Consider the following 57,671-nt stretch of genomic DNA (forward strand, 5'->3'; position numbering starts at 1 on the left):
TCGGTCTAATCTCGCCTTTTTGCGAAATGAACCGAACACGCCCTCTTGAAAACTATTTTTCGGGAACAAGCAAATTCCACAGTTCCTGCTATCTTCTCTGCGCTGTATGGGGTCTATTCCTCCGATATGCCCGCGTATTCCCTTAGCACCGTGTCAGCTGCGCTGCTGCCGTTCAAGGGTATCTGCTCCCCGTACTCGCCCGTCTCGTATACGTACACCACATCGCCGCCTCGGTCTTTCAGCTCCGCTAACGATAAGCCCCGCCAACTTGCCACCATGCCCGACAACTCGTTGCTAGTCGCTCTTCTGCCGTTGCTTGTCCGCTCTAGGCTGTCGGCTACCAGCGCCCCGCGCTCGCTGCCGTTAGCCCTAAGCATATCGCCCATGATGGACAGCAGGGTTTCCCTCTGCCCATCGGTCAGCGCCCCGTATCCCTCCGTTAGTGCCCTGAGCCGATATTCCTCTTGGAGGGCTTCGGCGTAGCCGTCTGGTAACTGGTTCGGGTTTAAAGCGCTGTATGCGTTCGATAGGTCTGCTAACTCGTTCCGTGCCGCTTCAATCTCGGAATAGTCATACGCGCCGCTCTCCGTCATGAATCGGTATTTGCTCTCCTTGTCCAAGTAGGGGTTTTCCACTTTCAGCCAAAGGCGCTGCGCCCTCTCTGCCGTGAGCTTCGAGGGGTCTTTGTAAAGCTCCGCGCCCTGCGTGCGTCCCAGCCCGAAATAGTCCCCAAGCGCCTTGCCGCTCTCTATGCCGATGGCTTTCAGCGCCGCGTGGTATCGCTCGATATACTCGGGCGTGTTGGGTAGAGGATAGCTCTTATCTTTCCGCGCGTCCTCCCTTGCCGCCTTTTCGCGGTACTCGGCTTTGAAGCGCTCGGTTAGTGCGTGCATCCCATCGCGGGTATAGCGTGCCATTCGTCCACCCCTAAACCCATGTCCGCGCGGTGGAGTACAATGGGGTCATACATCCCCGCTCTTTTCCAATACCTCGCGCGGGGGTTGTTCTTAAGTAATGGGGCGCTCGGTTTCCTTTCCCCGAACGCCCCTTTGCGTTATCTATTCTATATCCTGCTTGGCTCTCGGCGTTGCGCTGTCTATCGCTTCTCTGACGCGCCTTAGCTCCCCGTCTATCAGCTCCGCTATATCGAACATAAGCCCTTCGGGCGCTGTGCTGCTGTTAAACCCTCCAAGAAGAACGGCTATCGTCTCCAAGCTGTGCAGGGAACCCCGTAGCTCTTTCATCTCGGTATCGTCCAGAACCCACGTGGTAGCGCCTGCCGCCTTGCTATCCATGATGCTCCCTACCTAGTTCTCTGTTCCAGTCTTGCCGAACTCGATAACTGAGCCGTCCTTAGCGTGCTGGGCAACGTCTGCCATGTACGCTTGCTCAACCCTCACTGCTCCGCGCTTCTTGGCTTCTCTGTCGGCGCTCGCGTATACGTTCAGCGTCATAGCCGCGTTGGCGTGCCCCAACATGCTCGCCACGGTTTTAATGTCCTCGCCTGCCGTAACCGCTGCCGTTGCGAACGTATGGCGCAGGTCGTGGAATGTTGGGCGTGTTCCCACCGTACCGATTAGCTCCAGAGCGTCAGCCGCAATCCTCCACCTATGCGAAAGATAGTGGGGTTGCATAAACGAGCCGTCAGCGCCGCCCGTCACGTACATGTTTTCATCGAACGGAACGCCCAACGCTAGGCACTCGGCTTTGACGTTGGTTAGGCGCGCCGTGAGCATGTCGGCGATGATAGAGGGTGTGTACAGTTCGCGCCTGCTGCCGCCCGTCTTGGGTTCCTTTACGTACCACTTGGAGCCGTCACGCCCTATGGTGCGCTCGATGCTAACGGTTCCTTCGGTCAAGTCCACGCACTTCCACGTTAAGCCGCATATCTCGCCCTCACGCAAACCCATATACATTGCTAGGGCAAACCCAACGTTTAGCGGCTTTGCGGGGTCTAGGGCGATGAATTGCGCAACCTTGGCACGTCCCTTAGCATCGAGGGCGTTGGGGTTCCTATGTGCCTGTTTGGGGTTCTTTACGCCGCGCGTGGGGTCTTTAACGAGCCTGTCGCGGTCTACCGCCTGCCGCATGGCTGAGCGCAGGTTGGTTAGGCACTTCTTCACCGTGGACGGTGAATACTTCTTGCTGAGTTTCGTAACCCATGCCGCCACATCATCGGGGGTCAGTGCGTCCAGCTCGATAGTCCCGATACTGGGCGCTATATAGCTTTTGAGTATGCGCCTTAGCTCGTTGGCTGATGAACGCTCGATGCTGTTTGCGCGTTCCTCCACGTACTTCCCGAAATACTCGGCTACCGTCTCGCCGCTGTGGGGGTCTTTGACAGCCTGTTCGTTGAGCTGTTGGCGGATTGCTTCTGCTTCTTGGTTCGCCGCTTTTTCGACCTGCTTAGAGCGCCCCTTGTCGCGCCCTTCGGTCTTTAGGGTGACGTTCTTTTGGTGGCGCTTTCCGCTCCCGTCCTTGTAATAGTAGACGGCACGCCACTTATAACCCGTGATTGTTCCGCTCTTGTCCTTGGTTTCGTACTGTTTCAGAGCGTATCCGTAATACGTTTCAGCAGGTAACAGCCCACACATGGTGTCTCCTCTCATGACACAACGCATGACACACATATGACACAACTTGCGTTGACTGAACTATAAAACATAGACTTTTTAGACGCAATAGACAGAGAAACAGCAGGTAGAGCGTCCGTGTTTGCGCAGGTAGACGGCTTGGTACGAATAGTCGCAACACTTCCAAGCTGATGACGCGGGTTCGATTCCCGTCGCCCGCTCCATAGGATAGATGAATGGCTCTGGTTCCTTTTGGGAATCAGAGCCGTTTTCGTAAGTGTACGGGTGACGGGAATCGATGCCGCCCCACGCCCCACCTAAGTTGCGGTGAAATACGGACTGTTTTCGGCTTTTATGGCCCATGTAGTCCGTATTTCACCGCAACTATTTGTAAGGTTGGATTTTGATGCCGTTGGGAGGGTCGTAGCGACCGTCTACCGAGAGTGGAAATATTTTCTGAAGCTCTGACCTGCGACGTCAAGTTTTTGGTCAGCTTTTGGCAAGGCCTGCGGACGGAAGCATACGATAGCGTAATGGTATTCTCTCCGCCGTGATGGTTATGGGGTTGGCCATGCTCGATAAAGGCAAACATTTTCCGCAGTCATATGCCAAGATGCTGTTTTCCACTCTCGGGATTCATCATGACGAGCAGCTATTGATAACGATTGATCCTTGGGATGAGCGGCGCGCGCGTGAGCTTATGCAAGAAGAACTTTTAATTCGACTCTATAACCATGTGTACGCCGATCCTGTTTATTGGAACCACCTTGACGTGGAAGCCCGCATTTTCCAGCTTGCATCTGCTATTGCGGCCGTCGAGCCGGATGCCATTTTCTGCGGTTCAACGGCGGCACTGCTGTACGGTATCGGCTCCGCTTACTCGCTGCTTAATGCCGTTCAGATGTTGTTGCCGAGATCTTCCAGGCGCGATACATATGAGTTCGTTGAGTATCGTCGATGGCGCCCGGGTGAGGTATGGCGGCTCGGCCCGTTTACGCTGACAGACCCCTATCGGACGGTGGTCGATATTGCCCGCACGAGTGCATTTCGGTATGCGCTTGGCTACGTCGATGGATTGGCTCGCGAGTATGATGTCGACCGCGAGGAGCTGCGTGCGTATGCGCAGACCAATTGCCGCGGTTTGCATGGCATCTCCCGTGCGTTTGGCGTGTTCGAGTATATGGACGGAAGGTCGGATAACGGGGGAGAGTCCGAGGCGCGAGCGGCAATGATCCTTGCTGGCGTCGCTGCGCCTGAGCTTCAGGTTGAGATTGCTCGGCCAGGAAGCGCCGGCTATTATCTGGCAGATTATGGTTGGCAGATGCCAGATGGGTCATGGATGTTGGCAGAGCTTCATGGTTTGGGTAAGTTTGAGGACGAAACTCAAAAAGATTTGGAACATGCTGCGGCAAAAACCTATCGAGCCGCCTTATTGCGCGATGCGAACTTGCGCGCCATGGGTCATAACGTCATTCATTTCAAACTCTCGGACACATATGATGTCGAAGAGTTTGGCGCTATGATGCGCGGTTGCGGCATTCCGACAACAAAACCCTACGCCGACTCCCGATAGTGAAATCATTTGCAGCCAACCTTCAATAAGTTGCGGTGAAATGCGGACTGTTGAGGCCTTTAAAGGCATGAAACAGTCCGTATTTCACCGCAACTTAGGAGGGGATGGGGCTGAGGGGCGGGCGATGCCGTTGTCTGTCGGTTAGTGGCGACCGTGGTGGCGGAGCTTGTCGATGGTGGAGTCGGTGCTTCGGCTGCGGGCTTCGGCGGCGCGGTCGCGGGTTTCGGCTGCGGTTTGGCGCTTGCGGCGGTAATCGATCATGCCTTGGATGATGGGCTTGCCAAAGCTCACGACATCATCGTTGTAGATGGCGGTTCGGGCTGCGAGGAGGCAGTCGGTAAAGTCCATATGGGTCTTGCCAAAGAGCTTGACGGCAAGGGCGACAACGGTGGGCTCGTCGACCATGACGTCATCGAGCAGCCTTTTCATGGCCGCAGCAATCTCAACGCGGGGAACCTTATAGACGTCGCGCAGCGTGACCACGACGCGCGTGATGATTTCGGGATAGACACGAGCGGTGCGCGTGGCGATGACCTTGGCGGCGCGCGGTGACAGGACCTCGTCGTCGTCGAGCAGATAGCGAAGGATGACGGTCTCGTCGATGATGGTGCTACTCATGGATATCTACTTCCTCGGGACCCAAAATCGAATCGTCGCTTTCTGTAGCGAGGTACTCAATCCAGGCATTGCGCTCCTCGGAGCGGCGATTGGGGTCACCGTATGCTTTGAGCGATCCATAGGCGGCGGTGCCGTCCTTTGAGCGCACGGCGACCGGCTGAAAGGGGAGCTTGCGCATCAAAATGCTCTGCGCGACAAATAGACGGACGGCCTCGGCGAGCGATGTGCCCATGGCGTCGTAGAGATGTTCGGCATGCTGCTTGTCTTCCTCGCGAATGCGCACCTGCAGGATGGCTCGTTTTTGAGTCGATGACATCACTGGCCCCCTTAATGAGCGTGCAATATAGTCGGTCAAATGCGGCATGTGCCGATACTTGAGCATCTTATAACGATTACTTTATTTCGCTCAAGTAAATAACCATTAACTTGAATACAAGCGTAGTACATCTAAAATGAGAGCGCGTAAAAATCTCTGAGGCGTACGCATGTAATACACTCACCTTTATAGCTTCTAGAGAATAATTCCAACCTGCCAAAACCCCTGCAATACACCCGTATTGCAGGGCCTATGCTCAAGTTTGCCCCCTGCAACTGCGTATATTTAACCTGTATATCGTTGGAGGAATTCTATCGAAGTGCCTGTTTCGCCGCATGCACTCGATACGCCGATGCCGGACCACGGGCGGTCCGGGGCAACGTCGGCAGGGTCTCTCCGGCATGGGATTCAGGAGGGAGTGAACAACATGGGCAATAAACGAGTCGTGGCTGATTCTTCACGCTGCATTGGGTGCCAAACCTGTATGGCGGCGTGCATCGAGGCACACGATATTCCCGGCAACATCGCCGCACCTCGCTTGCGCGTAACGCGCACCTACGAGATTTCCGCGCCGGTGGCATGTCACCACTGCGAGGACGCTCCGTGCGCCAAGGCCTGCCCCACGGGCGCCTTGTTCTTTGATCCAAAGAACCATCGCATCGGCGTCAACGAGGACAACTGCATCGGCTGCAAGAGCTGCGTCATGGCATGCCCCTTTGGCGCCGTGAGCGTGGCGACCACGCAGGTCCCCGTCTTGATGGGCGACGTGCGCGTGGGTTCGCAGACTAAGAGCTTCGTGCTCAAGTGCGACCTGTGCGTGGACCGTCCCGGCGGTCCGGCGTGTGCCGAGGCGTGCCCGACCAAGGGCCTCACCCTGGTAGACGAGGAGCGCCTGGCAGAACTGACTGCCGAGCGTGCCCGCGCCACCATCGAAAACGAGGCGTAGACGGGCGGCCATACAAGCCCAACGATTGTCATATACGTACCGATTACTCGGTAGCAGAGAAAGGAAGGAGGGTGTCATGGAGAAGCATAAAGTGATCTGCCCGTACTGCGGCGCCGGTTGCCAGTTTAACCTCCTGGTCCAAAACGGCCAGGTCGTGGGTACCGAACCGCTCAACGGCATCACCAATCAGGGCGAGCTGTGCCTTAAGGGCATGAGCGGCTACGACTTCATCAACGACACCAAGATCTTGACTCCTCGCGTACTGCACCCGATGATCCGCCGCACTAAGGGCGCGGATCTTGAGCGCGTAAGCTGGGACGAGGCGCTGGATTTCACCGCATCTAAGATGCAGGCCATAATTGACGAATATGGTCCTAACGCTGTCATGACCACCGGCTCTTCGCGAGGCGGCGGCAATGAGGCGAACTACGTCATGCAGAAGTTTACGCGTGCGTGCATCGGCACCCACAGCGTAGACAACTGCGCCCGTACTTGACACGGCCCTACTGTCCTCGGTCTGATGGACACGGTTGGTTCAGGTTGCATGTCATGCTCCATCCCCGGTATGGAGGATGCGGGCTGCATTTTCCTCTTCGGCTATAACCCTGCCGATTCGCACCCCATCGTCGCAAGGCGTATCGTGCGAGCCAAAGAAAAGGGTTGCAAGATCATCGTCGCCGACCCGCGCCATATCGAAACCGCGCGTATCGCCGATCTCTACCTTCCGATCAAGAACGGTTGCAACGTCGCGTTCCTCAACGCCTTTGCCAACTGCTTGGTCAACGATGGCCTCTACGACAAGGAATTCGTCGCCGAGCACACGAACGGCTTTGACGAGTGGTGGGAGACCATCAAGAACTACACTCCCGAATCCGTACAGGACATCACGGGTGTCGAGCCCGCGTTGATCCACCAAGCTGCCGAGATGTACGCCACGGCGAAGCCTTCCGCCATCATTGGCTGGGGCATGGGCGTATGCCAGCAGAAGCAGAACCTGAAGACGGTGCACACCATCGCCTCCATCGCCTGCGTTGCCGGCCAGATCGGCAAACCCAACTCCGGCCTCGCGCCCGTGCGTGGCCAGAACAACGTCCAGGGCTCCTGCGATATGGGCATGCTGCCCAACCTGTACCCTGGCTATCAAAAGGTCACCGACCCGGCCGCGCGCGCCAAGTTCGCCAAGGCCTGGGGCGTGCCCGAGGAGAAGCTGCCTCTCGAGGAGGGCTACAAGCTCACCGACCTGGGTCACCTGGTCGACGAGGGCAAGGTGCACTGCTTCTACAACTACGGCGAGGACCCGGTGCAGACCGAGCCCGATTCGGCCGGTATGCGTAAGACGCTCTCCGAGCTGGATCTGTTCATTTGCCAGGACATCTTTATGACGCAGACGACCATGCTCGCCGACGTCATCCTGCCTGCCACCTCTTGGGGCGAGCACGAGGGTGTCTTTACCGCATCCGACCGTAGCTTCCAGCACTTTGACGCGGCTGTTCCGCCCAAGGGCGAGTGCCGTCACGACTGGGAGATCTTTGCCGACCTGTCCACGCGCATGGGCTACCCCATGCACTACGACAACACCGAGCAGATCTGGAACGAGTGCATTAGCCTGTGCCCCAACTTTGTGGGCGCGACCTACGAGAAGATGGCTCCCGAGGGCGGCTACGCACAGTGGCCCGTCAAGAGCACCGATGTGAACGACCATGGCACCCCCGACATGTTCGCGGGCGGCAAGTTCACTACCAAGGACGGTCGTGCCAACCTGATGGCGCACGACTGGGAGGCGCCCTCCGAGCTTCCCGACGATGAGTACCCGCTCATCCTTTGCACCGTCCGCGAGGTCGGCCACTATAGCTGCCGTTCGATGACCGGCAACTGCAAGACGCTGGCACTGCTTGCCGACGAGCCCGGCTTCGTTCGCATGAATCCCGCGGACGCGAAGGCCCGCGGCATCAAGAACGGCGACATCGTCTCGATTCACAGCCGCCGCGGCCAGGTTTACAGCCGCGCGGACGTGTCCGACCGTATCAACAAGGGCACGGTCTACATGACCTACCAGTGGTGGATCGGCAAGTGCAACGAGCTGACCATGCACAAGGTCGACCCGGTCTCGCACACGCCCGAGGACAAGTTCTCTGCCTGCCAGGTCGACGCCATCGCCGACCAGGTGTGGGCCGAGGGCGAGGTGGAGCGTCAGTACACCGAGCTCAAGCAGGCTCTGGTGGACGCAGCCGCTCCCCAGGATGTTGAGCCCGGCGCCGCCAAGTTCGACGACGAGACGCACGTGAACCAAATCGTGTAGTCCCGTTCTCGTTGGCTTTTTGGGCCGGGCGTCCAAGCGCATCGGACGCCCGGCCCGTTATTTTGAAAGGAAGTGGGGATGAACCGCTTCATCGATATCAACCCGGAGAGGTGCATCGGCTGCGGAACATGCCAGTCCGCCTGTGCAGATGCCCACCGGATGCAGGGTCTTCAGGACACGCCGCGTCTGGCGCTCGTGAAGACCGGCGGCATTTCGGCCGCCCTGGCCTGCCACCATTGCGAGGGTGCCCCTTGCGCCGAGGTCTGCCCGGTGAACGCCATCGAGCACGATGGCGACCGCATCCACGTTAAGGAGCAGGAGTGCATCGGGTGCAGGCTGTGCGCCATCGCGTGCCCCTTCGGCGCCATCCATCCGGACGGCACGTCTATTGCCGGTGTCGCAGGCATGTGCGACCCGACGCCTTCGTACCCTAAGTCCCTGAGCAGCCTGCTTACGTGGGCGCCCGGCCAGTACACCTGTGCCGTCAAGTGCGACCTGTGCGCCTTCGACCCCGAGGGTCCGCACTGCGTGGCGGCTTGCCCCACCAAGGCGCTCACCGTCATGGGCGGCGCGGCAGATCGCGAACTCGACGAGGCCAAGCGCCTGCGTTCGATTCAGAACGGCCCTGCCGTCGACGTGGCGGCTGTGGCCCAGGGTCTGTCCGAGAAAGCAGAAGGGAGCGTAAACAATGGATAGCATGACGCTGTTTATCGCATCGCTTGCCGTCTCGTGCATCGGTGCGCTCGCCTCGGTTCTGCTGATTAAGGCCGATAACGCCGCCAAGACCGCCGGCTGCCTGATCGGCGCCGTCGCCGCGGTGCTTTCGTTTGTGGCTGGTATCCAGGCCGTGCTGGGCGATGTCACGTCGGTCGACACCATCGTGTTCTTCCCGTTTGCCCATTTCCAGCTGCTGCTCAATCAGCTGTCCGGTCTGTTCGTGGCGCTCATCTCGGTGCTCGCGTTTTCCGGTTCGATCTACGGTCTCAACTACTTTGATGAGTACCCGGGCAAAAAGGGCCGCGCCGGCTTCTTCTTTAACACCTTCGTGGCGTCCATGATGCTCGTCATCACCGCCGACAACGTGTTTTGGTTCTTGGTCGCCTTTGAGCTCATGTCGCTGACCTCGTACTTCCTGGTCGTGATCGAGGAGAACGAGAACTCCATCCACGGCGGTTGGCTCTACTTTGTGATCGCGCATGTGGGCTTTGTGCTCATCATGGCGAGCTTCCTCACCATGACCAACTTCGCCGGTGGCTCGTTTGCCTTTGCGGATTTCCGCGCCACGCAGTTTAGCCCCGCGGTCGCATCCGTGTGCTTCGTGCTCGCCTTCTTTGGCTTTGGCGCCAAGGCCGGTATCATCCCGCTGCACGGCTGGCTGCCCAAGGCACATCCCGAGGCGCCGTCCAACGTGTCTGCCCTCATGTCCGGCGGCATGATCAAGATCGGTATCTTCGGCATCCTCAAGGTTGGTCTCGACCTGCTCTCCGCCTCGGGCGTTCAGGTCTGGTGGGGCCTTATGGTCATGGTCTTCGGTGCGATCTCGTCGGTCCTCGGCGTGGCCTTCGCCCTGCAGGAGCATGACATCAAGCGCCTGCTGGCCTATCACTCTGTCGAGAACATCGGCATCATTCTGCTCGGCGTCGGCGCTTCCATGGCCGCCATGGCGCTCAACTCTGTCGGCATCGCCGTCCTGGCTCTGATGGCCGCCCTCTACCACACGTTTAACCACGCGATGTTTAAGGGCGAGCTGTTCTTGGGCGCCGGTGCGCTGCTGTACTCCACGGGTACGCGCAATATGGAGAAGATGGGCGGCCTGTTCCGTCGTATGCCGGCAACGGCCATCTGCTTCCTTATTGGCGCGCTTGCCATCTCGGCCATCCCGCCCTTCAACGGATTTGTGTCCGAGTGGTTTACCTACCAGTCGCTGTTTAACGCTGCCATGCAGGGCGACAAGGCCGTCATGATCGTGGCCGTGTTCGCTGCCGTCGCGCTCGCAATTACCGGCGCACTGGCCGTCACGTGCTTCGTCAAGGCCTATGGCGTCTCCTTTGCCTCCGCGCCCCGCTCCGAGGCCGCGGCCAATGCCAAGGAGGTTCCTGCCCCCATGGTGTTTGCACAGGGCCTGCTCGCGGCCGTCTGCGTCGTGCTGGGCATTGGCGCTCCCGTGATCGCGCCCGTGCTGGTCGATGTCGCCGCGTCCGTGCTGCATCCGTACGGTGGCGTGTTTGCCGCCGAGGGCATGGAGCTCATGAACCAGTACTCCGGCGCTGCCACCTCCACGCCCGCGATCGCCATTGCGCTCGTGGCGCTCGTCGGCCTTGCCTGCGGTTATCGCAAGCTCAAGACCGTCGGCAAGGTGCAGAAGTCCCAGCCGTGGGCATGCGGTTATGCTCCCAACGAGCATATGCCCGTCGTGGCCACGACCTTTGCCTCCGAGGTGTCCTGGTTTATGCAGCCGCTCTACACGCTGCGCGACCGCTGCACGGCCGTCTGCTGGTCCATCGCGCACTTCTTCCAGAAGCTCACTGGTGTGGCCGAGGCTGTGGAGCCCGTACCCGACAAGGTTCTCGTCGATGCCCCGCATAAGGGTGTCGAGAAGCTCGCCGACCTCGCGACTAAGCTCGAAGGCGGCAACTACAGCATCTATATCTGCTACATCGTCGCGGCACTCGTGGTGTTCCTCGTGCTCGCCGTGCAAATGGGTTAAGGAGGGGAGAGCATGAACAACATCGTACTTGCCGTTCTGCAGGGCGTGGTCGTTATGGCCGTCGCGCCGTTCTTCTCCGGTCTCGGCCGCGTGATCCGCGCCAAGATGCACAACCGTCGCGGCCCCAGCATCATGCAGGACTATCGCGACCTGGCCAAGCTCTTTGCGCGCCCCGAGTCCCAGAGCGAGGACGCGAGCTTTGCGCTGCGCATTATGCCACCGCTGTTCTTCGCCGTCGCCTTTATGCTCGCGATGGGCCTGCCGCTCTTTACGGCGCAAAGTCCCATCCCGGTCTTTGGTGACGCTATCACCATCATGTACAGCCTGGCGCTCGCCCGCTTCTTCTTCGCCCTCTGCGGTGTGGATTCGTCCAACGCCTACGCCGGTATCGGCGGCGTTCGCGAGCTGCTCATGAGCGTGCTCATCGAGCCGTCCATGCTGCTGGCGCTGTTTGCCGCCGCCCTGGTGTGCGGCTCCACCGACATCGCCACCATGGGTCAGCACATCATGACGGGCGCCATCGACGCGCCGGTCGCCGTGATCCTCGCCGGCATCGCCTTTGCGATCGCTTGCTACATGGAACTCGGCAAGCTGCCGTTTGATCAGGCCGAGGCCGAGCAAGAGCTTCAGGAGGGTCCGCTCGCCGAGCTTTCCGGCCCGTCGCTTGCGATGGCCAAGCTCGCCATGTCCATGAAGCAGGTCCTGGTCGTCGCCTGGTTCTGCGCGATCTTCATCCCCTGGGGCGAGCCCGCGACCGTGGGCGCCGCTGCTGTTCTGGGCGCGGTCATCTTCCTGGTGAAGTGCCTGATCGACTTTGTCGTATGCGGCGTGATCGAGAACTCCTGCTCGCGCTCGCGTTTTAAGGTGCTTGGCAATCAGACCTGGGCCGTCGTGGGCATCGCCGTTCTGGCGTTTGTCTTCGTGGTCGTCGGCGTGTAGGAGAAGGGAGAAACAATGTCATTTGCAGTCAGTCTGTCCCTTCTCGGCTTGGTCGCTATCGCGGCCCCGATGGTGGCTTCGGTGCTCGTCGCCCTGTTCCCCCGTCCGTACGCCAAGTGGTTCAGCGTTTTGGGTGCCGCCGTCTCGACGGTCTGCACCATCGTCCTCGCCGCGAATTTCGCTGGCGCCGGCATGCCCGACACGCAGGTCCCCCTGATCTCGTTTGGGCAGACCCTCGTTATGGGATTCACCTTCGATCGCATGAGCACGCTGCTCGCGCCCGCCTTTGTGGGTATCGGCCTGCTTGTCGTGATCTATTCGATTCCCTATATGAGCGAGAATAACCGTGAGCATCCCGACGCACCGCGTCGTCGCTTCTACGCGTACCTCGCGACCTTTATCGGCGCCATGGCCGGCCTCGTGTACAGCTCGACCCTTTTGGGCCAGCTCGTGTTCTTTGAGATCACGGGTGCGTGCTCTTGGGGCCTCATTAGCTACTACATGACGCCTACGGCCAAGAAGGCCGGCATGAAGGCCCTCATCATCACGCATATCGGTGCGCTCGGCCTGTATCTGGGCGCCGCCATCGTGTTTGCCCACACCGGCACCTTCGCCATCACCGCGATTGCCGGCCTCGACACCAAGCTCAAGGCTATCGTCCTTTTGCTCGTGCTGTTTGCGGCCTGGGCCAAGTCCGCACAGGTCCCCATGTACATGTGGCTGCCTTCGGCCATGGAAGCGCCGACGCCTGTTTCGGCCTACCTGCATGGTGCCTCGATGGTCAAGGTCGGCGTGTGCGTGTTCGCACGCGCGCTCGTCTCTGCCGGCGAGATTCCCGAGATCTTGGGCTGGGTCGCCATTATCGACGCCATGGTCACCATGCTCTTTGGTTTCCTTATGTACCTGCCGCAAAAGGACATGAAGCGTCTGCTGGCCTTCTCCACGATCGCCCAGCTCTCCTATGTGTTCTTTGGTCTGGGCCTTTCGGTCTTTGGCAGCCAGCTGGCCTTTGATGGCGCCGTGTGCCACATCTTTAACCACGCTTTCGCCAAGACGCTGTTCTTCCTGATTGCCGGTTCGTTCTCCTTTACGCTCGGCACGCGTATGCTGCCCAAGCTTCGCGGCATCGTAAAGAAGTACCCGATCTCGGGCGTGGGCTTTGGTGTCGCGGCGCTCGCCATTGCCGGCGTGCCGCCCATGAACACGTTCTTCTCGAAGTTCCAGATCATCGCCGGCGGCTTTTCCGTGGGTGCCGGCAACGTCGCGATCCTGGTGCTCGTGTGCATTATGGTCGCCGAGACCGTCGCCACCTTTGCATGGTTCCTTAAGTGGATGGGCTATTGCCTGCCCGGCGAGCCGAGCGAAGAGGTCGCTGCGGGTGCCCCGCTTCCCCGCGCGATGGCGTTCGTGTTCATCGTGCTCATCATCATGGTCATCGTCAGCGGCCCGCTTTCGGCCAGCTGGATCGGTTAGGAGGTAGAACGACATGGGTTATTCGATCGTCAACATCCTTGGCGGCCTTCTGATCGTCACGTCCACCATGGTGGTCGTCTCCAAAAACATCAAACATGCCATCAACTGGTATGCGGTGCAGTCGCTGGTGCTCGTGGGGCTGCTCGCTACGCTCGGTGCCACTACCGGTGCGCAGGAGCTGCTTATGTGGGCCGGATCTGCCTTTATCACCAAGGTCGTCCTGGTCCCTTATATCCTCAACCGTGCGTACAAGAAGATGGGTGAGCCGAGCGACGCATCGCTCAAGGCTGGCCTTAAGCCCGCGTGGGCCATCTGCATCATCGCCGTCGAGGTCGCGATTTGCTTTGCCGTCGTGACGCAGATCAGCCTGCCCACGGCCGAGGTCGCAACGCCTGCGCTCGCTATTAGCTTCGCTCACTTCTTTGTGGGCCTCACCTGCATCATCTCGCAGCGCAACATCATGAAGCAGATCTTTGGATACTGCCTTATGGAAAACGGCAGCCATGTGACGCTCGCGCTTTTGGCCCCCACCGCTCCCGAGATCATCGAGATCGGTATCGCCACCGACGCCATCTTTGCCGTCATCATCATGTCCATCGTCGTGCGTCGCATTTGGGACGACTCCCACTCGCTCGATGCGCGCGACCTGTCCGAGCTGAGGGGGTAGTCCATGGAAACGTTGATTCTCGCCCTGCTCGCGACTCCTTTGGTGTTCTCGCTCGTCATGGCGTTTTTGCCCAAGAACACGTCCTATAACGTGTTTGCCGGTCTCAACCTGGTCTCCGTCGCAGCCGTCCTGGTGCTGTCGATTATGACGGCCGGTGACGTCCTTATGAGCGGCGACACCGCGAGCGCTTTTGGCCTGTGGTTCCACCTCGATTCGCTGGGCGCCATCTTTGTGCTGCTCATCGGCTTTATCGGTTTTCTTACGGGGCTGTTCTCGCTGCCCTATGTAAAGGCCGATATCGAGGAGGGCTCCATGCCCGCCGAGCGCGCCAAGCAGTATTTTGCGCTGTTTAGCCTGTTTGTGTTCACCATGCTGCTCGCGTGCCTGTCCAACAACATGATCCTCACGTGGGCCGCCGTGGAGGCAACCACGCTTTCCACCGTGTTCCTCGTGGGTATCTACAAGAACAAGACGGCCCTCGAGGCTTCTTGGAAGTATGCGATGGTCTGCACCGCCGGCGTGGCCTTTGGCCTGTTCGGTACGCTGCTGATCTACGCCAACGCCGCCGACGTGATTCCCAACGCCCACGAGGCCGCATTCCTGTCGTGCGTGCTGCCGTATGCCGACCAGTTCGACCCGACGCTCATGCGCCTCGCCTTTGCGTTTATCGTGATCGGCTTTGGCACCAAGGCCGGCCTGTTCCCCATGCACACTTGGCTGCCCGATGCCCACTCCCAGGCCCCGAGCCCTGTCTCGGCCCTGCTTTCGGGCGTGCTGCTTAAGTGCGCCATGCTTGTGATCATGCGCTTCTACGGCTTTACCATCCAGGCCGTGGGCGCCGAGTATCCGCAACTTTTGCCGTTGATCGTCGGCACGCTGTCCATTTTGGTGGCGGCACTTTCGATGTTTCGCCAGGACGACCTCAAGCGCCGCTTTGCGTACTCGTCTGTGGAGAACGTGGGCGTTATCGCCCTGTGCCTGGGTATCGGTGGCCCGCTGGGTATCGCCGCGGCCCTGCTGCACTGCGTGTTCCACGGCTTTACCAAGACGCTTGCTTTCTGCGTGTCCGGCAACATCCAGCACGCTTTTGGCACGCGTAGCCTGGCTAAGATCCAGGGTGTCGTCGAGGTTGCTCCCGCAACCGCCGCGCTCGCCGTCCTGGCGCTGCTCGGCCTTGGTGCCTTCCCGCCCTTTGGCATGTTTATCTCCGAGTTCCTGACCTTTGTCGCCGGTGTTACCGCCGGTCCCATGTGGCTGGTCGTCGTGGTTGCCCTCGGTCTTACCGTGGCCATCTCCGCGCTCACCCGCATCGCACTCAAGTCGGTATTCGGCCATGCGCCCCAGGGCATGGATAAGCATGAGGCCCCGGCGCTCATGCTTATCCCCGAAATCATCCTGGCTGTCATGATCTTGTGGTTTGGCATCGCCACCCCGCTGCCTCTCGTGCACGGTGTGGAGACCGCGACCGGCATCGTGCTCGAGCAAAGCACTGAGGAACTTCACGCGACGCCGATGTACCGCGCTGTGTTCGGTACCGAGACCGCTCAGAGCGAGGTGGAGTAACGAATGATTGAAACTGAGAACAAGGTGTATGCCCGTCGCTGCGAGAGCCATGTCGAGGCCCTGCGCCGCGCCGTTCCGGGCTGCATCGAGAAGGTCGAGTGGCAGTGCGAGGACCAGCTGACGATTACCGTCAAGCAGGACAAGCTGCCCGAGGCCGTCCACTACCTGTATTACGAGCGCTACGGCTGGATTCCCGTGATCGTCGGCAACGACGAGCGCAGTCTGTGCGGTCGCTACGCCGTGTACTACGTCATCTCCATGGAGGGGGAGGACCCCGGCTGGGTGACCGTGCGCACCGAGGTCGATCCCGCCAAGATGACGTTCCCGTCCGTGACGCCGTTCGTCCCCGCCTGCGTGTGGGGCGAGCGCGAGCTTCGCGACATGTTCGGCCTGATTCCCGAGGGCCTGCCCGATCGTCGCCGCCTGGTGCTGCCCGACGATTGGCCCAGCGGCCTGTACCCGCTGCGCAAGGACTCCATGGACTACCGCTTCCGTCCCGCTCCCGCGAGCGACATGGAAAACTACGAGTTCTTGGCCGATACCAAGGGCAAGGAGACCACACTCGTCCCCATGGGCCCGTTGCACATTACCTCCGACGAGCCCGGCCACTTCCGTCTGTTCGTTGAGGGCGAGACGATCGTCGACGCCGACTACCGTCTGTTCTACGTGCACCGCGGTATGGAGAAGGTCGCCGAGACGCGCCTGAACTATGACGCCGTGACGTTCCTCGCCGACCGCATCTGCGGCATCTGCGGCTGTGCCCACTCGGTGGCCTATGCCGAGGCCGTCGAGCGCGCCCAGGGCATTCATGTCCCGCCGCGCGCCCAGTACATCCGCGCCATCATGCTCGAGGTCGAGCGCCTGCACTCGCATCTGCTCAACATTGGCCTCGCATCGCACTACACCGGCTTCGATTCGGGCTTCCAGCAGTTCTTCCGCGTCCGCGAGAAGTCCATGGACCTGGCCGAGAAGCTCTCCGGTCACCGCAAGACCTACGGCCTCAACGTGATCGGCGGCGTGCGTCGCGACATTTTGGCCGAGCAGAAGCTCTCCACGCTCACGACCATCCACCAGCTGCGCTCCGAGGTTCAGGAGCTCGTCGACGTTTTGCTCTCCACGCCCAACTTTATTGAGCGTACGAGCGGTATCGGTATCTTGGACCGCAAGATCGCACGCGACTTCTCGCCGGTCGGCCCGCTCATGCGTGGCTCGGGCTATGCCCGCGACGTGCGCTTTGACCATCCCTTCGACGGCTACGCCGATCCGGACATCCAAAAGATGCACGCCGCTACGGCCGATACCTGCGATGCCTTCGGCCGTACCGCCGTTCGCATCCAGGAGGTCTACGATTCGATCGACATGATCGAGACCATGCTCGAGAACTGCCCGTCGGGTCCCATCCTCACCACGGATTGGGAGTACACCCCGCACAAGTACGCCATCGGCGCCACCGAGGCTCCGCGCGGCGAGGACGTGCACTGGGCCATGCTCGGCAATAACCAGAAGTGCTACCGCTGGCGCGCCAAGGCGGCCACGTACAGCAACTGGCCGGTCCTGCGCTACATGTTCCGCGGCAACACCGTGGGCGACGCTGCGCTGATCGTCGGCTCGCTCGACCCGTGCTACTCCTGCACCGACCGCGTGACGGTGACCGATGTCGCCGCCAAGCGCGACCACGTGCTCGACAAGGAGCAGTTCGAGAACGTCTGGCGCGACAAGTCGCCGCTTGCGGGCGAGGGCACCATGGCCGCTCCGCTCGATGAGGAGGCGCTCTAATATGCTGAAGCTTTGGAAGGTTAACGCCAAGGCCGGCGACGCGACGGTCAAGTACCCGTTTGCGCCGTTTCCCACCAACAAGGACATGCGCGGCAAGCCCGAGCACAACGCCGAGCTCTGCATCGCCTGCGGTGCCTGCGGCGTGGCGTGCCCGGCCGATGCCATTCGCATGGACACCGACCTTGCGGCCGATACCATTACCTGGTCGATCGACTACGGTCGCTGCATCTTTTGCGGCCGTTGCGAGGAAGCCTGCCCCATGGAGGCCATCAAGCTCACCGAGGAGTTTGAGCTGGCCGTCATGAGCAAGGACGACCTCACCAGCAAGAGCGTCTACACGCTCGAGCATTGCTCGCGTTGCGGCAAGCCGTTTGCCCCGCACAAGGAGATCGACTACGCCAAGCGCCTGCTGCAAAAGGCCGGCGGCATGGAGGCCGAGCAGGCCGCCCGCACCGTCGGTATGTGCCAGGAGTGCAAACGCGAGCTCGACGCCCTGCGCGCCGCCTCGGCCGTAAAGACCGGCAACGCGCACGGCATGGCTGCCAACGAGACGCTTGCGTCCGGTGAGCCTCAGGGCCCCGGCATGGAGTATCTGGGCGGCCACGGTGTGAACCCGGAGTATATCGACCGCGAGCTTAACCCCGATGCGCCCGAGATTCCCGCCGGTCCGGCGCCGGTCGAGGGCATCATCATGGATTTTGAAACGAAGGAGGAGTAACCATGGCCGAACCCACGCTTTTGCCCGAGCGGCTTCAGTACCGCCCGACCAAGATCGAGCTCGACGAGAGCATCGAGAAGGCCAAGGCGACCCTTCTTAAGAAGATCAAGCGCTCGGTGTACGTCTACCGTGTCGACTGCGGCGGCTGCAACGGCTGCGAGATCGAGATCTTCGGTTCCATCACGCCCGTCTTTGACGTCGAGCGCTTTGGCATCAAGGTCGTGCCCTCGCCCCGTCACGCCGATGTGCTGCTGTACACCGGCGCCGTGACGCGTGCCATGCGCATGCCGGCCCTGCGCGCCTTTGAGGCCGCACCCGATCCCAAGATCGTGGTGTCCTATGGCGCGTGCGGCTGCACCGGCGGCATCTTCTACGACAACTACTGCGTCTGGGGCGGCACGGATAAGATTCTGCCGGTCGATGTCTACATCCCCGGCTGCCCGCCCAGCCCCGCGCAGACCGTCTACGGCTTTGCCATGGCGCTCGGTCTGCTGGACCAAAAGCTCCATGCCGAGACCACGGTGGAGGCCGCCGGCGAGCAGGCCGATATCCTGCACCCCGGCGTGCCGTACAAGCTGCGCGTTGCCATCGAGCGCGAGGCTCGCGCCATGAGCGGCTACCGTTACGGCCGCGACCTGGCCAACGAGTTTATGGATACGCTCGAGGGCGCGCCCAAGGGTGATATCCGCGGTGCCATGGCGCTGCTCATCGACAAGCAGGACGATCCGCGCCGCGTTGAGGTCTACTCGGCGCTGCAGGATCTGGTGCTGGCCGGAGGTCACTAGATGGAGCTCACGGACCGCTCTGGTTACTTTGCGGGTCCCGGTATGCTCGGCGGCTCCTTTGGCGATGCCTCGCGCGCAAGCGACGAGGCCGCCGAGGGCGTCGCCGACCCCTGCCTGGGCCATGCGCCCGACCAGGTGGTCTTCTATGAGCTCACGCGTAAGTTTGTGGAGACCGAGGAAGACGTTCCCCAGGAGGCCTGCGACGTGCTGTACTACACGCTCGCCGTGGGCCACCACACCGGCGTGCTCGATTGCTTTGAGCCGCGCCTGTCGGTGCCGGTGGATGTCTTCTATTCGCTCGTCGATGCGCTGCCGGAGGGGGAGGCCAAGACCAAGTTCGAGGCCATCCGCTCCTTTGGCGAGTGCCAGCTTGACAAGGCGGCGGTGCCGTCGCTGCTCGAGGCCTGCGACACGCTGCTCGACGAGCGCGGTTTTCGCGGCTCGGCCAAGGCCGGCATCTCGGTGTTCGACGACGACTTTGGCTTGCATGCCCAGCAGGTCGCGTTTCTGATGAAGTTCCGCGATCTGGTTGAGCGCGTGCGCGATGTGTCGGGTGTGTACCTGACGGGAAGGTTGCAGTAATGGGTCGCGTTGTGGATGGACGTGTGAACGGCGCCCCGTTTGCGGGTATCGTGCTCACGGCGGGAAGCGTGCTGCGTGCCGACGATGCCGCCGGCCCCGTGCTCTCCAAAAAGATGGAGGACGCGCCCATTGCCGGTTGGTACACCATCGACGGTGGCCAAACGCCCGAGGACGACATCATCGAGGTCAAGCGCGAGCGTCCGCCTCGCCTGGTCTTGGTCGATGCCGCCGACATGGCGCTGCCCGTCGGGTCTATCCGCCTGCTCGATAAGCGCGATGTGGCCCGCAAGTCGATGTTCACCACGCATTCGCTCCCTTTGTCGATTCTGATCGAGGAAATCGAGCAATCGTGCGAAGATATCGTCTTCATAGGGATTCAGCCGGGCGATACGGAGTTTTACAACCCTATGTCCCCGGAGGTCTTTGACGCCGTCGACGCCGTGTACGACGCCGTGGCCGCCAACGACTTTTCCCACTTTGTCCGCTTGGGACAAGAGCAATAGGAGCGCTTGTCCCTGCTGATTAGGAAAGAAGTGATTGACATGGCAGATTCCAAGGCAGAATATCCCGCTCCCGATTGCCTGGCGCCCGCCGCGATCGAGGCCAAGACCGAGGCCGCCGGCGTGACCAAGGCCAACCTGCCGGTCGCAAAGGCCTTTCTGTTGGCAATGTTCGCCGGCGCGTTCATTGCCTTCGGCGGCCTGTTCTTTACCGTGTTCTTGAGCGATAGCACGCTGGGCTGGGGCGCCCAGCGCGTCGTGGGCGGCCTGTGCTTTTGCCTGGGCCTGGTGCTGGTGCTGGTGTGCGGCGCCGAGCTGTTTACTGGCAATTCGCTTATGGTCTGCGCACTCAAGAGCAAAAAGATCACCCTGGTCCAGATGCTCAAGGCTTGGGTCGTCGTATGGGTCGGTAACTTTGTCGGTGCCCTGTTCATCGTCTTTTTGGTGTACATGGCCGGCATTTACAAGCTCAACGGCGAGGCGGTCGCCAATTCCATGGTGAGCGTCGCCGCCGGCAAGGTGACGATCGACTGGGTGACGATCTTCTTCCGCGGCATCCTGTGCAACATCTTTGTGTGCCTGGCCGTGTGGATCGGTACCGCCGGCAAGACCGTGGTCGATAAGGTTGTTGGCATTCTGCTGCCCATCGCCGCCTTTGTGGCCTGCGGTTTTGAGCACTGCGTTGCCAACATGTACTTTTTGCCCATGGGTGCCGTGATGCAGGCGTGCGGCTACGGTGCCGACGTCGCCGGTGCCGATGCGCTCAACGCCGCGGGCATTGCGTTTAACCTGTCCGCCGCCACGTTGGGCAACATCGTGGGCGGCGCGCTTCTGGTCGCGCTCGGCTACTGGTTTATCTACGCCAAGAAGTCCGAGGCGTAAGGTATCGCCTGTTTGACGTTGGGCCTCCCGCGGGGCGTTGCCGTGCGGGAGGCTTTTTTGGCCTGGGGCTCGTTCCCGGGCTGTTGGTCTGTTGTGTTTGGCTTGTGAAAGGGGTAATCGAGATGGCATCTGCTGTGAAGCGTGACGGTCGCGCCGTGGTGACCACATGCGGGGGATGCTATGCCGATTGCGCCTTTGCGGCACGCGTTGAGGACGGTCGCGTGGTGGCTGAGTTGCCGGTGCCGGGGCATCCGTGCGCGGCGCGCGCCCTGTGCGCCCGCGGACGGCATCGCCTGGCAATGCCGTTTGACGAGCGCGACCGCATCGTGCACCCCATGCGACGCCGCCGGGATGGCTCGGGGTTTGATGCGATTACCTGGGACGAGGCGTTTGCTCAGATTGCCGAGCGTCTTTTGGGGATTGTTGACGAGTGCGGGCCTCGTGCGCTGGGCATGACGCTCGGCGTTCCCTCGTTCGACCGCTACTGGGCCTATCGCCTTATGCATGCGCTGGGTTCGCCCAACGTGTACGGTGCCGATGGCGCCTGCGAGGTAAGCCGTCTCACCGGTTGGGAGCACAGCCTGGGCTACAGCCCCGCCTCCGACCTGGCGCATACCGATTGCATCATGTATTTGGGGCGTTCCATTGTCGATTCGTCGACGATGGGGTCGGTCGATGCACTCAACGACGCGCGCCGGCGTGGGGCGAAAATCATCGTGGTTGACCCCCGGCGCAGTGGTTCGGCCGCTATTGCCGATCGCTGGCTCCGCGTGCGTCCGGGCTGCGACTTGGCGCTGCTGTTGGGTATTGTCCACGTGTTGATTGCCGAGGGCCTGTACGACCACGAGTTTGTGGACCGCTATACCACGGGTTTTGACGAGCTGGTGCAGGCGGCCCGTGCTTGGACGCCCGAGTGGGCCGAGTCGATGTGCGACGTGCCAGCCGCAGAGATTGTCGCCACGGCGCGCGATCTCGCTGCCGCCGCGCCTGCCGCTGTGGTGGATGCGGGTTTTCATGGTGGCATCGGCATCGCGTATGCCAATAGCACCCAGACCGCACGCGCTATCTGCTTGGTCGATGTGCTGCTGGGCTGTATTGGACATGCGGGTGGCGCGCTCAATCCGCCCACACCGCTTTCACTGGGCGACCTCGATCCCACTCGCTTTGCGACGCCGCCGGTGCCGCGCGAGCCCAAGCTGGGGTCCGAGCGCTATCCACTGGTCGATCCGGTGCGCGGCCTGTGTACGACCATCGGTCAGTCGATTCTTGCCGGCGATTTGCGTGGGCTCATCGTCTATGCCAGTAACCCCGGTGCGGGCTATGGCAATGCACAGGCTTGGTTGGGTATTTTGCAGCAGCTCGACTTGCTTGTGACGATTGATATTCGTTGGTCCGAGACGGCGCGTGCTTCTGACTTCGTGCTGCCCGACGTGACGTATCTGGAGGCCGACCGCGGTGTGGGCACAGTCGTGGGCGTCAACGATTCGCGCGTGTTCTACCGCAACGCCGTGCTGCCCGTGCAGCATGACGGCACACGTCCCGGTCGGGAGATTTTTGCCGGTCTGGCGCAGGCGTGTGGCGTGGGCGAGTATTTCCAGTTTACGTCTGACGATCTGACGGCTGCCCAGGTGGCGCCTTTTGGGATCGATCTGGACGAGCTCAAGGAGCGCGGCTGGGCCGACACGGGCGTGGCGCTGCCGTCGCGTACGGGCGAGCCGGCGATTCCCTTGGATGGCGGCAAAATTGCGCTGGCAAGTGACGTATGGGAGCGTGCCGGCATGGGTCGTGTGCCCAACTGGATTGCGCCCATGGTGGAGCCCGGCCCGGGGATGTTTCGCCTCATTAGTGGCAACCGTCCCTTTGAGTCGCACACCTCGCGAAGGCTTGCGGCTCAAGGTGCCGCCGAGGCTGGATCGGACCTGGATGCCGTGCAGATGAATGCCGATGCTGCTGCGCACATGGGCATCGCCGACGGCGAGATCGTCGAGCTCGTGAGCGATATGGGCCGCGACCGCGTGCGCGTGGAGACGACGCCGCATCTGCACCCGGCGTGCATCTTCACCTCGGCCGCTCCCGGCGGACGCGCATTTGGTGCTGAGGGTGGTGGCCGGCAAGCCCTGGGCGTCGGGCCGCTCGACCACACGCCGCTGCGCTGGGACCCGTTGACGGGTGCCGCGCTCACCCAGGAAAACGCCGTTCGCGTGGAAAAGATCGTCGCGCGCGGGGATAATGACGAGTAATTGACTCAGCTGATGTATTCGACTGATCCACGTTTCTTTTGAAAGGCTGCACATGAGCGATAGCCAGAACATGTCCGATGAGGTACGCGCCCGCCTGCGCGCCATTCCTTCCGTCAACGAGCTGCTTGCCGAGTGGCCGGTAGTGAAGGCGGCGGGGGAGACCTGCGACGCGGTGGTGCATGCCGCCGTCACGGCCGAGCTCGACGAGGAGCGCGCCGCGATTCGTGCCGGCGCGGCCCCGCGCTCTAAGCGCGACCTAGCCTCGGCGATCGAGTGGCGTGCGCATCGCTCCGCGCTGCCGAGCCTGCGTCCCGCCGTCAACGCCACGGGTGTGGTTATCCATACCAACTTGGGTCGCGCCCCGCTCGCGGAATCAGCTGCCAAAGCCGTGGCCGAGGTCGCGCGCGGGTATAGCACGCTCGAGTACAGCGTCGACACCTGTTCGCGCGGGTCGCGCAAGGAACATGCCGCGCAGCTGATCCGCTCGCTTACCGGTGCCGAGGACGCGCTGGTCGTTAATAACAACGCCGCCGCGGTACTGCTGGTGCTGGCGACCCATGCCGCGGGCAAAGAGGTCATCGTCAGCCGCGGCGAGCTTGTCGAGATCGGCGGCAGCTTCCGCATCCCCGATGTCATGGCGGCTTCGGGCGCCAAACTCGTCGAGGTCGGCGCCACCAACCGCACGCACCTGGGCGACTACGAGCGCGCCATCACGCCCGAAACGGCCATGATCCTCAAGGTTCATCCTTCCAACTATCGCATCGAGGGTTTTCACGAGGAAGTGAGCTCAAGGGAGCTCGCCGCCCTGGCCCACAAGCATGGTCTGCTGTTCTACGAGGACCAGGGTTCGGGCGCGCTTTTGCCCGATGACATCCTGGTGCGCGGCGGCGAGGAGCCTACGCCGGCTTCGGTTTCAGCAGGGCTCGATCTGGTGTCGTGCTCGGGCGATAAACTGCTCGGTGCCGCACAGGCGGGCATTATCATGGGCCGTCGCGATCTGGTCCAGGCCTGTGGGTCGCATCCGCTTATGCGCGCCCTGCGCCCGGGTAAGCTCGCGCTGGCGGCACTCGAGGCTACACTGCGCATCTACATGGACGGTGCCGACGTGGCCCATCGTGATATTCCGGTGCTCAGTATGCTTACGATGTCACAGGCCCATTTGGAACGACGTGCCCGCAAGCTGCGCGATCGTATGATCGCCGGGCTTGATAAGGCTGGCTGCCCGTGTGCCGTGCAGGTGGAAATCGTCGAGGAGTCGTCGACTCCCGGCGGCGGCTCGCTGCCTACCGTCGAGCTGCCCACCATGTGTGTTGCCGTGTGCCTCGTCGATGAGCGTCTTTCCGTTGACGCGCTCAAGCGCTCGCTCGTCCAAGATTTCGACACGCCGGTCGTCACGCGAACCTCGCACAATCGCATTTTGTTTGACGTCCGTACGCTTGTGGGCGACCGCGATATCGAGACGGCGGCGTCGACGCTTGCCGCAGGCGTTGAGAAGGCGATTGCTCGATGAGTGAGGTTCAGGCGCTGGTGGAGTGTCCCGTTATCGTTGGCACGGCGGGCCACGTTGACCACGGCAAGTCGGCATTGATCGAGGCGCTGACCGGCAAGAATCCCGACCGTCTGGAGGTTGAGCGCCGTCGCGGTATGACCGTGGAGCTTGGCTTTGGCGAGCTGGCACTGCCGAGTGGCAAGATCGTTGGCCTGGTCGACGTGCCGGGCCACGCGCATTACCTGCGCGCCATGGTGCAGGGTGCGACAGGCATCGACGTTGCCGTGCTGGTGGTCTCTGCCGTTGAGGGTGTAATGCCGCAGACGCGCGAGCACGTGCACGTGCTGGAGCTGCTGGGCGTCACGCATATGGTGGTGGCGCTGACGATGTGTGACCTGGCCGATGCCGAGATGACCGAGCTTGCCGAGCTCGACGTCGATGATTTTTTGTCGGACACCGTGTTTGCGGGCGCGTCGATTGTCCCCGTGTCGTCCAAGACTGGCGAGGGGATCGATGGCCTACTGGCTGCGCTTGACGAGCAGGTTGCCGCTTGCTGGGATGCTTGCCGTGCCCGTGCCGAGCTCACCGATGCCGCACCGCGTCTGCCTATCGACCGCTGCTTTACGATCAAGGGCACCGGCACCGTCGTGACGGGAACGCTGCACGATGCACCGGTTGCGGTGGGCGATGAGCTCGTCGCGCTGCCGTCGCGTACAGTCTGTCGCGTGCGCGGGATTCAGGTGCATGGCGACACGCAGCAGGCGCTGCCCGGTCAGCGTGTGGCGCTCAACCTGGTTGGTGACGGCGTCGCGGCACTTGACCGCGGCGAGATGCTCGGCGTGGAGGATCGCTTTGGCCAGACGCTGCGCTTTATGATGACGTTCACCTACCTGGGCCGCGAGGGCACCAAGCCGCGCGTGCTCGAGTCGGGCGCGCGTGTGCATGTGATGGCCGGCACGGCCGAGGTCGTCGGCCGCATCATGCTTTTGGAGGGCGAGGCCCCCATGGCGGTGGGCGAGACCCGTACCGTTCAGGTGCGCCTGGAGGAGCCATTGCCGCTGCGCGCCGGAGACCATGCCGTGGTGCTGTCGTATTCGCCCGTTATGCTCATCGGCGGCGGGCGCGTGCTGCTATCGCGCTGCCGTCGCTCGCGCGAGCTTTCGGCGGGGGAGCGTGCGCTGTATGTGGCGCTCGAGTCCGGCGATATCGTGGGCGCGGTGGGTGCGTTGCTGGCGCTGCAAGCGCTGCCGGTTGCGGCTGCCGATGTTACCGCGGCGCTCGATCTTGTTGCCGGTGAGGCTGAGGCAGCGTTGCGCGAGTTGGTGGCGAAGGGCGCTGCTTGCACGCTTGCTGGTTCGGATGGCTCGCTGTATGCAGATGCTTCCGCGCTCGATGCCGCGATGGGTACGCTGGCGGCGACCCTGTCCACCATGCACGCGGCTGCCCCCAAGGAGACGGGCTTTACGCCCGGCGCGGTCGCCCATGCCGCCTGGCCCGCTGCGGATGAAGCCGTTGCCGCGGCGTTGATTGCCGAGGGCTGCTCACGTGGCGTGTGCGCCGCCGAGGGCGCCGAGGTGTTCGACCCGCACTCCGCTGCCGCCGCGGCGCGTGTGGTGCGCGAGGCCTGCGAACGTATCGTTGCCTTGCTGGACGAAGCCGGCCTCGATGCACCGACGTTGCCCGAGGTGGGCGAGCAGTTGCAGCTCGATCGCGACACCATGACGCGCGCCCTGCGCGAGCTTTCGCTCAACCGTTCCATCGTAAAGATCGAGCGTGATGTGGCCCTGTCTGCTGCCGCTGAGGCCCATGTGCGCGAGCTTGTTGCCGCCGCCATTGAGGCAGCCGGCGGTGCTGCCACCACGAGCGTGCTGCGCGAGGCCCTGGGTGTGTCGCGCAAACGTGCCATCAGCATCTTGGAGCACCTGGATGCCGTGCACTTTACGGTGCTCGACAAGGACGCCGGCGGCCTGCGCTCCCTGCGCTAGATTGGCTGCTCGGTTTGGTAAAATATCGCCGCACTTGGGAACGGATGGGCTCCGGTGGGCTCCGCGGTCCTCAAAACCGTTGCGAGGCGTGCAAAACGTCTTGGATGTGTTCGATTCACATACGTTCCCGCCATACGCTACCAGCGCTTTTGTGCTCGCGGTCTTGCTGCGTGCCGCAAAGGCGCTGTTTTGTTTTTGCACGAGCTTTTCGTGGCGCCGCTATTTCGGCGGCGGTATTTAGCTTCGTGCATCGGGTTTCGAGCATGCCGATGGGGGTGTTTTGCCGTATGACTACCGTAAGACGGGCCGATCTTTCTTGCGTCGTCCAAGCGGGCGGGCTGTCGTCGCGCATGGGTTGCGACAAGGCGCGGATGTTGTTTTGCGGTGAGCCGCTCATCGAACGCGTTCTGGGTCGGCTGGCGCAAGTTGCCGGCGAATTGGTCGTGACGACCTCGCGTCCCAGCGAGCTTGCCTATCTTGAAGAGCACGCGTTTGGCGGTCTTGTGCCTCGCGTGGTAGCGGACCTTGAAGGGTCGGCAGGCGCCATGCGCGGCATTGCGAGCTCGCTGGCTGCGGCTCGGCTACCGCTTGTTGCCATCGTCGCCTGCGATATGCCGTTTGTCTCGCCGGAACTCATCGGCGCGCTTGCCGATCGTGCTGAGGTCGAGGCGCTCGACGTGTGCGTGCCGCGCGAGGAGCGGGGGATTGAGCCGCTTTGCGCCGTCTGGCGCCGTGACGCGTGTACGCCGGTTGCCCATGAGCTGCTCGCCTGCGACCGTCAGCGAATTCGCTGCCTGATCGACCGAGTGAACGCTGGGTATTTGGATGAGCCTCAGATTGTTGAGGTCGCAGGCTCGACGCTCTGCTTCGAAAACGTTAATACGCCCGAGGAGTTTGCGGCGGCCGAGTTACTCGCCTAGACGATTGGAGTTGTCATGTCTCACGATATTTGTCCCGACACGGGAGAGCCTTGCACTTGCGACGGGTCCGAACCCTGTACCTGCGGTTGCGGTGGCTGTGGACATACCGCGGAAGAGGAAGCGGCCGCCGCGGCGAATCGTGAGGCACACCGCGAAGGCCCGTCCGGTGATGCCCTTGACCACGAACGCAAGATTATCGTGTCGTTCGACAGCACTTTCGATGTGATGGAATGCGAACAGCTGTGTCTTGCCGCCGGTGTGCCCGGGCGCATCATGCCGCTGCCCGGCTCCATCACCGCCGGCTGCGGGCTGTGCTGGGCCATGCCGTTCTCGGGCGACGCTCTCGCCGCCTTCCGCGCCGCCACTGAGGGCCGCATAACCCCTGCCGACTACCATCAGCTCGTCCTCTAACCACCAACACCACCACAAAGGTGCCTGTCCCCAATGTGGTGGTTTGGAACACGTGGACGAAACAGGTTTGAAACACGGGTTTTGCATGTCAGGCACTCAAAAACGCTTCTACCTGCATCGTAATCAAAACGAAACATCTGCTCGTCGGCTTATGCGAAACTTTGCTGCAACAGTGCGATATTATCCATACTCGATAAAGTTCGCGGCGCATAGGGTGCCGCGACCGACATTTTTCGTTTCCCATCATTGGAGGAAGCATGAGCTACACGCAGAAAGTTCTCGAAGAGCTCAAGGCCCGCTATCCCGAGCAGCCTGAGTTCATCCAGGCCGCGACCGAGATCCTCGGCACGATCCAGCCGGCGCTCGACGCCCACCCCGAGTACGAAGAGGCCGCCCTGCTGGAGCGCCTCGTCGAGCCCGAGCGCATCGTCATGTTCCGTGTTCCCTGGGTCGACGACCAGGGCAAGGTTCAGGTCAACCGCGGTTATCGCGTCGAGTTCAACTCTGCCATTGGGCCCTACAAGGGCGGTCTGCGCTTTAACCCGACGGTCACCTTGGGTATGCTCAAGTTCTTGGGTCTGGAGCAGATTCTCAAGAACAGCCTGACCACCCTTCCCATGGGCGGCGGCAAGGGCGGCTCCGACTTTGACCCCAAGGGCAAGTCCAACAACGAGATCATGCACTTCTGCCAGTCCTTCATGACCGAGCTCTATCGCCACATTGGCCCCAACACCGACGTTCCCGCCGGCGACCTGGGCGTTGGCGGCCGCGAGGTTGCCTACATGTTCGGTCAGTACAAGCGCCTGACCAACGAGTGGACCGGCGTCCTCACCGGCAAGGGCCTCTCCTTTGGCGGCTCGCTCGCCCGTACCGAGGCCACCGGTTACGGTCTGGTCTACTTTGTGGACGAGTACCTCAAGAGCCGCGGCGACTCCTTCGAGGGCAAGAACGTCGTCGTTCACGGCTCCGGTAACGTCGCCATCTACGCGGTCCAGAAGGTCGCCCAGCTCGGCGGCAAGGTGCTGGCCTGCTCCGATACCCACGGCTGGGTCGAGGATCCCGACGGCATCGACTACACCGTGCTCGAGCACGTCTACAACAAGAAGCGCTCTGGCCACGACAAGGGCGTCACGCTCGCTATGTACGTTGACGAGAAGCCCAACGCCGTGTGGCACGAGGGCGACGGCCGCGGCGTGTGGCAGCTGCCCTGCGACATCGCGCTGCCCTGCGCTCGCGAGAACACGCTGCTGCTCGAGGACGCCCAGGCGCTCGTCGCCAACGGCTGCAAGGTGGTCGGCGAGGGCGCGAACATGCCCACGACCATTGAGGCCACGACTTACTTCCAGGAGAACGGCGTCGCCTTTATGCCTGGTAAGGCTGCCAACGCCGGCGGCGTGCTCGTGTCCGGCCTGGAGATGAGCCAGAACGCCGAGCACCTGTCCTGGACCTTCGAGGAGGTCGACGGCAAGCTCGAGCAGCTCATGCGCGGCATGTTCCACAACGTGGACGACACCGCCAAGGAGTATGGCCAGGAGGGCAACTTTGTCATGGGCGCCAACATCGCCGGCTTCCTGAAGGTCGCCGACGCCATGCTCGCCCAGGGCGTCTGCTAAATCTTTGCTTGACATAGCATGTGATGAGGCTCCCAGTCATCTTGGCTGGGAGCCTTTTTTGATCCGCATGCGACGGAGGAAAACGGATCATTTTGTCCCGATACGAGCTGTGCGCTCACGTTTGGTACACTTAAAGGTACTGGACAAGTGGAGAGATGGGGGAGAACGTGCTCAAGTTCGGTACCTACGTCCGTGTTGGAAACGCGGCCGAAGCCTATGAGCTCTTACAGAAGAACCGCAACAACAAGATTGTGGGCGGCGGCATCTGGATGCGCCTGGGTTCGCGTCGAGTGGCGACGGCGATTGACCTTTCGGCCTGCGGGCTCGATCAAATTGAGGAGACCGAGACCGAGTTTCGCATCGGTGCCATGTGTACCCTGCGCCAGCTCGAGCGCCATGCCGAGCTCAACGCACTTGTCAACCATGTCTTTGAGTTCGCCGTCCACGATATCGTGGGCGTGCAGCTGCGTAACACCGCCACGGTGGGCGGCAGCATCTATGGTCGCTTTGGCTTCTCTGACGTGCTCTCGGCGTTCCTGGCGCTCGATTCGTATGTTGAGCTGACGGGCGCCGGCCGCGTGCCGCTCGCCGAGTTCGTCGACATGGGCTACGTGCGCGACGTTATTGAGCATGTCGTGGTCGTCAAGCACGATTACCGTGCGAGCTACGAGGCCGTGCGCAAGGCCGCGACGGACTTCCCCTCACTGAACGTCACCGCCGCCTGGTGGGACAACAGCTGGCATGTCACCGTGGGTGCCCGCCCGCTGCGCGCGACCCTGCTGCAGGGCGAGGTATGTGGCCTTACCGCCGAGCAGCCTTCCGAGGACGAGCTGCGCGCCCTGGCCGCATCCGTGCGTGCCCTGAGCTACGGCACCAACCTGTGGGGCTCGGCTGACTACCGCCGCCGCATCTCTGCCCCGCTTGCCGTGCAGGCCGTGCGCCGCGCCGCCGGCATCGAGCTTTCGGCCGCGCTTGCCCGCGAGCTCGAGACCGTGCAAGTGCCCAAGTTTGCCACGGACGAGTATTCCTGCCGCCGCGTGCCCGGCGTCGATTCTAGCGAGGTGCGCTAATGGCTGCCAAACTCATCGATCTTTCCTTTACGCTCAACGGCCGTAAGGTCAAGGTTCAGATTGCCCCCGACACCATGCTCTTCGCGCTGCTGCGCGAGCAGGGTTGCGCGTCGGTGCGCTGTGCCTGCGAAACCACCAACTGCGGCCTGTGCACGGTGTGGCTCGACGGCGATCCGGTGCTGAGCTGCTCGGTTCCCGCCGCCCGTGTTGAGGGCCGCTCCATCACCACGCTTGAGGGCCTTAAGGCCGAGTCCGAGGCGCTGGCCCGTGCGATGGCTGCCGAAGGTGCCGAGCAGTGCGGTTTTTGCGCCCCCGGCCTCATCATGAACGTGCTGGCGCTCGCCCGCGCCGCCAAGGAGGACCGGAGCCTCGTCGCCACGCGCGAGGAGCTCTCGCGCCAGCTCGCCGGCAACCTCTGCCGTTGCAGCGGCTACGAGAGCCAGCTGCGCGCCATCGTGCGCTTTCTCAACGAATCTGGCGTACAGGTGGGCTTTGAGATGCCCGAGCTGCCGGTCAACGACACCAGCTGCGATGGCGTCTCGTACAAGCAAATCACCCACAAGCAGCCCAAGAAGGACTCGAAGGCCCTGCTCGAGGGTCGTCCCGTCTACACGGGCGACCTGGTGCCCGCCGGCGCGCTCATCGTCAAGCTCAAGCGCAGCCCGTATGCGCGCGCCAAGATCCGCTCCATCGATACGTCGCGCGCCCTGAAGGTGCCCGGCGTGGTGGGCGTTTACACCTACGAGGACGTGCCCAAGCGCCGCTTTACCATCGCCGGCCAGAGCTATCCGCAGCCGAGTCCCTACGACCGCTTGATCCTCGAGAACCTCGTCCGTTACCAAAACGAGGAGGTGGCGATCGTCGCCGCTGAGACCGAGGAGGCCGCCGACAAGGCGCTCAAGCTCATCAAGGTCGACTATGAGGTGCTCGAGCCGCTGCTCGACTTTACCCAGGCGCTCGATAATGACATCGTGGTCCACCCCGAGGGCGACGTGACCTTTATGTTCCCGCAGGGCGGCGACGTCCCGCGCAACTTGGTATGCAGCGGTACCAGCGATTTTGGCAACCTTGACGAGGCGTTTGCCCAGAGCGACATCGTCTTCACCCGCACCTACACCAGCCAGGCCACGCAGACTGCGCCCATGGAGACCTTCCGCGCCTTCGCGACGACCGACGCGTTCGGGCGCATCTCGGTGACCACCTCGACGCAGGTGCCCTTCCACGTGCGTCGCATGGTCGCGCAGTCGCTCGACATTCCGCAGTCGCAGGTGCAGGTCATTAAGCCGCGCATCGGCGGCGGCTTTGGCTCCAAGCAGACGGGCTGCTGCGAGATCTTCGTGGCGTTCGTGACCCAGCAGACTGGCCGTCCGAGCTACTGCTGCTACACCCGCGAGGAGACCATCACCGCAGGCAACTCGCGCCACCAGATGCAGATGACCGTCAAGCTGGGCGCCATGAACGACGGCACCATCACGGCCATCGACCTGCATACGCTGTCCAATGCCGGTGCGTATGGCGAGCACGCCACCACGACGATCGGCCTTTCGGGTCACAAGAGCCTGCCCATCTACAACCACGTGAAGGCGAGCCGCTTTAGCTGGGACGCCGTCTACACCAACACTAACCGCGGCGGCGCGTATCGCGGCTACGGTGCCACCCAGGGCCAGTTTGCCGTGGAGAGCGCCGTCAACGAACTCGCCGACATGCTGCACATGGACCCCGCCGACCTGCGCCTTAAGAACATCGTGCGCGAGGGCGAGATCATGCCGCAGTACTACAACGAGAAGCTCAACGCCTGCGCGCTCGACCGCTGCCTGCTGCGCGCGATGGACATGATCGGTTGGCGTGACAAGCCGCTGGCCGTAGACCTGGGCGACCGTGTGCGCGCCCTGGGCTGTGCGCTCACCATGCAGGGCTCGGGCATTTCCAACGTGGATATCGCCGGCATCGACATGCGCCTGGAAGAGGACGGCTTCATTACCATCGGCACCGGCGCCACCGATAACGGCATGGGCGTCGACACGATCCTGGCGCAGATTGCCGCCGAGGAGCTGGGCGTGGAGAGCTCGCTGATCGTGGTGCGCGGCGTGGACACCGACGTGTCGCCGTTCGATGCCGGCTCGTACGCGAGCTCGGGCACGTACGTGACGGGCCTGGCAGCCAAGAACGCTGCGACCGAGCTGCGCGAGAAGATCTGCACCAAGGCCGCCCAGATGTGGGACGTGGATGCCGCCGATGTGGTCTTCGACGGCCAGTACGTGCGTCTTTCCGACGAGCGCGCCGCGCGCGAGCAGAACCGCTACCTCACGCTGCGCGACTTTGCCAACCTGTGCGTCAAGAACATCGCGGGCGGCGACGCGCTCACCTCGCACGCCTCTGCCTGCCTGCCTGTTTCGCCTCCGCCGTTTATGGCCGGCATTGCCGAGGTCGAGGTCGACAAGGCCACCGGCAAGGTGACTGTGGTGGACTACGCGGCAGCTGTGGACTGCGGCACCGTGATCAACGAGGCGCTCGCGCGCGTCCAGGCCGAGGGCGGCATTGCCCAGGGTATCGGCCACGCGCTCTACGAGATCGTCGAGCACGATGATCGCGGCCGCCTGCGCACCGGCAACTTTATGAGCTACAAGCTGCCCACGCGCCTGGATATCGGCAGCATTCGCGTGGCCTTTGAGCCGAGCTACGAGCCGACGGGCCCGTTTGGCGCCAAGTCGATCGGCGAGGTCGTCATCAACACGCCGCTCGCCGCCGTGGCCTCGGCCGTTGCGCACGCCACCGGACACCAGGTGCGCTCGCTGCCCATCACGCCCGAGAAGGCCCTGCTGGGGGAGTAGCGGGTCAGCGAACAAGTCGTAATTGGCGGGGCGGGGCAACTCGCCCCGCCTTCTGCACTCGTGGTGAGGTCGTGAGCCTGTAAAAGGTGTGCGTGCGCTTGCCGCTAGTATCTGCTATCATTCCTAGTCTGTGCGCTCATGCGGGCGTGGCGGAATTGGTAGACGCGCCAGATTTAGGTTCTGGTGGGATTCCCGTGAAGGTTCGAGTCCTTTCGCCCGCACCAACGCACCCGCGTCGGCTTATGCCCTCGCGACGCTTGTTGCATAAAGGTACCAGCACCTCAGATAAGCTGGGCAGTATGAGGAGGAACGTGTTGAACATCACCGCTTCTGACGTCAAGGACGCCAAGCTCACCGCTACGGTCACCATCCCGGCCGCCGACGTCGACGCCGCGATCAAGAAGGCCTACAAGGACACCGCCAAGAAGTACCGCTTCCCGGGCTTCCGCGCCGGTAAGGCCCCCCGTCCGGTCATCGACTCTGCTCTTGGCGCCGAGGCTACCCTCGCTCAGGCCACCAACGACCTGATCGCCGCCAACGAGCCCGCCGTCCTCAACGAGCTGGACATCGTCCCCACCAAGAACGGTGACTACAAGGACCTCGACCTCGCCAAGGATCACGAGGACTACACCTACACCGTCGAGTTCTCCCTGCGTCCCGCTGCTGAGCTCTCCTCCTTCGACGCTGTCGAGATCGAGATGCCCCCTGCGGAGGTCACCGAGTCCGAGATCAACAACCAGGTTGAGATGCTCCTCAACTACCGTGCCACCTTCGAGGACGTCGAGGGTCGCGCCGTCGAGGCCGAGGACTACGTTACCGTCGACCTCAAGGCCGTCGAGAACGCCGACAACTTTGCCGCCGAGGGCCGCATGCTCATCGCCGGTAGCGACAGCAACCCCAAGGAGTTCAACGAGGCCCTGATCGGCGCCAACGTCGACGACGTCAAGACCGTCACCTGGACCGACGAGGTCGAGGAGGGCGAGGAGGCCGAGACCCACACCGTCGAGGTCACCGTCAAGGGCATCAAGGTCCGCAACACCCCCGAGCTCACCGACGAGCTCGTCAAGTCCGACTTTGGCTTTGACAGCATCGACGCCATGCGCGACGCCATCAAGCTCGAGATCGAGCAGGACAAGGCTTCCCGCCTCCCGGCCGAGAAGGAGAACCGTTGCGTCTCCGCTCTCGCCGAGCGCCTGCAGCTCGATGAGATGGACGCCGACTACGAGCAGTCCGTCTTTGAGGAGCTTGGCCAGAACTTCCTGTCCAACCTCGCTGCCCGCGGCATGACGCTCGACACTTGGCTGCCCGCTTCCGGTCTGACCATGGAGCAGTTCATCGGCGACCTGCACAAGCAGGCCAACGACGTCGCCCGCGAGTCCCTGGCTCTCGACGCCCTCGCCCGTGAGCTCAAGATCGAGGTCACCGAGGACGACATCAACGCCGAGTTCGAGAAGGCCGGCGTCAAGGACGTCGAGGCTTCCAAGGCTGAGTTTATCGCCGATGGCCGTATGCCTGCCGTCCGCGAGTCCATCCGTCGCTCCAAGGCCGTCGACCACCTGGTCGAGAACGCCAAGGTGACCGAGGTCGACGAGACCGCCAAGGACGCCGAGTAATTCTCGCCACCTTGCCCGCGAGCGCATGCGTGCGCCCGTGATGGGGTAAAGTTATACACCGGTTATCCGGTAGCTTCGTACGGTGCCAGCCAATGCATAGCATGCGGGCACCGTACGTTTATCTTGAACCAATTTGGTCCGCAAGAGAGAAATGGAGATGCGTATGATCGCTAAGTTCGATTCCGCCCTCGTGCCATACGTTATCGAGCAGACGCCGCGCGGCGAGCGCAGCTACGATATCTATTCGCGCCTGCTCAACGACCGCATCATCTTCTTGGGCGAGGAGATCAACTCCGTCAGCGCCAACCTGGTCGTTGCCCAGCTGCTGCATCTTGAGAGCCAAGATGCCGAGAAGGATATCTCGCTCTACATCAATTCGCCCGGCGGCGAGGTCTACTCCGGTCTGGCGATTCTGGACACCATGAACTTCATTAAGCCGCAGGTCTCCACCATCTGCGTCGGTATGGCTGCGTCTATGGCCGCCGTGCTGCTTTCGGCCGGCGCCAAGGGCAAGCGCTTCTGCCTGCCGCATTCCAAGGTCATGATTCATCAGCCCAGCGGCGGTGCCCAGGGCCAGCAGACCGAGATCGAGATCGTGGCCGAGGAGATCAAGAAGACCCGCCGCGAGCTCAACAAGATCCTGTCCGACGCCTCGGGTCAGCCCATCGAGAAGGTCCAGGCCGATACCGAGCGCGACAACTACCTGACCGCTGCCGAGGCCCTCGACTACGGCCTGATTGACCGTATCGTCACCTCGCGCGACCTCGCCGCGAAGGACGCCTAGGATGGCCGGTAACATGCAGGACAACTTTGACGAGAACGGCAACCCCATCCGCTGCTCCTTCTGCGGAAAAGAGCAGGGGCAGGTTCGCCGCCTTGTTAAGGGTCCGACCAACATCTTTATCTGCGACGAGTGCGTCGCCGCCTGTTCCGAGATTTTGGAGGAGTCGCTGGCTTCGGACTTTATGGACGCCGCCCGCAACGGCAAGCTGCCGGGCTTCCTCAACGATCACGGCCAGGCTGCGTCCCAGCCTGCCATGGATCCCGAGGCCGAGGGCTTTGAGCTCGAGGACGACGCGCGCCAGGTCATCACGCACGTGCCGACGCCGCACGAGATCTATGACGAGCTTTCGGCCTATGTCATGGGCCAGGAAGACGCCAAGCGCGCCATGTCGGTTGCCGTGTACAACCACTATCGCCGCGTGATCGAGGGCGGCGCTGCGCTTTCGGCCTTTGACGACGGCTTGGATTCGCAGCTCGACGATGATATGGACGAGGTGGAGCTCGCCAAGTCCAACATTCTGCTGCTCGGCCCCACCGGTACCGGTAAGACGCTTCTGGCGCAGACGCTCGCGCGCATCCTCGAGGTGCCGTTTGCCATCGCCGACGCCACCGCGCTCACCGAGGCCGGTTACGTGGGCGAGGACGTGGAGAACATCCTGCTCAAGCTCATCAATGCCGCCGATGGCGATATTGAGCGCGCGCAGGTTGGCATTATCTACGTGGACGAGATCGACAAGATCGCCCGCAAGGCCGAGAACCTCTCCATTACCCGCGATGTTTCGGGCGAGGGCGTTCAGCAGGCACTGCTTAAGATTCTTGAGGGCACGGTGGCAAGCGTTCCGCCCACCGGCGGCCGCAAGCATCCCCAGCAGGAGCTGCTGCAGATCGACACGACCAACATCCTGTTTATCTGCGGCGGTGCCTTTGTGGGTTTGGACAAGATCATCGCCGACCGCGTGGGCAACAAGGGCGTGGGCTTTAACTCTGAGATCGCCGGCCCCACCTCGGTCGACGAGAACGACCTGCTGCGCCAGGTGCTTCCGCAGGACCTCAACGCCTTTGGCATGATCCCCGAGTTTGTGGGACGTACGCCCGTCGTCACCCAGACACAGGCGCTCGACGAGGACGATCTGGTGTCAATCCTGACCGAGCCCAAGAACGCCGTGGTGCGTCAGTACCGCAAGATGTTCCAGCTCGAGGACGTTGAGCTTGAGTTTGAGAACGCCGCCCTGCACGAGATCGCCCGCATGGCGCTTGCCCGCAAGACCGGCGCCCGCGGCCTGCGCTCCATCTGCGAGGACGTGCTGCAGCAGACGATGTTCGATCTCCCCAGCGAGGAGGGCGTTGCCAAAGTCGTCGTAACCGAAGCGGCCGTCAAGGGCGAAGAGCAACCCCAGCGCATCTACGGCTAAACCAGCCTAAAACGTGTTTGCAAATAGCCTCTGACCATCCGCGGTCGGAGGCTATTTTATATATACGCAATAACCCCAACTACCTGTGCTATTCTGTGTGTTTGTTTAAGCCTCGGCAAAGTCAATTCAGACTGAAGTAATCGATACCTAAGGGGAGGAATGTAGGCCCGATTTTCGTAGATTCCGCACGAGCCGAAGACCACTTAATGTGGTCTTCGAGCGAGCCCAGGACCTGACCGAGCGAAAATCGGGCCTACATTCCTCCCCGGCGGGACAGGGAGAGATATATGGAAGAGATGCCCAAGAACTATGATCCGTCGACCAACGAGCCGGCGATCCTGCAGAAGTGGCTCGACGGCGGCTACTACAAGCGCCGCGAGGGCGTGGGCGACTGCACCGTAACCATTCCGCCTCCCAACGTGACCGGCAAGCTCCACATGGGTCACGCCACCGACGACTCCATCCAGGACGCCATCATCCGTATGGCCCGCATGCGCGGCAAGTCTACGCGCTGGGTGCTCGGTACCGATCATGCTGGTATCGCTACGCAGACCAAGGTCGACAAGAAGCTCAAGAGCGAGGGCATTAGCCGCCTGGAGATCGGTCGCGACAAGTTTGTCGACGCCTGCTGGGATTGGACCCACGAGTACGGCGGCATCATCGTCGAGCAGATCAAGCGTATGGGCTGCTCCGTCGACTTTGATAACGAGCGCTTCACCATGGACGAGGACTACGCCCAGGCCGTGCGCAAGGTGTTCTGCGACTGGTACCACGACGGCCTGATCTATCGCGGCAAGCGCATCGTCAACTGGTGTCCCAACTGCACTACCGCCATCTCGGACGACGAGGCCGAGTACAAGGACGAGAAGGGCCATCTGTGGCACCTGCGCTACCCGCTGACCGAGCCGGTCAACGGCCAGGACTATATCGTCGTCGCCACCACGCGCCCCGAGACCATGCTCGGCGACACGGGCGTCGCCGTCTCCCCGAAGGACCCCGAGAAGGCCGCCTTTGTGGGTAAGACCGTCAGGCTCCCCATCGTCGACCGCGAGATCCCCATCTTTGAGGATTGGCATGTCGACGCCAACTTTGGCTCCGGCTTCGTTAAGGTCACCCCGGCCCACGATCCCAACGACTACGCCATGGGTCAGGCCCACGACCTGCCGCAGATCAATATCTTCGACGAGCATGCGGTGGTCGTTGAGGGTTACGGCGAGTTCACCGGCATGAACCGCGACGAGTGCCGCGAGGCCGTCATCAAGTGGTTTGAGGAGCACGACCTGCTCGATCACGTCGACGAACTCGATCACTCCGTCATGCACTGCTACCGTTGCGACTCCGCGCTGGAGCCGTGGCTTTCCGAGCAGTGGTTCGTGGCAGTCGACAAGCTCAAGGGGCCGGCGCTTGACGCCGTCAACTCCGGTAAGGTCACCTTCCACCCCGCGCGCTGGACGCAGACCTACACCACCTGGATGGAGAACCTCAAGGACTGGTGCATTTCGCGCCAGCTGTGGTGGGGCCACCGCATCCCCGTGTTCTACTGCGAGGACTGCGGCTGGGAGGACGCCCTTACCGAGGACACCGACGTGTGCCCCAAGTGCGGCGGCCATCACGTGCATCAGGACGAGAATGTGCTGGACACCTGGTTCAGCTCGCAGCTGTGGACCTTTGCCACGCAGGGCTGGCCGCAAAAGCCGGAGCTGCTCGAGGGCCATCACCCCACGACGGCGCTCGTCACCGCGCGCGACATCATCGCGCTGTGGGTTGCCCGCATGGTCATGAGCTCGCTGTACTTCCTGGACGAGGTGCCGTTTAAGGATGTCGTCATCTACCCGACGATTCTTGCCAAGGACGGCAGCCGCATGTCCAAGTCCAAGGGCAACGGCGTTGACCCCATGGACCTCATCGGCATGTACGGCGCCGACGCCATGCGCTTCAACCTGCTGACGCTCTGCACCAACAACCAGGACGTCAAGTTCGACGCGAACATCGACAAGAAGACCAAGAAGCTCATCGACAGCCCGCGCACCGAGCAGGCCAAGTCGTTTGTGACCAAGATCTGGAACGCCAGCCGCTTCCTGCTTATGAACATGGAGGGCTACACGCCCGGCGAGCCCGTCGTGGAGACGCCGGCCGACGCCTGGATGTTCAGCCGCCTGGCCAAGGCCGTCAAGATGGTCACCGAAGGCATCGAGAACTACACCTTTGGCGACATGGCCCGCGGCGTGCAGCAGTTCTTCTGGAACGAGGTATGCGACTGGTACGTCGAGGTCACCAAGGCCCGCCTGAAGGGCGAGGGTCGTCTGCAGGCGCAGCGTAACCTGATCTTTGTACTCGACACCTCCATTCGCCTGATGCACCCGCTCATGCCGTTTGTCACCGAGGAAATCTGGGACAACATGCCGGCGAGCGTGCTCGACCTGGATGCCGAGGGCAACGTGGATCGCGCCGAGGCGCTCATGATCGCCAAGTGGCCCGAGCCCGCCGACTACGCCAAGTATGTCGACGAGGACGCCGAGCGCGCGTTTGAGCTGTGCCGCACCGTCGTGTCCGCCGCCCGCGCCACGCGTTCGCGTTATCGCTTGAGCCCCAAGGCCGAGCTCGACGTGGTCGTGCGCGCCGGCGCCGAGGACATCGCGAAGCTCGAGAGCCTGCGCTCGACCATCGAGCCGCTGGCCAACACTGCCTCGCTGGTCATGGGTACCGACGTTGAGAAGCCGGCTGCGAGCATCGCCGTGGTCGACAGCGGCGTCGAGGTCTTTGTGGTGCTCGAGGGCAAGGTTGACCTTTCGGCCGAGAAGGCACGCCTGGAGAAGGAGATTGCCGCGGCTCAGAAGGAGCTTGCCGGCTGCGAGAAGACGCTCGCCAACGAGGGCTTTGTGGCTAAGGCTGCGCCCGCCGTGGTCCAGAAGAAGAGGGACCGTGCAGCTGAGCTCAAGGAGATCCTGGCGGCGCTGACTGCTCAGGTTGCTGACTTCTCGTAGGCGGTACTGGGGGGCGCGGTTACGGGGGCGTCCGCTGCCCGGTAGGGCCACTGGGTTGTGGCCTTGAATCTGCTGCAAGCGGGGTTTGGCTGATATTTTGAATGGGAGGGGCTCGTTGTTGCTTACGGGCCTCTTTTTATGTTGAGGGGACTTTGGTTATGGCGAAGCGTTCTGGGTTGTATTCGGTGCCGTTTGGGGTTCCGGAACTTTCTTTTGATGAGGCTGTTGCACTTGCGGCCGATACGGGCAAGATTGCGCGCTATTCCACGCCGCTGCTCGAGACCGTCGTTGAGATGCTCGATGAGCTTGGTCGTCCTGACGAGTTCTATGATTGCGTCCAGATAGCCGGTACCAATGGAAAGACCTCGACGACGCGATTCTCGGCTGCCATTCTTCGTGGTGAGGGCCTTAAGACGGCGCTCTTTACGTCTCCTCATCTGGTGCGTTATCCCGAGCGTATGGAGATTGATGGAAAGGTCGTCTCAGACGAGGTCTTTGCCCATGGTGTCTCTGCGGCGTATGAGGCAGGTCGTCGTCTCAACGCACGTCGTGAGGCGGCGGGCGAGGAGCTCCGTGCTATTACGCCCTTCGATCTTTTGTCCGTGGCCGGTTTGACTATGTTTGCCGAGGCTTGCGTGGACGTGGCCGTGCTTGAGGTTGGCATGGGCGGACGCTGGGATGCTACGAGTGCGACCGATCCCGTGGCCGTCGCCATTACGGGCATTGGACTCGACCATACGAAGGTCCTTGGCGATACGCTCGAGGCCATTGCGGGGGAGAAGGCTGCGGTTATCAAATCCGGGCGTTTGGTTGTTTTGGGCGAGGGTACGCATGAGGCGAGCGTGCAGCGCGTGATGGATGCCCGTTGCCGCGAATGCGGTGTGGTGCCGCTCGTGGTGAACCATGTCACGACTAAGGTGCCGGCGCATGTGGGCGATACGGTTGAGTTCAGCTGCACCACGCCGCGCGCGATCTATACGTCGAGGATGGTTAAGCCGGCGTATCAGCCGCAGAATGCCGCGTGCGCGATTATGCTGTGCGAGGGGTATCTGGGCCGCGAGCTCGACCACGATGCGCTCGACGCTTCGCTTATGGGCTGCCCCACGCCGGGTCGCTTTGATGTGCTGGGAACCGATCCACTCAAGCTGATTGACGCCTGCCATAACCCCCAGAGCTGCGAGAACTTTGTGAGCGCCTTGGATGAGATCGATCCGTGCGTAGAGAATCGCCCTACGCTGCTGTGTGCCGCGCTGGCAGACAAAGACGTGGCGGGCATCGTCGACGTGCTTGTTCCGGCGTTCCCCCGTGTGGTCGTGACGCAGACCGATTCCGATCGCGCCCTGCCGGCAGAGGAGCTCGCTGCCCTGGTGGACGTAAACAAGCTGGCCGGTGTATACCCCAGCGTATCCGAGGCTCTCGCCGCCTTCGATGCCGCGGGCGAGCCCTTCGTAGCCGCCGGCACCATCACCCTAGCCGGCGAAGTAGCGGGGCTGCTCCGTTAACCCATCCCCTCATCAGTTGCGGTGAAATAGTTCCTATTTTTGGGTTCTAGCAGCCCAGGAACTATTCCACCGCAACTTAGTTTGGGGGCTTGGGGACCAGTCTAGCCTAGGCGGACTGGATCGTGGGGGTAGGCGTTGAGGATCTCGACGCCGGACTCGGTAACCAGGGCAAGGTCCTCGATGCGGACGCCGGTGCGGCCGGGGAGGTAGATGCCCGGCTCGATAGAGAACGTCATGTCCGGCTCTACGACCTGCTCGTTAACGAGCGAGACATCGCCCGGCTCGTGGTCCTGCAGACCGATCGAGTGCCCCAGGCGGTGCGTAAAGTACTGTCCATAGCCCGCATCCTCAATCACGTCTCGCGCGGCGCGGTCCAGGTCGCACATGCGCACGCCCGGTGCGATGAGCGCCTCGGCGGCCTCGTTGGCGCGGCGCACGATGTCGTAGATGTCTGCGGTCTCCTCGTCCGGCTCGCCCCAAAAGAACGTGCGCGTCATGTCCGAGCAGTAATTGCGATGACGCCCGCCAATGTCGAACAGCACCACGTCGCCGCGCTTGAGTACCGTATCGTCGGGCTCGTGATGCGGGTCTCCGGCGTTGGCGCCAAAGCTCACGATGGGTGGAAAGCTAAAGCCCTCGCAGTCGTGCTTGCGGTACAGGCCGAGCATCTGGTCGGCAATTTCGCACTCCGTCACGCCCTCGTGAACGAGTTTGATGGCATCGGCCATCACGGCGTCGTTGGCGGCCGAGGACACGCGCATGAGCTCCTGCTCGGCCTCATCCTTGTGGGTGCGTGCGGCGGTGACGGCAAAGTCGCCCAGGAAGAACTCGCTCGCGGCGCGACGATCCATGAGCGGCATCAAAAAGCCGGAGCGCATGACGGTGTCGATGCCGAGGGGCTTGGATGGATTGACCTCGCGAACGATGGCGTCGGCCGCGACTTCGGTGTCGGTGTGATAGGCGACGCGGGCATTGTCATATTCCGGCAGCTGATGCAGCGCGTTGACCAAGATTACGGGCTCGCTACCGCGTGCGAGCAGCACACCACAAAAACGCTCGAACATATCGGCATAAAAGCCGGTCAGGTAATAAATCGACCACGGGTCGTTTACAAGCAGCTGCGCGCCGGGGTGCTGAGCCTCGAGCGCATCGAGCACGCGCGCTACGCGCTGGTCATCGACATGTGCCATACATCGTCCTTTCGCTAGGGTGCCACCATGGTATCCCCAATGCCAGGGTAGTCAATTTGGGACGGGGCTATTTTAGCTGCGTCAAACATACGGAATGATTTTTCTGGGGTGGGCTGATAGGTAAAAGTAGTCAATACAGTCCCGTCCCGAATTAGCTGGTTTCAAAACTATGGCGGATTACGGGGCTGGACCTGTATTACTTGACTATGGGATAAATCGCGAAATTAAAACCGCAGGTAGACGGCTTATCAAAAATCGAAAATTGCCGGTATGGATGGGAGTCTCCGAATCAGCCCCGTAATCCGGCATGGTTTTGAAATGGCACTAAAGTAGGCACAGGCTAAATACCGATCCCAAGGAAAGTTGCGGTGGAATAGTTCCTGGATGCCGGCGTTTTGGCGGAAATCAGGAACTATTTCACCGCAATTGAGGAGGGACAGGGTGAATGGCGGGGTAGCTAAAAGAGCCCCGTCCCAAATAAGCTACCTAGGCAGGGTCGATGTCCATGCTGGCGATGAGGTTGATGCCCGTGTCGAGGAGGTCATCCAGAACGACGTCGCCCATGCGGATGGGGGCGTCGACGATCAGGCCGCGGATGAGGTCCATCGCCTGGGCGTGGAGTTCCAGCGGGATGGCTTCGGCCGTGCGCACGGGTAGCAGCGCCTCGTCGCCGCCGGATACGGCCACGGTGGTGGTGAGCACGCGCATAGGGCAGGTGAGCTCCTGATGCGCGAACGTATCGCCGCGGGGGCAGCTGTTGCCGGTCACGGAGCGCACCTCTACCACGGCGCCGTCTGCGTCACGCTCTACCTCTACGGTCAGGAGGCACTCGGATGGGCAGGTGGTGCAGTTGAACTGCAGCGTTTCGATCGCGTTTATGCTCATGGCCTTACGCCTCCTCAACGGGATCGACGGAAAGAACAATCTCGCTGACACCCAGGTCGAGTGTGCGCTGAATCACCTTTGCCGGCAGCGGGAAGCTTTCCATAACGCTCGGTTTGAACGGGCGGACCTTGCCTGCAAACAGTTCCTCGTCGCCTGCCAGAATGCGCACGCGGGCGGCATCGACCGGCCGGCGTACGCGGAAGTTGAGCTTAGTGAGCCCGACGGTCGTAATGCGGCCCGGCAGCGCGTAGCCCGCAATGCCAGCGGGAGAGACCGTGAGCTGGCAACCCGCGTCCGCCACTCCCGCTGCGGTGTCGACAGCCCCCAACGCCCACGCCGCCGCGGCTGCACCGGCGCGTTCGGACTCGGTCGTCACATTGTCTGCCAGGTCGTGCACGTGCAGCACGTTGCCACAGGCAAATATACCCGGCACGCCCGTCTGCAGACTCTGGTCCACCACGGCTCCGCGCGTACGTGGGTCCAGCTCCACGCCCGCGGCAACCGAAAGCTCGTTCTCGGGAATCAGACCCACCGAAAGCAGCAGCGTGTCGCACGGAACAACGCGCTCGGTTCCCGGAATGGGTGCCAGGTGCTCGTCGACCCGACTCACCTCGACGGCCTCCACGCGATTGCGCCCGATCACGCGCGTTACGGTGGTGGACAGGTGCAGCGGAATGCCAAAGTCGTCCAGGCAGTTTTTCACATTGCGGCGCAGGCCGTTAGCGTACGGCATGAGTTCGTACACGCCCTCGACCGAAATTCCCTCGAGCGTGCAGCGGCGTGCCATGATGAGTCCGATGTCGCCCGAGCCCAAAATGACGGCGCGCGAGCCAGGTTTGAGGTTCTCGATATTGATGTATCGCTGCGCCAGGCCGGCCGTAAACACGCCGGCGGGTCGGCTGCCGGGAATCTTGATCTCGCTGCGGGTGCGCTCACGGCAACCCATGGCAAGGACGACCGCGCGCCCGGTGAGCTGCAGCATGCCTGCGCAGCTCATGAGCGTGACGGTGTGGACCGCGGCATCTCCCGCGGCCTCGTCCACGCCCGAAGCGCTCGCGCCCTCGTCCGAATCAATCCCAAGCACCATGCTGCCCAAGTACAGCGCAATGTTGGTCTCGCGCACCTGGTCGATAAAGCGCTGCGCGTACTCGGGACCGGTGAGTTCCTGCTTAAAGTGCGAAAGGCCAAAACCGGGGTGGATGCACTGGCGCAGGATGCCGCCCAGATGCTGTACGCGTTCCACGATGGCTACGCTCGCGCCGGCCTTATGCGCGGCAAGCGCGGCCGCCATGCCGGCAGGGCCGCCGCCGATAACGACCACGTCGAACGCCTGCGTCTGCACCGCCTCGGTAGTTCCTGCCCCTGCGCGCCCGTCGCGTATATCAAGCGTCGCCATTCTAGCGCACCCCCTTCAGTGGTCCTTCGACCAGCCAAGAACCGGCATCCTCCAACAGCACTTCGCTGGGGTCGCAGCCCAGCTCGCGCGCCAGAATCGCCACCACGCGGCTCTGGCAAAAGCCGCTCTGACACCGACCCATGCCGGCACGACAGCGGCGCTTGACTCCCTCGACCGAAACCGCGCCCGGGCGGCGTCGAATCGCAGCCACGATTTCGGCCTCGGGCACCGTCTCGCAGCGGCAGACGATTTGTCCCCACGCGGGGTCGGTCTCAATGAGTTCTTCCTTACGCGCAAGCGGTGCGCGGTCAAAGTCGTCCGGCGCGCGGCGAATCGGGTTCCAATCGTCCCGTTCGCGCAGGTTCACGCCGGCATCGCGCAGTACCTGCTCCATGCGCTCGGCAATGGCCGGCGCGCTCGCCACGCCCGGCGACTGAATGCCCGCCGCCTGGAACAGTCCCGGCACCACGGCCGACTGCCCAATAAAGAAGTCGTTGGTCCCCTGAATGACCGGGCGACCGCCGGCAAACGCGCGGACTACGCGGCGAGTGTCCAAGCCGGGCACCAGCTTGCACGCGCCGCTCAGCAGCGCGTTGACATCGCTTGCATAGGTTTGCGTGTCGCCGGGCTCGCGCACGGCGGCCGTTGCGGTAATCACGGTGTTGCCATGTACGGTACCCGTGACGATAACGCCCTTGGACACCGGCGTTGGAACGGGGTAGAGCGGCATGAGCGCGCGCGGCTCTTTGTCCAGCACCACAATATTGCCCTGGCGCCAGACCATTTGGAACTCCTCGGCGCCCGCCATATGCGAGATGTCCGCGGCGCCGTTGCCCGCGGCGTTAATCAGGTAACGGCAGCGCACATTGCCGGCGGGCGTCACAAGCGTAAAGCGCGCGCGGCCCTTGCCGTCGGCGGCAGTGCCCCCGTCAGCGCCGTCGGCAACTTCAATGGCCTCCACCGGTGCGGAGCGCATAAACGTCACGCCGTTGGCAACCGCGTTCTCCAGCGCGGCGATGGCCACTTCAAACGGGTCGACGTAACCGGTCGAGGGGCACCACAACGCGCATGTTGCGTCGGCGCTGGCACGCGGTTCCAGCTCGCGGATACGCTTGGGGCCGATAATCGCCAGCTCGGGCACGCCGCTGGCAAGGCCATTCTGGCGCAGCTTCTCCAGGTGCGCTCGGTCTTCGTCGTTGAAGCCCAGCACCATCGACCCGGTGCGGCGGAACAAAAATCCCAGCTCCTGGGCCCAGGTGCCATACAGCTCGCAACCGCGGGCGTTGACCTGCGCCTTTACGGTGCCCGGCGCCGGATCGTAGCCGGCGTGCACCAGGCCGCCGTTGGCCTTCGACGCGCCCAGCGCGATATCGTTGGCCGCCTCGACCACGCAAGTGGACAAGTCATAGCGCGCGAGCTGCCACGCGATGGCGCACCCGGTGATGCCCGCGCCCACAATCGCGATATCAAACGTTTTTGCCACGGTGCCTCCCAGACGAGTTGACAGGCTGTCAATAGGACTATCCTACGGTCTGCACACCCCCAGTGCGGCGGCAATGCGGCGAACAGTCCCGCAACACCCGCCAACGGCAGGCGAGGGGAGACTCAGGACCATCGGTGTCCTCGTCTGCCGTCCCTGGTGTCAGAAGTTTGTCTCGTTCTGTAACAGTAAGCAGAAGAACTGGGTTCCAGATGTTGCAGATCGAGACGTTTGCCAAGTGGTCCCTCCGTTTGTCTCGATCTGTAACAGTAAGAGGAGAAAATCGGTCCTATGTGTTACAGATTGAGATTTAAAGTCATGGAGAGATTCTTCTGTCTCGATCTGTAACATCTAGGGACCGTTTTGGGGTCTAGATGTTACAGATTTAGATGAACCTATCAGTCGGTTTCGAATGTCTAAATCTGTAACGGTTAGACCTGTTTTTGCCGAGTTGTTGTTACAAATTGAGATTTAAGTCGGGGAGAGAATGGTTTGTCTAAATCTGTAACATCTGGGACTGTTTTTGCCGAGTAACTGTTACAGATTGAGACATTCGGCCTGGACGTTTTCTTTTGTCTCAATATGTAACAGCTAGCTGATGTTTTGGGTTCTAGATGTTACAGATCAAGACAAACCTTCCGGCGGATTTTGAATGTCTCGATCTGTAACAGTAAGAGGGGTTTTGAGGCCCTAGATGTTACAGATTGAGATGTTTGTGTCCGCATCAGCCCCGCTTGTAACCGTAGTCCCATATAAACAAACCCCGTGGTAAACTTGACCAGACTGTAAATATTCCGAAAGGTACACCTCAATGTCCAAGTACATCTCCGAGCTCATGTCGCCGCAGCTTATGGGCGTCATCTATGCCTTCGTGGGCTTTATCATCGCCCTGTACGTGCTGTCGGTCGTCTATGTGTTCATCGACGCTCGCCGCCGCGGCGCCAGCGCCTACGTGGCATGGGGCATCATTGCCCTTATCCCGTTTGTGGGCCTCATCGCCTACCTGGTCCTGCGCCCGCACTCCTACGCGGCCGACCGCGAGGAGCAGGAGCTGGACATGGCCCTGCGCGAGCGCCAGCTTGCCCAGTACGGCACCTGCCCGCAGTGCGGCGCCCCCATCGAGAAGGACTTTGTCGTCTGCCCGGTGTGCGACACCCAGGTTCGCAACGTGTGCCCCAGCTGCCATCGCCCGCTCGACGCGCACTGGAAGGTCTGCCCCTACTGCCGAACTCGCATCCAGTAACGCATCCATCGCCGGGCCGGCCGTAAGCCACGGGCCCCGCGCGTCACGCGCAAGCCGCACGCGCGCCCCGCAGCCCCGCCCCCACACGATGAAGCATGCGTAGAAAATCGCCCGCCGTGCCATTAAGGTGCGGCGGGCGCTTGTATACCAAGGCAACCTGCCTATAATGATGCAAGTCAAAAACGCCGCGCCCACCAGGCGCACGCACTTGCATTAGGCATCCGAGAGGAGAAAACATACCCATGAAGGCACTCTACAATGACGGTTCGGTGGCCGAGCTCCCGCAGGACGAGGTCACGCACGTCATCCGCCACTCCGCCGCGCATATCATGGCGCAGGCCATCAAGCGCCTCTATCCCGAGGCCGACTTTGCCTATGGCCCCGCGACCGACAACGGCTTCTACTACGACGTCGACCTGCCCGAGGGCGTCAAGATCAGCGAGGACGACTTCCCCGCGATCGAGGCCGAGATGAAGAAGATCGTCAAGGAGAACCTTAAGTTCTCCGTGTACGAGAAGCCCCGCGCCGAGGCCATCGCCCTTATGGAGGAGCGCGGCGAGAAGTACAAGGTCGAGCACATCGGCGACTTGGACGACGACGCCCGCATCACCTTCTATCAGCAGGGCGACTACATCGACATGTGCGTCGGCCCCCACATCTGCTACACCAAGGCTCTCAAGGCCTTTAAGCTCACCGGCGTCTCGGGCGCTTACTGGAAGGGCGACAAGGACAACAAGATGCTCACCCGCATCAACGGCGTCGCCTTTGCCACCAAGGAAGAGCTCGACGAGCACATGCACATGCTGGAGGAGGCCAAGAAGCGCGACCACCGCAAGATCGGCCGCGAGATGGACCTCTTTATGATGCGCGACGAGGCCCCCGGCTTCCCGTTCTTCCTGCCCAACGGCATGATCCTTAAGAACACGCTGCTCGACTACTGGCGCGAGATCCACCACAAGGCCGGCTACGTGGAGATCTCCACGCCGCTCATCATGAACAAGCAGCTGTGGAAGACCTCGGGCCACTGGGATCACTACAAGGACAACATGTACTCCACCGTCATCGACGACGAAGAGTACTGCATAAAGCCCATGAACTGCCCGGGCGGCGTGCTGGTGTACGCCTCCAAGCCGCACTCCTACCGCGAGCTGCCCATTCGCGCCGGCGAGATTGGCCTGGTGCACCGCCACGAGCTGCGCGGCGCCCTGCACGGTCTGTTCCGCGTGCGCTGCTTTAACCAGGACGATGCCCACCTGTTTGTACGCCCCGACCAGCTGACCGACGAGATCGTGGGCGTGGTCAACCTCATCGATTCCGTGTACCAGAAGTTTGGCTTTAAGTACCACGTTGAGCTTTCCACCCGCCCCGAGGACTCCATGGGTTCGGACGAGGACTGGGCTCGTGCCGAGGAGGGCCTGCGCACCGCTCTGGAGAAGCTGGGCATGGACTACGAGGTCAACGAGGGCGACGGCGCCTTCTACGGCCCCAAGATCGACTTCCACCTGGAGGACTCGCTCGGCCGTACCTGGCAGTGCGGCACCGTCCAGCTCGACTTCCAGATGCCGCTTAACTTTGATCTGGAGTACGTGGACGCTGACGGCACCAAGAAGCGCCCCATCATGCTGCATCGCGTGTGCTTTGGCTCCATCGAGCGCTTTATCGGTATTCTGATTGAGCACTTTGCGGGCAAGTTCCCCACCTGGCTGGCTCCCGTGCAGGTCAAAGCGCTTCCCGTCTCCGAGAAGAGCCGCGACTACGCCCATGAGGTGTGCGCCAAGCTGGAGGAGGCCGGCATTCGCGTGGTCTGCGACGACCGCGACGAGAAGATCGGCTACAAGATCCGCGAGGCCCGCAGCATCGACCGCGTGCCCTACATGCTCATCCTGGGCGAGAAGGAGGTCGAGGCCGGCAACATCTCCGTCCGCGATCGCTCCAACGAGACCGTTCAGATGAGCGTTGACGAGTTTGTGGCCAAGGTGCTCGAGGAGATCAAGACTCGCGCCTAGCACAAACTATACAAGAATTAACAAAGGCGATCGTCCTCGCGGGCGGTCGCCTTTTTTGTTGTCTATAGAAGAAAAGCCGCTGGTTAGAGCGGCTTTTTTGTTGTGCAAAAAGGTACAGGTTTTTGTAGAGGGGTATGGAGATGCGCCCATTCGCGGCGCATTTTGTGCAATCTGGGAAAACGCGAGCAGTTTGTTCGTATAATGAGCAACGTCGAAAGATACATAAACCTGTACTTTTGCGACTGCGCCTAGCTGCGAGCGAGAAGCCTGTTCTTAACGCCCCTGCACCCGCGTGTGTCGCGGATGCAAGTTAAGGGGGCGAGAGATGGAACAGACGATGCGGCGCCAAGAGCAGCTGCCCGGCGCCTTTAGTGGCGCTACTACCAACAGCCAGCATGGCCGCGTTCGCTGGTATCTGGTCCACACCCCCAACGGTAAAGAGCGCGAGACCTGCGAAAAGGTCCGGCGCATTATCCCGCACGAGCTGATGCAAGACGCTTTTGTGATGCAAAAGGAGTTCTGGTTTAAGCGGGACGGTGCCTGGTCGCTCCAAACCAAACCCATGTACAAGGAATACTTCTTCGTCGCCACGCGCGATGCCGCCCGGCTCGATAAGGCTTTGGCCCAGTTGAGCTTTGGTTGTCGCATTGCCGGCAGTAAGGAGAGGGCCTATGCGCCCATGCCGGACGATGCGCAGGACTGGTACCGCACTGTGCTCGACGACGACGGCGTGGTGCGCAACAGCGTCGCCCGCATAGAAGACGGTGTGCTGCACATAGAGCAAGGCCCGTTGGTGGGTCAAGAGGCCCGCGTAAAGAAGATCGACCGTCATAAGCGCTGGTGCCTGGTAAACGTGGGCGAAGGCGACTCCGCATTTAGGGAGCTGCTTCCGTTGGACGTGCCCAGTAAGACGTAAGGGGACGTCGCGCTGGCAATTCATTCGCAATTTGAATTCATCGATTGGGGGATCCCTGGAATCAGGGACGTGGATTTGAACTTGACTACTAATGAAGTGACAGGGAAAAACGCGCCGGTAGGGGCCGCGCTCGTTGCCCAGGCCATGAATGGCGGAGGCGTGGGTGTGCGCTACAAAGCCATGCAGGCCGTGAAGGACTGGGACCGCACGCGCCTGGGCTACAGGGCCGTAAAGCGCGCGTTCGACATCGTGTTCAGCGGCTGCGCGCTGGCAGTCATCGCCATTCCGAGCCTGGTGCTCGCCGCCGCCATCCGCCTGGAGAGCGAGGGCAACCCGTTCTACAACCAGATCCGCGTGGGCCAGACCCACCGCGACGGCAGCCTGTCCACCTTCCGCATGTGGAAGTTCCGCTCCATGTACAGGGACGCCGACGAGCGCCTCGCCGAGCTCAAGGGGCAGAACGAGATCGCCGGAGCCATGTTCAAGATGAGGGACGACCCGCGCGTCACCAAGATCGGCAGGTTCATCCGTAAGCACTCCATCGACGAGTTCCCGCAGTTCCTCAACGTGTTCCTGGGCCAGATGTCCGTCGTGGGGCCGCGTCCGCCGCTGCCCAACGAGGTCGCGGAGTACACCGAGTACGACCTGCAGCGCCTGGCCGTGAAGCCGGGGATCACCGGCTGGTGGCAGGTGACGGAGCGCAACTCGACCGGGTTCGACGGAATGGTCCGCAGAGATCTGGAGTACATCGCCAAGCGCGGTCCCGTTACGGACCTCAAGATCGTCGCTCTCACGGTGATCGAGGTCATTACCGGCAAGGGTGCGTGCTAAATGACCAGCTTAAACAACCGATTTGAATCGGAGAAGAAAATGAAGATCGCTGTCGCCGGTACCGGCTACGTCGGCCTGTCCCTTGCCGTCCTGCTCTCGCAGCACAACGAGGTGCATGCGCTTGATATCGTGCCCGAGAAGGTCGAGAAGATCAACAACTACGAGTCGCCCATCCAGGACGACGAGATCGAGCGCTTCCTGGCGGAGGCCAAGGCGGGGGAGCGCGAGCTCGACCTGCACGCCACAGTCGACGTGGCCGAGGCCTACACGGGCGCCGACTACGCCGTCATCGCCACGCCCACCAACTACGACTCGGACAAGAACTTCTTCGACACGAGCTCGGTCGAGGCCGCCATCTCCGCCGTTCGCTCCGTGAACCCGGACGCCTGGATCGTCATCAAGTCGACCATCCCCGTGGGCTACACCGCGGGCCTTCGCGAGAGGCTGGGCGACAGCAAGATCTTCTTCAGCCCGGAGTTCCTGCGCGAGAGCAAGGCGCTCTACGACAACCTGCACCCCAGCCGCATCGTGGTGGGCGCGCCGAAGGAGGACGCTGACGCCGTCGCAGCTGCCGAGCGCTTCGCGCGTTTGCTCGCGCAGGGCGCCGACCCCGTCGAGCTCGAGCGTGTGAATGCCGACGGTACCGTGGGTATCCCGGAGCTCGTGCTGGGCACCACCGAGGCCGAGGCCGTCAAGCTCTTCGCCAACACCTACCTGGCGCTGCGCGTGGCTTACTTCAACGAGCTCGACACCTACTGCGAGGTGCGAGGTCTCAACACCCGCGACGTCATCGACGGCGTGTGCCTGGAGCCGCGCATCGGCAGCCACTACAACAACCCCAGCTTCGGCTACGGCGGCTACTGCCTGCCCAAGGACACCAAGCAGCTGCTGGCCAACTACAGGGACGTGCCCCAGAACCTGATCGAGGCCATCGTGGACGCCAACCGCACCCGCAAGGACTTCGTGGCAGACGAGGTGCTGCAGATGGTGTGGGACCGCGTCTATGCCGGCAAGGAGAAGCCGGTCGTGGGCGTGTACCGCCTGACGATGAAGTCCAACTCCGACAACTTCCGCGCGAGCTCCATCCAGGGCGTCATGAAGCGCGTGAAGGCCAAGGGCGTGCCCGTGGTGGTCTACGAGCCCACGCTGGACGCGCCGGAGTTCTTCGGCTCCGAGGTGACCCACGACCTAGAGGCCTTCAAGGCCGGCTGCGACGTGATCGTCGCCAACCGCTGGAGCGACGAGCTCGCTGACGTGGCGGACAAGGTTTTCACACGCGATTTGTTTAAGAGGGATTAGCGCATGACGGAAAGTCACAAGGATATAAAAGTGTGTTTTGCCGCGTCATCTGGCGGGCATCTGGAGCAACTGCTTGCGCTTAGACCCTTGATGGAGCGCTACGACAGTTTCATTCTCACCGAGAAAACTGCCTACAATGCCAAGCTGCCCGTGCGGGTTCGCTATGTTCGCCAGGTGAATCGGCATGAGGCAAGCTTTCTTCCTCGAATGGCGGTCAACGCTGTGACGTCTCTTCGTTATTGGTTTGCCGAACGCCCTGACGTGATTGTGTGCACGGGGGTGCTGGCTACCATTCCATTTTGCCTAGTTGGGCATGCGATGGGCGCCAAGCTCGTATATATCGAGTCTTTCGCCAAAACCGACTCACCAACCATGACGGGAAAGCTGCTGAGCAAGCGCGCCGACCGTTTTTACGTGCAGTGGGAATCGATGCTTTCCGTATACCCCAACGCCCGCTTTGTCGGCGGCGTGTACTAGGGGGATGATCGCATGATATTTGTCACCGTGGGCTCTCAGAAGTTCCAATTCGACAGGTTGATCAAGGCGGTAGATGGTCTTGTCGCGAGTGGTGTTGCCAGGGACGGAGCATTTGCCCAGACGGGTGCATGTGCTTACATTCCTGAGCATATGGAACACGAGGCATTTCTTGACCGTGATTCCTTCCGCGCTCATATGGATGCTTGCGATGTCGTGGTAACTCATGGAGGCACCGGCGCCATCATTGGCGCCGTTAAGGACGGCAAGAAGATCATCGCTGTTCCGCGTCTAGCAAAATACGGCGAGCACGTTGATGATCACCAGATTGAGATTGTCAGACAGTTTGGGGAGATGGGGCTCATAGAGCCCTGCGTAGACCCGGGAGATTTACTCGAAGCTTATGTGCGTGTGACGACGAAGGATTACCTGCCTTATCGAAGTAATACTGAGCATTTCTGTGCCGACCTTTCAGAATATATCGATGGTTTTGGAGACGACCGATGAACACAATGGTGAAGAACACTGTGCTTGCACCCTTTAATGCGCTCTACGCCGTGTCGCCCGAGCTTTGTCTGAAGGCGCTGTTTCACATCAAGCAAGGTTACGCGCTCGACCTGCAGCGCCCCAAGACTTTCAGCGAAAAGATTCAGTGGATTAAGCTTTATGATCACAATCCCCTGATGCCGCGCTGTGCCGACAAGTTCGCGGTACGCGGCTATGTGGAGGAGTGCGGTTGCGGGCGGTATCTTAACGAGCTTCTGTGGCACGGCGACGACCCTGCACAGATTCCTTTTGACGAACTGCCTGAAAAGTACGTGGTGAAGGTGACGCACGGTTCGACCTTCAACGTAATTGTTAACGGTAAAGAGTCCGTTAACCGTGACGAGGTTGTACGCAAGTGCCATCAGTGGCTCAAGGCTAAGTTCCTTCCTTGCTACGGTGAGTGGTTCTATGGCCGTAGCGGCGGCGTGGAGCCGAGCGTTGTCGTTGAGAAGTTTATAGAGTCCGACGCCAATAGCGGCTTGGATGACTATAAGGTGTTCGTCATGAACGGCAAGGCCGTCCTTACGCTTGTATGCACGGGTCGTACTGCGAATGCTCACTTTGAGGACTGCTACGACATGGACTGGCACCTTATTGAGGGCTACGACATGGGTGAGAAGCGCTCGGGTAAGGCCATTTCCAAGCCCGCGTGCTTTGACGAGATGATTTCGGCAGCTGAGACCCTTGCGGCTCCTTTCAACCATGCTCGTGTTGATTTTTATATTCTGGGGGGAGGTTCGGAGCTGGTCTTCGGGGAGATTACCTTTACCTCGGGGTCAGGCTTCGACCGATTCCATCCGCGCGCGTTCGACGAGTGGTTGGGCGAGAAGCTGGATTTGCAAAAACAAAATATGTAGTCGTAGAAGTAGCAGCGTAGGGAGCGTTCTTTCATGAGTATAGACAACCTCAAGAAGAGCGTGTTCCTGGCTTCGTTCAACCTGCTGCACCGAGTTAGCCCTGTGCTGACACTAAAGATTCTATTTAGGATGAAAGTCGGATATCCCTTGAACTTGGAACGGCCGAGAACATATAGCAAAAAGCTGCAGTGGATAAAACTGCATGATCATAATCCTGTTATGGCGCAATGTTGTGACAAGTTCGCCGTGCGCGGGTATGTTGAATCAAAGGGGTGCGGGAGCTATCTAAACGAGCTTCCATGGCAGGGTTTCAATCCGGCCGATATTCCTTTTAATGAATTGCCTGACCAGTACTTGGTTAAAGTGACGCACGGCTTAACATTCAACGTTATCGTAGGTGGGCCTAAGCTTTTCGACCGTGATGATGCCATACGTAAATCTCGCAAGCGGTTGCGTGCGAAGATTTTACCTTGCTATGGTGAGTGGTTTTACGGGGTTGAACGGCCCCGCGTCATTGTCGAAAGGTATTTGGACGGCGATGGCGATAAAGGGCTGCTTGACTATAAGGTCTTCTGCTTTAACGGACAGCCGAAATTAATTGCAGTCTACTCTGACAGGGATTCGGAATGCCATGAAGATGTGTTCGATTTGAACTGGTCGAATAGGGGATTTGTGGGCACCTACCCGAGGAGTGGAAGGCAGATCGCTAAGCCCGTTTGCCTTGATGAAATGATATCTGTCGCGAAGGTTTTAAGCGCCGATTTTAACCATGCGCGTGTCGACTTTTTTATATGCGATGGCGCCCCCGTGTTCGGCGAGCTGACGTTCACCTTATCGGCAGGTTTTGCGCGATATGGAACGATTGAAATGGATTATCCGATGGGGAGCTGGTTAAAGCTTCCAGCTAAAAAGGTGGCGTAATGACGAACGAGTCGAATCCACGTGTATTGATGATTGGGCCAAGCTTGTCTTCTCGCGGCGGTATGGCAACCGTTGAGCGACAACTTGTGGAGTGCTTGCCAAAAGCAGGTGTTCAGACGAAGTTCATTTCGACCTATGACGACTGCGGAAAACTCGGGAAATTGGTCATTGCGTTGACCGCGTTTCTTCAGTTTCGATTTTCGTTAAATAAAACTGACATCGTTCATGTCCATATGGCATCTCGCGGTAGTTATGCAAGAAAAAAGTTGTTTATTGATGCAGCCGACCGCAGGGGCGTTCCGGTTATCCTTCATCTTCATGCTGCTGAATTTGCATTGTGGTTTGATAGCGAGTGCTCAGAAAAAGAGAGGCTTGACATCCACAATACTTTTACTCGTTGCGCCAAAGTCGTCGTTCTCTCTAAAGAATGGAAGAACTTTTTAATTAATAGGAACGTATGCGACTCTGAGCGCATAGCGGTATTGAATAATGCTGTTGATGTGCCGTCCGAAAATATGACTGACTACTCGCTTAATACTGTTCTATTTATGGGCCGACTCGATAATCGAAAAAGCCCAGATGCGATATTGCGTGCTGCAGTAAAGCTGCTTCCGTTGCATCCTGATGCCAAGTTTATTTTTGGCGGCGATGGCGATATCGCTGCCTATGAGAATCTTGCTCGTGAGCTTGGTGTTATTAATAGCTGCCGCTTTATCGGTTGGGCAACAGCTGAGAAAAAGATCAAGGCGTTTCGCGACAGCAGCATATATTGCTTGCCATCTAAAAATGAAGGAATGCCAATGAGCGTGCTGGAGGCCATGTCGTTCGGGCTTGCTACGATCTCTACGCCTGTCGGCGGCATTCCTCAGGTTATATCCGACGGTATAGACGGCATGTTATTTCCGGTCGATGATATTGATGCTTTGACTAAGATTCTCGATCGGTTGATGAGCGATGCGGCCTTTAAAGAGCGGATTGGCAAGAATGGTCGATTGCGCATCGAAAAGGCATTTTCTTTGGAGGCTTTTCTGAATCAAGTCAAGATGCTTTACGGAGAAGTTGCCGGATGATTGTAAACAATCCCGCATCCAACTTGGCTCAGAAGAACTCGCATTTTTTCCCTTTATTACTTACGGTGGTGCAGAGGGTTGAATAATATCATTCATTATTGCTGGTTCGGCGGCGCTCCGCTCTCCGAGACTGCCGTGAAGTCGTTAGCTTCGTGGGAAACATTTGCGCCTGGGTTTGAGGTCAAGCAGTGGAATGAGGATAACTTCGACTTCGCATCGTGCTCTTGGTCAAGGGATGCGTATGCGGCGGGCCTCTGGGCATTTGTGTCGGACTACGCTCGCTTTAAGATCTTGTATGAGTACGGCGGCATCTATATGGATATCGGCAGCGAGCTCATACGGGACATATCGCCTCTCATGGAAAGCATTCCTTTCACTGCAATTGAAGAATCATCGTTGACTGCCACTACTGGCTTGATTGTTGCTGTTGAGCCTCATGACCCTGTAATTCGTGCATGTATAGAACGATATGAGTCGATGAAGTTCTCTAGCGACCCTGATTTTCTCGATAAGACCACTGTGAATGAAGTGTTTACCGCTGAGCTCCAGAAAATCGGCTTTGAACGCGTGAACAAAGAGCAGCATTTTAGTGGCTGGCTTGCCTTGGATTCCAAAGCGTTCAACCCCGTTTACGGTTTCGGCGGTTATCACATCAAGCGTGAAACCTACAGCATTCATCGCTCTTCGGGAAGCTGGGTTGAGCCGAAATATCTCATCAAGAGGAAGGTCGTGCGTAAGTGTTCCCCGTTCATTGGGCGAAGGCTTTCGCAGATTTTGGGTCGAATTC

48 protein-coding genes and 2 tRNA genes (1 of these 50 cut by a window edge) are annotated in these 57,671 nt (G+C 61.0%); 41 read left to right on the top strand and 9 right to left on the bottom strand.

The genetic code is table 11. The features are described from left to right. Positions 1-113: 113 nt before the first annotated feature. The 3 genes from V2391_RS01050 to V2391_RS01060 all read right to left on the bottom strand — a co-directional run bounded on the left by V2391_RS01050 (position 114) and on the right by V2391_RS01060 (position 2,594). Positions 114-917 (bottom strand): hypothetical protein, encoded by an 804-nt coding sequence (locus tag V2391_RS01050; RefSeq protein ID WP_329737910.1) that lies wholly within the window; start codon positions 915-917, stop codon positions 114-116. Between the two features lie 141 nt (positions 918-1,058). After that, positions 1,059-1,295, bottom strand: coding sequence for a hypothetical protein (locus V2391_RS01055; protein WP_329737911.1), 237 nt, complete (start codon positions 1,293-1,295; stop codon positions 1,059-1,061). 12 nt (positions 1,296-1,307) lie between these two features. Beyond that, positions 1,308-2,594, bottom strand: a complete 1,287-nt coding sequence (locus tag V2391_RS01060; RefSeq protein WP_329737912.1) for a site-specific integrase — start codon at positions 2,592-2,594, stop codon at positions 1,308-1,310. 550 nt (positions 2,595-3,144) lie between these two features. Between V2391_RS01060 and V2391_RS01065 the strand changes: the two genes are divergently transcribed. After that, the gene (locus V2391_RS01065) at positions 3,145-4,146 is read left to right on the top strand and encodes a hypothetical protein (RefSeq protein ID WP_117746399.1); all 1,002 of its coding nucleotides are present in this window, start codon (positions 3,145-3,147) and stop codon (positions 4,144-4,146) included. Positions 4,147-4,287: 141 nt separating this feature from the next. Here the strand turns inward: V2391_RS01065 and V2391_RS01070 are convergent, their stop codons facing one another. Next, positions 4,288-4,764: a PIN domain-containing protein gene (locus V2391_RS01070; RefSeq protein WP_329737913.1), complete on the bottom strand. Its 477-nt coding sequence runs from the start codon at positions 4,762-4,764 to the stop codon at positions 4,288-4,290. Then, positions 4,757-5,080: a type II toxin-antitoxin system RelB/DinJ family antitoxin gene (locus tag V2391_RS01075; RefSeq protein WP_158554596.1), complete on the bottom strand. Its 324-nt coding sequence runs from the start codon at positions 5,078-5,080 to the stop codon at positions 4,757-4,759. Before V2391_RS01075 ends, V2391_RS01070 begins: the two co-directional genes overlap by 8 nt. A gap of 427 nt (positions 5,081-5,507) precedes the next feature. Between V2391_RS01075 and V2391_RS01080 the strand changes: the two genes are divergently transcribed. The 29 genes from V2391_RS01080 to V2391_RS01220 all read left to right on the top strand — a co-directional run bounded on the left by V2391_RS01080 (position 5,508) and on the right by V2391_RS01220 (position 41,770). Beyond that, entirely contained in the window at positions 5,508-6,026 is a 519-nt protein-coding gene (locus tag V2391_RS01080; RefSeq protein ID WP_022095206.1) for a 4Fe-4S dicluster domain-containing protein, read from the top strand. 76 nt (positions 6,027-6,102) lie between these two features. Then, the gene (gene fdhF, locus V2391_RS01085; RefSeq protein WP_195503878.1) at positions 6,103-8,325 is read left to right on the top strand and encodes a formate dehydrogenase subunit alpha; all 2,223 of its coding nucleotides are present in this window, start codon (positions 6,103-6,105) and stop codon (positions 8,323-8,325) included. Positions 8,326-8,403: 78 nt separating this feature from the next. Next, positions 8,404-9,021: a 4Fe-4S dicluster domain-containing protein gene (locus V2391_RS01090; protein WP_195503877.1), complete on the top strand. Its 618-nt coding sequence runs from the start codon at positions 8,404-8,406 to the stop codon at positions 9,019-9,021. Beyond that, on the top strand, positions 9,014-11,032 hold the full coding sequence (gene hyfB / locus V2391_RS01095; protein ID WP_329737914.1) for a hydrogenase 4 subunit B: 2,019 nt from the start codon (positions 9,014-9,016) through the stop codon (positions 11,030-11,032). Before V2391_RS01090 ends, hyfB begins: the two co-directional genes overlap by 8 nt. A 12-nt stretch (positions 11,033-11,044) precedes the next feature. Next, entirely contained in the window at positions 11,045-11,971 is a 927-nt protein-coding gene (locus V2391_RS01100; RefSeq protein WP_217750438.1) for a respiratory chain complex I subunit 1 family protein, read from the top strand. A gap of 15 nt (positions 11,972-11,986) precedes the next feature. Then, on the top strand, positions 11,987-13,444 hold the full coding sequence (locus V2391_RS01105) for a hydrogenase 4 subunit D (RefSeq protein WP_329737915.1): 1,458 nt from the start codon (positions 11,987-11,989) through the stop codon (positions 13,442-13,444). Between the two features lie 13 nt (positions 13,445-13,457). Further along, entirely contained in the window at positions 13,458-14,111 is a 654-nt protein-coding gene (gene hyfE, locus V2391_RS01110; protein WP_022095199.1) for a hydrogenase 4 membrane subunit, read from the top strand. A 3-nt stretch (positions 14,112-14,114) separates the two neighbouring features. Further along, a complete protein-coding gene (locus tag V2391_RS01115; protein WP_329737916.1) occupies positions 14,115-15,674 on the top strand; it encodes a hydrogenase 4 subunit F in 1,560 nt (519 codons plus the stop codon). A 3-nt stretch (positions 15,675-15,677) separates the two neighbouring features. Then, positions 15,678-17,450 carry a hydrogenase large subunit gene (locus V2391_RS01120; protein ID WP_271747422.1) on the top strand — a complete coding sequence of 591 codons (1,773 nt, stop codon included), beginning with the start codon at positions 15,678-15,680 and terminating at the stop codon, positions 17,448-17,450. Between the two features lies 1 nt (position 17,451). Next, on the top strand, positions 17,452-18,168 hold the full coding sequence (locus V2391_RS01125) for a formate hydrogenlyase complex iron-sulfur subunit (protein WP_196022398.1): 717 nt from the start codon (positions 17,452-17,454) through the stop codon (positions 18,166-18,168). A gap of 2 nt (positions 18,169-18,170) precedes the next feature. Further along, on the top strand, positions 18,171-18,953 hold the full coding sequence (locus tag V2391_RS01130; protein ID WP_260699786.1) for an NADH-quinone oxidoreductase subunit B family protein: 783 nt from the start codon (positions 18,171-18,173) through the stop codon (positions 18,951-18,953). Then, positions 18,954-19,535, top strand: a complete 582-nt coding sequence (locus tag V2391_RS01135; RefSeq protein WP_055286175.1) for a formate hydrogenlyase maturation HycH family protein — start codon at positions 18,954-18,956, stop codon at positions 19,533-19,535. Continuing rightward, positions 19,535-20,038 (top strand): hydrogenase maturation peptidase HycI, encoded by a 504-nt coding sequence (hycI, locus tag V2391_RS01140; protein ID WP_196025392.1) that lies wholly within the window; start codon positions 19,535-19,537, stop codon positions 20,036-20,038. Before V2391_RS01135 ends, hycI begins: the two co-directional genes overlap by 1 nt. A gap of 39 nt (positions 20,039-20,077) precedes the next feature. Next, positions 20,078-20,917: a formate/nitrite transporter family protein gene (locus tag V2391_RS01145; protein ID WP_329737917.1), complete on the top strand. Its 840-nt coding sequence runs from the start codon at positions 20,078-20,080 to the stop codon at positions 20,915-20,917. A gap of 122 nt (positions 20,918-21,039) precedes the next feature. Then, on the top strand, positions 21,040-23,157 hold the full coding sequence (locus tag V2391_RS01150; RefSeq protein WP_329737918.1) for a molybdopterin-containing oxidoreductase family protein: 2,118 nt from the start codon (positions 21,040-21,042) through the stop codon (positions 23,155-23,157). Between the two features lie 52 nt (positions 23,158-23,209). Beyond that, positions 23,210-24,667 carry an L-seryl-tRNA(Sec) selenium transferase gene (gene selA / locus V2391_RS01155; RefSeq protein ID WP_329737919.1) on the top strand — a complete coding sequence of 486 codons (1,458 nt, stop codon included), beginning with the start codon at positions 23,210-23,212 and terminating at the stop codon, positions 24,665-24,667. After that, positions 24,664-26,631 (top strand): selenocysteine-specific translation elongation factor, encoded by a 1,968-nt coding sequence (gene selB / locus V2391_RS01160; protein WP_329737920.1) that lies wholly within the window; start codon positions 24,664-24,666, stop codon positions 26,629-26,631. Before selA ends, selB begins: the two co-directional genes overlap by 4 nt. Positions 26,632-26,667: 36 nt before the next feature. Then, a tRNA-Sec gene (locus tag V2391_RS01165) sits at positions 26,668-26,764 on the top strand. A 154-nt stretch (positions 26,765-26,918) separates the two neighbouring features. Then, positions 26,919-27,551, top strand: coding sequence for a molybdenum cofactor guanylyltransferase (gene mobA, locus V2391_RS01170; protein ID WP_329737921.1), 633 nt, complete (start codon positions 26,919-26,921; stop codon positions 27,549-27,551). Between the two features lie 15 nt (positions 27,552-27,566). Beyond that, on the top strand, positions 27,567-27,962 hold the full coding sequence (locus V2391_RS01175; RefSeq protein ID WP_329737922.1) for a DUF3343 domain-containing protein: 396 nt from the start codon (positions 27,567-27,569) through the stop codon (positions 27,960-27,962). A 257-nt stretch (positions 27,963-28,219) separates the two neighbouring features. Then, positions 28,220-29,575 carry an NADP-specific glutamate dehydrogenase gene (gene gdhA, locus V2391_RS01180; RefSeq protein ID WP_154515369.1) on the top strand — a complete coding sequence of 452 codons (1,356 nt, stop codon included), beginning with the start codon at positions 28,220-28,222 and terminating at the stop codon, positions 29,573-29,575. Between the two features lie 167 nt (positions 29,576-29,742). Then, positions 29,743-30,645, top strand: a complete 903-nt coding sequence (locus V2391_RS01185) for an FAD binding domain-containing protein (protein WP_329737923.1) — start codon at positions 29,743-29,745, stop codon at positions 30,643-30,645. Beyond that, the gene (locus tag V2391_RS01190) at positions 30,645-33,476 is read left to right on the top strand and encodes a molybdopterin-dependent oxidoreductase (protein WP_329737924.1); all 2,832 of its coding nucleotides are present in this window, start codon (positions 30,645-30,647) and stop codon (positions 33,474-33,476) included. Before V2391_RS01185 ends, V2391_RS01190 begins: the two co-directional genes overlap by 1 nt. Before the next feature lie 140 nt (positions 33,477-33,616). Beyond that, positions 33,617-33,700: transfer RNA gene (locus tag V2391_RS01195), tRNA-Leu, on the top strand. An 87-nt stretch (positions 33,701-33,787) separates the two neighbouring features. Further along, positions 33,788-35,089 carry a trigger factor gene (gene tig, locus V2391_RS01200; protein ID WP_329737925.1) on the top strand — a complete coding sequence of 434 codons (1,302 nt, stop codon included), beginning with the start codon at positions 33,788-33,790 and terminating at the stop codon, positions 35,087-35,089. Positions 35,090-35,252: 163 nt separating this feature from the next. After that, a complete protein-coding gene (locus V2391_RS01205) occupies positions 35,253-35,873 on the top strand; it encodes an ATP-dependent Clp protease proteolytic subunit (RefSeq protein ID WP_329737926.1) in 621 nt (206 codons plus the stop codon). Between the two features lies 1 nt (position 35,874). Continuing rightward, positions 35,875-37,284 carry an ATP-dependent Clp protease ATP-binding subunit ClpX gene (gene clpX, locus V2391_RS01210; RefSeq protein WP_329737927.1) on the top strand — a complete coding sequence of 470 codons (1,410 nt, stop codon included), beginning with the start codon at positions 35,875-35,877 and terminating at the stop codon, positions 37,282-37,284. A gap of 287 nt (positions 37,285-37,571) precedes the next feature. After that, positions 37,572-40,268 (top strand): valine--tRNA ligase, encoded by a 2,697-nt coding sequence (locus V2391_RS01215; RefSeq protein WP_329737928.1) that lies wholly within the window; start codon positions 37,572-37,574, stop codon positions 40,266-40,268. A 158-nt stretch (positions 40,269-40,426) separates the two neighbouring features. Continuing rightward, a complete protein-coding gene (locus V2391_RS01220; RefSeq protein WP_329737929.1) occupies positions 40,427-41,770 on the top strand; it encodes a bifunctional folylpolyglutamate synthase/dihydrofolate synthase in 1,344 nt (447 codons plus the stop codon). A gap of 101 nt (positions 41,771-41,871) precedes the next feature. Here the strand turns inward: V2391_RS01220 and V2391_RS01225 are convergent, their stop codons facing one another. The 4 genes from V2391_RS01225 to V2391_RS01240 form a co-directional block, all read right to left on the bottom strand. Next, positions 41,872-42,960 carry a M24 family metallopeptidase gene (locus V2391_RS01225; RefSeq protein ID WP_329737930.1) on the bottom strand — a complete coding sequence of 363 codons (1,089 nt, stop codon included), beginning with the start codon at positions 42,958-42,960 and terminating at the stop codon, positions 41,872-41,874. A gap of 486 nt (positions 42,961-43,446) precedes the next feature. After that, complete coding sequence (locus V2391_RS01230) at positions 43,447-43,845, bottom strand: DUF1667 domain-containing protein (protein ID WP_329737931.1); 399 nt, start codon at positions 43,843-43,845, stop codon at positions 43,447-43,449. A 4-nt stretch (positions 43,846-43,849) separates the two neighbouring features. Next, positions 43,850-45,241, bottom strand: a complete 1,392-nt coding sequence (locus tag V2391_RS01235) for an NAD(P)/FAD-dependent oxidoreductase (RefSeq protein ID WP_329737932.1) — start codon at positions 45,239-45,241, stop codon at positions 43,850-43,852. 1 nt (position 45,242) lies between these two features. After that, on the bottom strand, positions 45,243-46,724 hold the full coding sequence (locus tag V2391_RS01240) for an NAD(P)/FAD-dependent oxidoreductase (RefSeq protein WP_329737933.1): 1,482 nt from the start codon (positions 46,722-46,724) through the stop codon (positions 45,243-45,245). Positions 46,725-47,532: 808 nt separating this feature from the next. On the opposite strand from V2391_RS01240, the gene V2391_RS01245 reads away from it, so the two are divergent. From V2391_RS01245 to V2391_RS01295, 11 genes are all read left to right on the top strand, one after another. Beyond that, a complete protein-coding gene (locus V2391_RS01245; RefSeq protein ID WP_006234085.1) occupies positions 47,533-47,964 on the top strand; it encodes a double zinc ribbon domain-containing protein in 432 nt (143 codons plus the stop codon). A 242-nt stretch (positions 47,965-48,206) separates the two neighbouring features. Further along, positions 48,207-49,970 carry a threonine--tRNA ligase gene (gene thrS / locus V2391_RS01250; protein ID WP_117584100.1) on the top strand — a complete coding sequence of 588 codons (1,764 nt, stop codon included), beginning with the start codon at positions 48,207-48,209 and terminating at the stop codon, positions 49,968-49,970. Positions 49,971-50,295: 325 nt separating this feature from the next. After that, positions 50,296-50,886 carry a hypothetical protein gene (locus V2391_RS01255; protein ID WP_329737934.1) on the top strand — a complete coding sequence of 197 codons (591 nt, stop codon included), beginning with the start codon at positions 50,296-50,298 and terminating at the stop codon, positions 50,884-50,886. Positions 50,887-50,967: 81 nt separating this feature from the next. Continuing rightward, positions 50,968-51,717 (top strand): sugar transferase, encoded by a 750-nt coding sequence (locus tag V2391_RS01260; protein ID WP_329737935.1) that lies wholly within the window; start codon positions 50,968-50,970, stop codon positions 51,715-51,717. Positions 51,718-51,756: 39 nt separating this feature from the next. Further along, positions 51,757-53,016 carry a nucleotide sugar dehydrogenase gene (locus V2391_RS01265; protein ID WP_329737936.1) on the top strand — a complete coding sequence of 420 codons (1,260 nt, stop codon included), beginning with the start codon at positions 51,757-51,759 and terminating at the stop codon, positions 53,014-53,016. Between the two features lie 3 nt (positions 53,017-53,019). Further along, entirely contained in the window at positions 53,020-53,493 is a 474-nt protein-coding gene (gene pssD, locus V2391_RS01270; RefSeq protein ID WP_329737937.1) for a PssD/Cps14F family polysaccharide biosynthesis glycosyltransferase, read from the top strand. A 12-nt stretch (positions 53,494-53,505) separates the two neighbouring features. After that, positions 53,506-53,997 (top strand): PssE/Cps14G family polysaccharide biosynthesis glycosyltransferase, encoded by a 492-nt coding sequence (gene pssE, locus V2391_RS01275; RefSeq protein WP_329737938.1) that lies wholly within the window; start codon positions 53,506-53,508, stop codon positions 53,995-53,997. After that, a complete protein-coding gene (locus V2391_RS01280) occupies positions 53,994-54,893 on the top strand; it encodes an ATP-grasp fold amidoligase family protein (protein WP_329737939.1) in 900 nt (299 codons plus the stop codon). Before pssE ends, V2391_RS01280 begins: the two co-directional genes overlap by 4 nt. Before the next feature lie 33 nt (positions 54,894-54,926). Beyond that, positions 54,927-55,814: an ATP-grasp fold amidoligase family protein gene (locus V2391_RS01285; protein WP_329737940.1), complete on the top strand. Its 888-nt coding sequence runs from the start codon at positions 54,927-54,929 to the stop codon at positions 55,812-55,814. Beyond that, the gene (locus V2391_RS01290) at positions 55,814-56,884 is read left to right on the top strand and encodes a glycosyltransferase family 4 protein (RefSeq protein ID WP_329737941.1); all 1,071 of its coding nucleotides are present in this window, start codon (positions 55,814-55,816) and stop codon (positions 56,882-56,884) included. Before V2391_RS01285 ends, V2391_RS01290 begins: the two co-directional genes overlap by 1 nt. A gap of 78 nt (positions 56,885-56,962) precedes the next feature. After that, positions 56,963-57,671: the 5' portion of a glycosyltransferase family 32 protein gene (locus V2391_RS01295; protein ID WP_329737942.1), read on the top strand. 92 nt of this gene lie beyond the right edge of the window; the window shows 709 of its 801 coding nt (coding positions 1-709); its start codon is at positions 56,963-56,965; its stop codon lies beyond the right edge, outside the window.

This window comes from Collinsella sp. CM84Y_54 (assembly GCF_036317945.1).
GTDB lineage: Bacteria > Actinomycetota > Coriobacteriia > Coriobacteriales > Coriobacteriaceae > Collinsella.

What these genes read in the sequence shown, in the direction of transcription:
- V2391_RS01065 (WP_117746399.1), top strand. Translation starts at nt 3,145, where the DNA reads ATGCTCGATAAAGGCAAACATTTTCCGCAGTCATATGCCAAGATGCTG.
- V2391_RS01080 (WP_022095206.1), top strand. Translation starts at nt 5,508, where the DNA reads ATGGGCAATAAACGAGTCGTGGCTGATTCTTCACGCTGCATTGGGTGC.
- V2391_RS01125 (WP_196022398.1), top strand. Translation starts at nt 17,452, where the DNA reads ATGCTGAAGCTTTGGAAGGTTAACGCCAAGGCCGGCGACGCGACGGTC.
- V2391_RS01220 (WP_329737929.1), top strand. Translation starts at nt 40,427, where the DNA reads ATGGCGAAGCGTTCTGGGTTGTATTCGGTGCCGTTTGGGGTTCCGGAA.
- hycI (WP_196025392.1), top strand. Translation starts at nt 19,535, where the DNA reads ATGGGTCGCGTTGTGGATGGACGTGTGAACGGCGCCCCGTTTGCGGGT.
- V2391_RS01190 (WP_329737924.1), top strand. Translation starts at nt 30,645, where the DNA reads ATGGCTGCCAAACTCATCGATCTTTCCTTTACGCTCAACGGCCGTAAG.
- V2391_RS01290 (WP_329737941.1), top strand. Translation starts at nt 55,814, where the DNA reads ATGACGAACGAGTCGAATCCACGTGTATTGATGATTGGGCCAAGCTTG.
- V2391_RS01135 (WP_055286175.1), top strand. Translation starts at nt 18,954, where the DNA reads ATGGAGCTCACGGACCGCTCTGGTTACTTTGCGGGTCCCGGTATGCTC.
- pssD (WP_329737937.1), top strand. Translation starts at nt 53,020, where the DNA reads ATGACGGAAAGTCACAAGGATATAAAAGTGTGTTTTGCCGCGTCATCT.
- thrS (WP_117584100.1), top strand. Translation starts at nt 48,207, where the DNA reads ATGAAGGCACTCTACAATGACGGTTCGGTGGCCGAGCTCCCGCAGGAC.
- V2391_RS01280 (WP_329737939.1), top strand. Translation starts at nt 53,994, where the DNA reads ATGAACACAATGGTGAAGAACACTGTGCTTGCACCCTTTAATGCGCTC.
- V2391_RS01130 (WP_260699786.1), top strand. Translation starts at nt 18,171, where the DNA reads ATGGCCGAACCCACGCTTTTGCCCGAGCGGCTTCAGTACCGCCCGACC.
- V2391_RS01230 (WP_329737931.1), bottom strand. Translation starts at nt 43,845, where the DNA reads ATGAGCATAAACGCGATCGAAACGCTGCAGTTCAACTGCACCACCTGC.
- V2391_RS01120 (WP_271747422.1), top strand. Translation starts at nt 15,678, where the DNA reads ATGATTGAAACTGAGAACAAGGTGTATGCCCGTCGCTGCGAGAGCCAT.
- V2391_RS01105 (WP_329737915.1), top strand. Translation starts at nt 11,987, where the DNA reads ATGTCATTTGCAGTCAGTCTGTCCCTTCTCGGCTTGGTCGCTATCGCG.
- V2391_RS01050 (WP_329737910.1), bottom strand. Translation starts at nt 917, where the DNA reads ATGGCACGCTATACCCGCGATGGGATGCACGCACTAACCGAGCGCTTC.
- V2391_RS01060 (WP_329737912.1), bottom strand. Translation starts at nt 2,594, where the DNA reads ATGTGTGGGCTGTTACCTGCTGAAACGTATTACGGATACGCTCTGAAA.
- V2391_RS01235 (WP_329737932.1), bottom strand. Translation starts at nt 45,241, where the DNA reads ATGGCGACGCTTGATATACGCGACGGGCGCGCAGGGGCAGGAACTACC.
- V2391_RS01175 (WP_329737922.1), top strand. Translation starts at nt 27,567, where the DNA reads ATGTCTCACGATATTTGTCCCGACACGGGAGAGCCTTGCACTTGCGAC.
- V2391_RS01265 (WP_329737936.1), top strand. Translation starts at nt 51,757, where the DNA reads ATGAAGATCGCTGTCGCCGGTACCGGCTACGTCGGCCTGTCCCTTGCC.
- V2391_RS01115 (WP_329737916.1), top strand. Translation starts at nt 14,115, where the DNA reads ATGGAAACGTTGATTCTCGCCCTGCTCGCGACTCCTTTGGTGTTCTCG.
- V2391_RS01150 (WP_329737918.1), top strand. Translation starts at nt 21,040, where the DNA reads ATGGCATCTGCTGTGAAGCGTGACGGTCGCGCCGTGGTGACCACATGC.
- pssE (WP_329737938.1), top strand. Translation starts at nt 53,506, where the DNA reads ATGATATTTGTCACCGTGGGCTCTCAGAAGTTCCAATTCGACAGGTTG.
- selB (WP_329737920.1), top strand. Translation starts at nt 24,664, where the DNA reads ATGAGTGAGGTTCAGGCGCTGGTGGAGTGTCCCGTTATCGTTGGCACG.
- V2391_RS01215 (WP_329737928.1), top strand. Translation starts at nt 37,572, where the DNA reads ATGGAAGAGATGCCCAAGAACTATGATCCGTCGACCAACGAGCCGGCG.
- V2391_RS01145 (WP_329737917.1), top strand. Translation starts at nt 20,078, where the DNA reads ATGGCAGATTCCAAGGCAGAATATCCCGCTCCCGATTGCCTGGCGCCC.
- V2391_RS01075 (WP_158554596.1), bottom strand. Translation starts at nt 5,080, where the DNA reads ATGTCATCGACTCAAAAACGAGCCATCCTGCAGGTGCGCATTCGCGAG.
- clpX (WP_329737927.1), top strand. Translation starts at nt 35,875, where the DNA reads ATGGCCGGTAACATGCAGGACAACTTTGACGAGAACGGCAACCCCATC.
- V2391_RS01070 (WP_329737913.1), bottom strand. Translation starts at nt 4,764, where the DNA reads ATGAGTAGCACCATCATCGACGAGACCGTCATCCTTCGCTATCTGCTC.
- V2391_RS01090 (WP_195503877.1), top strand. Translation starts at nt 8,404, where the DNA reads ATGAACCGCTTCATCGATATCAACCCGGAGAGGTGCATCGGCTGCGGA.
- mobA (WP_329737921.1), top strand. Translation starts at nt 26,919, where the DNA reads ATGACTACCGTAAGACGGGCCGATCTTTCTTGCGTCGTCCAAGCGGGC.
- gdhA (WP_154515369.1), top strand. Translation starts at nt 28,220, where the DNA reads ATGAGCTACACGCAGAAAGTTCTCGAAGAGCTCAAGGCCCGCTATCCC.
- V2391_RS01255 (WP_329737934.1), top strand. Translation starts at nt 50,296, where the DNA reads ATGGAACAGACGATGCGGCGCCAAGAGCAGCTGCCCGGCGCCTTTAGT.
- hyfB (WP_329737914.1), top strand. Translation starts at nt 9,014, where the DNA reads ATGGATAGCATGACGCTGTTTATCGCATCGCTTGCCGTCTCGTGCATC.
- selA (WP_329737919.1), top strand. Translation starts at nt 23,210, where the DNA reads ATGAGCGATAGCCAGAACATGTCCGATGAGGTACGCGCCCGCCTGCGC.
- hyfE (WP_022095199.1), top strand. Translation starts at nt 13,458, where the DNA reads ATGGGTTATTCGATCGTCAACATCCTTGGCGGCCTTCTGATCGTCACG.
- V2391_RS01055 (WP_329737911.1), bottom strand. Translation starts at nt 1,295, where the DNA reads ATGGATAGCAAGGCGGCAGGCGCTACCACGTGGGTTCTGGACGATACC.
- V2391_RS01225 (WP_329737930.1), bottom strand. Translation starts at nt 42,960, where the DNA reads ATGGCACATGTCGATGACCAGCGCGTAGCGCGCGTGCTCGATGCGCTC.
- V2391_RS01100 (WP_217750438.1), top strand. Translation starts at nt 11,045, where the DNA reads ATGAACAACATCGTACTTGCCGTTCTGCAGGGCGTGGTCGTTATGGCC.
- V2391_RS01285 (WP_329737940.1), top strand. Translation starts at nt 54,927, where the DNA reads ATGAGTATAGACAACCTCAAGAAGAGCGTGTTCCTGGCTTCGTTCAAC.
- V2391_RS01245 (WP_006234085.1), top strand. Translation starts at nt 47,533, where the DNA reads ATGTCCAAGTACATCTCCGAGCTCATGTCGCCGCAGCTTATGGGCGTC.
- V2391_RS01205 (WP_329737926.1), top strand. Translation starts at nt 35,253, where the DNA reads ATGATCGCTAAGTTCGATTCCGCCCTCGTGCCATACGTTATCGAGCAG.